This window comes from Acinetobacter sp. YH12040 (assembly GCF_013420005.1).
GTDB lineage: Bacteria > Pseudomonadota > Gammaproteobacteria > Pseudomonadales > Moraxellaceae > Acinetobacter > Acinetobacter amyesii.
The window spans coordinates 173,015-224,020 of the sequence record NZ_VOZB01000002.1; the positions used below are offsets into that span (position 1 = coordinate 173,015).

Sequence of the window (51,006 nt, forward strand, 5' to 3'; positions counted from 1 at the left end):
TTAAACCCTGAATACTTACGTTACTACTTCGCGTCGAAGCTTTCTGACAAAGTTGAAGATTCTGACTTAAATCTTGATGATTTCGTTCAGAAAGTAAACTCCGACCTTGTTGGTAAAGTGGTCAATATCGCAAGCCGTTGTGCCAAGTTCATAAACACCAAGTTTGATAACAACCTTTCTGCAACGTGTGCTGAACCTGAATTGGTACAAAGCTTTATTGATGCAGGCGCTTCAATCGCTGCTCAATATGAAGCACGTGAATTCTCTGCTGCAATCCGTGAAATCATGGCGCTTGCTGACAAAGCCAACCAATATATCGACGAGAAAAAGCCTTGGGCTTTAGCGAAAATTGAAGGCGAAGAACAACAAGTTCATGACGTATGTTCTGTCGGCATCAACTTGTTCCGTCAATTGGCTGTGTACCTTGCACCAGTACTTCCTACCTTGGCAGCCGAAGTTCAAAGCTTCTTAAAACTTGAATCTTTCGACTTTGCGTCTGGTAAAACGATTTTGGTGGATCATGAAATTGCTCAATTCCAACCATTAATGCAGCGTGTAGATCCAAAAGCTGTTGCTGCTATGGTTGATGCGTCTAAAGACTCTTTAGCTGCCCCTGCGGAAGCACCAAAAGCTGAGAAGAAAAAAGAGAAGAAAGCTGAAAAGAAACCTGAGCCTAAAGTCGGCGAAGCTGAAATCATCGGTATCGAAGACTTTATGAAAGTTGACTTGCGTGTGGCTAAAGTTTTAGAAGCAGCTCATGTTGAAGGTTCAGACAAACTGCTTCAATTGACTTTAAATGTCGGCGAAGCTGAGCCACGTAACGTGTTTAGCGGTATTCGTGAGTTCTACCAACCTGAAGACCTTAAAGGTAAACTGGTGGTGATGGTGGCTAACCTTGCACCACGTAAGATGCGTTTTGGTATTTCTAACGGTATGGTATTAGCTGCGGGTAATGGCGATGGTGTGTGGGTGATTTCACCTGAATCTGGTGCTAAACCGGGTGATAAAGTGTCTTGAGATTTAAATCTTAGATAAGAAAAAGCCTCTACGTTGTAGGGGCTTTTTTTCTGCCTTTAGGTTCCCTCTCCTTTTAGGAGAGGGTTAGGGAGAGGTGCTTTTAAAAACTTTATAAAAACATATTTACTTTTAATAGAGGTTTTTACTTCTAACTTGCTATTTTTCCTTGTAAATCATCTACAAGAGAAATTTTGCTTTCATCAGATAAATCCGCGTATTTAGATTTTAGATTATCTAATAAGTAGCTGTTAGATAAATTAAATTCTTCAAAAATAGTGTACCAATCTTTTACATAGCATTTTATTTTTCCATCATCTAATACTAAGCCTAATTCATTTTTATCCTTATTATTTTTTAAATGAGAATTTATTAAGTAATCATTTTTAGAAATTTTACGACCAACTAATATCAATTCGAAATATAATTTACTGTTACCTAATTCTGGATGATTTGATATGATTGATGCATATTCAAGCAACTGTTGAAGATGCTTGTGATTTAAAGAAACGCTTGGTCGTTTTATTTCTATCACAACACATTTATATATTTGTTGATTGGTAGAATTTACTGTCTTTCGCTTTCTTGCAAGAAATAAATCAACTTGTCTATTTAGCCCTTCTAAAACAACTTCATTATTTTCATCTTCTTTGTCTAAATCTTCAGTACCAAAATCATTTATGCCGGTTATTGTATTTCTTAAGTTGTGACTAATCGTGGTGAATGAATCCTCTTCTGCTCCTAAAATTTCGTATTGAGACCCAAACAACCAAGTATTAGCTTCAATAATTTTTTGTAGATCTGGAGTTTCTAACACTGTTTTATAATGGTTATTCATTAACTCTTTGAGCTTATTTATCGCTATTTCTCGTTTCTGTAAGGTTTCAATAGTGCTTATAATATTTTCTAAAGTAGTTGATTTTAATTGTTTAGCTAATAGATCAACTTGCGTGTCATTTAAATCTAAAACATTATCTAGCACATCAAAGATTGCATCATTTTCATTAGATACTAAGAGTTTATCTAACATTCTAATAATAATTTTTAAAGGTTTAATAGAAAGATTAGCAAAAACTTTTGGATCAGCTAAATATATACTTTTAACAGCATCTTTTGTATTTCTCTTTCGCCACAATGCATAGCTGTTCTCATAGCCAATATAAGATGGAAAATAACCTTTTTCATCGTACTTTTCTATTTGTTCATCAACATACTCTCTAAGATAATCTTCATATATTTCTTTAAGAAAATTACTCATCTCTGAATTAATATCACGTAATATTTTTTGCTGTAATTCAAAGCTTAAATCTATTTCTAATAAATCTTTATTGAAACTGTCATTCCATTCAGATAATGCAAAACAACTAGTATGGAAATCAATTTTATTATTAGCCTTACTTAAGACCTTTGATATCGTTTTTTGTTGTGAATTAAGTAAATAATTATACGATTTATCATTGCTAGGCTTTTCATGCCACCGTATAGCTTTGATCTTAAAATCAAAACCCTGAATTTGGACATCTCTTTCAAAATTTGAATTATCTAAGATTGGTATTTCAACACCATTTAATAAGAGTTTTTTTTGAGGGTTTACTATTAATAACCAGCTAAATTCTTTCCTTAAAGATTCAACAAAAGATTCATCAGTTGGAAAGTTTTTTGTTTTTTCAGAATATAACGAACTGAGAACGACAAATGTTCCCGATTTTAATTTTTTTAGATTGCTATTTTGATCATTATCTTCAAAGAATTGGCAGTCGTATTCTGAAATATTATCTGCTGAAATACTAATTTTTGCGTTAGTATCTTTGAATTTAGTGTACCATACGGCATTATTTGCAAGTGTATGAAATGCTAAACGTCCTCTACCATGAGAACCATGCACATTATCATCATTTTTTTTACTAGATTCATTAAACTTATCAAAACTATTACATAAGTTTGATATATCGATTCCATCTCCATCATCCAAAATTGTGATGTAATCTAGACCAATTGCTTCATTTCTTATCAAACTAATATTTACATTATTGGCTTTCGCATCAAAACCATTCCATATATATTCAAAAATTGACTTGAATGGCTCTTTACTATTGAAGTGTTTTTTAATTCCTTCATTAGTAATCTGTGTTTTCCCCTTAATGATTGTCATGCCGAAAGCCTATTTTTTATTTTATAGAATTAGCCTTTATACTCAATAGTACATTCAAGTGTCAATTTGTGCTAAAAATTAGATTTTTTTCTATGAATTGAATCACCTATAAAAAAGTTAAAGCCCATATTTATAGCACCAACCCTAAGCACTAGAGCTATCACAACCTAAGCTAAATTAATCACCTTTCCCCTTACGAAGCATTGCTTCTCCTCTCCTAAAAGGAGAGGGAATTCATTGTAAATTTAAATATAAACCCAATAAAAAAGCCTCTATCAAAGAGGCTTTTTTGCTTCGTTCAATCACTTCATCCCAAAAATCAGCTTTAATCCAAGCACTGTCATCACTGCCCCAGCTGCCCGATCAAAACCCGCTTTAAACTTCAAATACACTTTGCGGGGTTTTTCTGCTGACAAAGCCACAGCGACCAATGAGCACCAGCCTGCATCGATAAAGAAACACAAAACTGGCAATACAAAGTAGAAATAAGTCGGAATCTCTTTCGGTAAAAGTGCCGTAAAAATACTGGCTAACACAATTGCAATTTTCGGATTCGACAACTGGGTAATTAAACCAGTGGTAAATGCACGACGGAGTGACATTTGCGAGCTGCTGGCATCACCTGCTTCAATCGGTTCTTTGGCATGTTTTATAATTTTAAATGCCATCCAAAGCAGATATAAACCACCACAAATTTTTAAAGCCAAATATGCAGAAGGTACAGCCAATAAAAATGCCTGCAAACCCAATACCGCTAATAGCCCAAATATTGCAGCGCCCAAACCTGTACCAAGTGCGGTAAATAAACCGTGTTTACGTGAAATCGCAATGGAATTCTTCGCCACATAAATTGACGTTGGCCCCGGGCTCATTGCACCAAGTAATAGTGCTGCCGCAATCGAGCCTAATATCCAAAATGATTCCACAGTTACACCGTTTTTACTTAAATTCGTGGCAATTTTACAGACAGAATCTCTGAATTTCTCCCTATAATTTGCAGTGTTTATTTTAATTGACCAAATTTTTCACTATAAATAACTTGAATACCGCATTAATCCATCGCATGATCGCTAAAAGTACAAATTAATATCAAGACAATGAAATTAGCTGAAGCCCTACTTTTACGCAGTGACTTACAAACAAAATTGGCCTCGCTGCAACAAAGAATCAATAACAACGTGCTCATTCAAGAAGGTGATGTACCTAGCGAAGAACCAAATGCTTTAATTCAAGAAGCATTTGCAGTAAATACAGAACTTTATGGTTTAATTGAAAAGATTCACGCCACCAATGCACAAGCTAAAACCGGTTCAGGACGCTGCATGCTTTCAGTGCTCAATGAACGTGATTTATTGACCCAGCAGCATCGTATCTTGCAACAAGCGATTGACAGCTCACGCCGTGAAAATGGTCGTTATAGCTCGAGTGAAATCCGTTGGATTAAAACCATTGCAGTGGCAGATTTACAGAAACAGGCCGATAGCATTAGTCAGCAACTTAGACAAAATAACTTAGAAATTCAGGCATCCAATTGGCAAATAGACCTGATAGATTGACCTGATTTAAGCATTTGAACCACGGTTCATTCCAGTTCGGGCATACTGGGCGAGTACAGAGCCTTTTTTAAATGTTTGTAAGGCTTTAATCCAACAAACTACACTGCAGAAGTAAGACGTCTACTTCAAAATGTTCACACATCTGACGTAGCACACTGCATCTGTGACTCTTTACATGTCACGTCTCACTACCGTGTACTGACAGTATGTCCACCCTATTTTTTATGCACCTATGTGCTAATCGTCATCTGCAGCGGCTTCATTGAGCGCAACATCTTCACGCGGTAATTTATAGTCGTGGTCATTTACAGGGACACCACCAATGATCATGGTGCGATGTTCATTTTGAGGACGATGCAATTCGTCAGTCGTATCACAGCCAACCATCCAAAAACTGCACAGGCACAGCATAGGCAGCACAGCCCGACTTAATTTGCTCATTGGATGCCCTCCATTTTTATAATTATATTGCTTGTAAATTCAGCATAGCATTTTTGTGCAGATATTCACCTTATTTATCTGCCGATTTAGGGTCAGTTGTCAGGAATTATGTCTCGACGGTCTTTCCAATGCGGATGCAGATTGATGCCGATAGAAAAATATTTCCTTTTAAAAATAAATAATTGATTCATTTTATTTAACTACATAGAAGACAAGTTACAAAACTGCTATCGAATACGATTTTACTTCGGACACTTTTGTCCGTTTAATATCTAGATAAATTTAAAATGATGCTGTCAAAGAATAATGTCCACACGTCAACAACTCGCTGCACAAAACCGAGAAATCCTTTTAGAAGCTGCGATTGAGGTATTCCGTATTCACGGAATCAATGCGCCTCTACAACTCATAATGGATCAGGCTCAAGTTGGACGTGCAACGTTTTATCGTAATTTTAATGACCGTCGTGAGTTGGTACTCGCCTTAATGCAAGCTGCCTTGAACCGACTTGAACAGCGTGCGCTTACTTATGCACAGTTCGATGATGGATTTATTCGCCTCATTCAAGACCATATTTATAATATTCCCTATCTCACAGCCCTAATGGAATATTGGCGTGTGATCGATCGAGATGATCCTGCCATGGTTGAAATATACCAACGACGTGATGCCATTTTGCAACCGATGATTGATCAGGCCATTCAAAATGGTCGCTGCCGAGCAGACTTTAAACCGGCAGACTATGCCATGGTCACCTCCATTTTACGTGCAGCTTTGCAAGGCCATACCGAGGCAGATCAGGAAAAACTCGCCAAACGTGCTGTGGAGTTTTTACTACATGGTATTTGCGGGTAATACGTCATGTCCAAATCTCCGCGTTTATTGGAACCTGCTCCGGATTGGACACCCGAAGAAAAACCGACTTTGCCCGGCTCTCCTGCTGCGATTGCACATCCGACCTATAAGCGTTTTTTATACTTCTTTATCGGTTTATTTGTTGCGATCTCGGGGAGTTTAAGTAATGGATTTATCACGGCAAATCTCCCCCTTCTACAAGGTGAATATGGCTTAACGCCTTCAGAAGCGGCATGGATTCCTGCAGCATTTGTTATGGCCAATGTCAGCTCCAACCTAATCTTATTTAAAGCCCGCCAACAATATGGACTTAGGCTATTTTCAGAAATTGGCTTGGTATTATTTATCGCGGTGATGGTGCTGCATTTATTTGTCCATACCTATGAAATGGCAATTTTTGCACGGGTGATCAGCGGCTTACTTGCAGCTCCACTCAGTTCGCTTGGGATGTATTACATCATGCAAGCGTTTAAACGTGCTCATTTTGGTCGTGGGCTTTATCTAGCTTTAGGCTTTCAGCAGTTGGGGATACCGCTGGCATGGATCATGTCGCCCTATCTGGTCGATGTAAATGATTGGTCTATTTTCTATACCTTTGAATTAGGTTTAGCCTTATGTTGTTTGGCGATGGTGGTCTCTCTAAAACTGCCACGCAGTCTACGTATCGAAGTGTTTGAAAAGCAAGATTTATTCACCTTTGCATTATTGGCACCCGGCTTTGCGTTGCTATGTATCGTGTTGAATCAAGGCCCGATTCTTTGGTGGTTTGAAGCTGAATGGTTGGCTTATTTACTCATCGCCGCTTTGATTCTTTTAGTCGTCGGCCTGACCTATGAACATTTTCGGTTCAACCCCCTGATTGTCACACGCTGGCTCGGAACATCGTCTACCGTAAGTTTTATTATCGGTGCCTTTGCCATTCGCTTCCTCATGTCAGAACAAAGCTATGCGGCCGTGAATTTTTTGAAAACCATGGGCATGGGACCCGACCAATTCGTTTCTTTTTATACCGTTGTGCTGATCGGAATTGTCTTAGGCACAGTGTTTAGTGCCCTGACCTTTTCCAAAGAAAAAATCGTATTTCATCTACTTGGTGCAGCAGGTCTCGTGCTCTTCGCCTGTGCACTGGATTACCACCTGACCAGTGATGTACGACCGCATGATTTTTATTGGAGTCAGTTTTTGGTGGGCTTTGCCAGTGGCATGTTTATTGGCCCACTTTTGCTTACAGGCATTGTCAGTGCTTTGCAAAAAGGCCCATCTCACATGGTGACGTTTATCGTGCTGTTTTCTGCAACGCAAACCTTTGGGGGATTGGTCGGATCCTCGTTCTTTTCGACCTATCAGCAAATGCGTACCCAAACCTATCAGGCACAGATTTATAATGATTTATCGCAAACCTCTCCTATAGTCGAACAGCGCCTACAACAATTGGCGCAAAGTGCGCATCAATATTCTTTAGACCCTAATTTAGATCAACAACAAGCCATACGTAGCCTTAATCAAACCATCACTCGAGAAGCCCAAGTTAGAGCCTATAACGATGTGATTTTTTTAAATGGCATATTCGCCGTTTTATTGTTGCTTTGGGGTTTATTGCTGATGGGCAAAAATAAATATCAATTACGCCAACAGCAACGCACGGATAGTAGTTAAAATTTTCCCGACTTAAACAACATAAGCAACCGCCAAATGACCTAATTGATATTGAGAACACCATGACCGACGACCATAAACCCACTGAGCAAGCAGCACCGCAGCAACCACAAACAGTAACCGCCATGCCTGCGCCATCGAGCAAGCTTATTTCTACGCCGCAGCGTACCTTGATTTTTATGTTGATCATCCTCTTGTTGGGGATTGCACTGATCTTATGGGCGTGGCGGATTGGTCCATTTCATAACAGTATCGAGTCGACTGAAAATAGCTATGTCAAAGGCAAAACCACGGTGCTTTCATCACAAATTAATGGTTATGTGAAAGATGTTTTGGTGACGGATTTTGATCATGTGAAAAAAGGTCAAGTGCTTATGCATATCGATGCAACGACCTATGATCAAAAAGTCACACAGGCTGAATCTGGAGTGGAACAAGCACAGAACTCACTTGCCAATCAAAGCCAGGCCATTGAACAACGCAGAGCAGATATTACGGCAGCCGAAGCGAAAGTGGACCAATCACGTGCGGCTTATGAATTAGCTCTTGCACAAATGACGCGCTACCAACAACTCGGCAATACTGGCGCTGCATCGAAATCAGAACAAGATAAAGCCACTGCAGACACTAAAAATAGTTTGGCCCAACTTCATCAAGCAGAAGCCAATTTGCTGGTTGCCAAAGAATCATTCAAAACTGCACAAGTTGCAGCGACAGGGCTTAAAGCGCAAGTGAATAATGCCAAAGCACAATTTGATCAGGCAGTGACCACTAAAGACTACAGCACGATTGTGGCACCTATGGATGGTCAGCTTGGCGAAGTCAGCCCGCGTATTGGTCAATATGTTGCGGCAGGCTCTCAACTGATGTATTTAATTCCACAGCAGCGCTGGGTGACTGCTAACTTTAAAGAAACGCAAATTGCAGATATGCATATTGGTCAAAAAGCTTGGTTCAGCGTCGATGGCATGAAACATCAAAAATTTTACGGCAAAGTTGAGCAAATCTCCCCTGCGGCTGGTTCTGAATTTAGTGTATTGAAACCTGACAATGCCACAGGAAATTTCACTAAAGTCGTGCAACGCATTGCCGTGAAAATTGCAATTGATCCCAATCAACAAGGTTTGGAAAACTTAAGACCCGGTATGTCTGTCGTCACCTCCGTTGATGTTGCTAGTTAGCAGATATCGGCAGTGAAGTGCTATAAGCAGAGTTGAACTGACCAAGATGCAAAGGATTTTATCTTCTGCACCTCCCGTTTTACAATGCCTACCTATTTGAACTCTAACCACCAAGATAACGATTACCAACATGTTTGAATCTATCGCCCACGCCATTCCTGAGCAGACTATTCAATATCAAGGGGTTGATTTGTGTATTAAGCGTTTGGACTTGGTACACCCACAAATATCAGGCAATAAATTTTATAAACTCAAATATAATTTTATTGAGGCGCAGAAATTAGGGTTTAAACAGGTGCTTAGCTTTGGCGGTGCTTATTCAAATCACATTGCAGCCACAGCATATGCTGCACATTTATTTGGATTCGGTAGTCTAGGCATCATTCGTGGAGAAGAATTACAACATCAATCCCGAAATCCTACTTTAGCCACCGCCGAACAGTTTGGTATGCAGCTCAGTTTTGTCACACGCCAACAGTATCGGGAAATGAAACAAGTTGACGCTTTAGCGCAATTACAACAGCAATATCCCGAACATTATGTCATTCCTGAAGGTGGAACCAATGCATTGGCTATCCGTGGCTGTAGAGAAATCTTAAGCCATGAAAATCAACAAAATTTTGATCTCATCTGCTGTGCAGTCGGTACAGGTGGAACCATAACGGGCTTGATCGAAGCCAGTGCGGAACATCAACTTGTTCTTGGTTTTTCAGCGCTCAAAGGCAATTTTCTTTGCGACGATGTTGCTCAGTTGACACAGAAAACCAATTGGAGCATCAGTGATGAATTTTGCTGTGGTGGCTATGCCAAAACAACGCCGGAACTTTTACAGTTTATGCATGACTTTGAACAACGCTTTGCGATTCCATTAGAACAGGTTTATACGGCTAAAATGCTGCGAGGTATTTTCTGCATGATTGAGCGGGGTCAAATTACAAGCCATCAACGTGTTTTAGTGATTCATACTGGTGGCCTACAAGGTCGCCTGAAAGGTTCAACCGAAGCGCTAAAAAGCGTATAATCCTGCGTCCTTTCTTCCACGCGGAAACTTACCATGTCGCAAAATCAATATGATGTCCTTGTTTTAGGTGCTGGTGCATCAGGCTTAATGACGGCATATAAAGCGGCGCAGCGTGGACGCAAAGTTTTGGTGGTTGAAAAAGCTAATAAAGTTGGCAAAAAAATCCTAATGTCTGGCGGCGGTAAATGCAATTTCACCAATTTGTATGTCGAACCAGAAAATTATATTTCACATAATCCGCACTTTGTTATTTCGGCATTAACTCGCTATACCAACTGGGACTTCATTGGTATGGTCTGCGAATATGGCATTGAGTACGAAGAGCGCAAACATGGGCAGTTATTTACCCAAAATGGTGCAAAAGAAATTCTCGCCATGCTATTGGCAGAATGTGACAAAACTGGTTTGGTCGATATTAAAACCAACTGTGAAGTAAAAGCAGTCAATGCCTTGCCTGAACAAGGCTTTCAAGTGGCAACCAATCTAGGCTATTTTGAAGCAGAATCGGTGGTTATTGCCAGTGGTGGTCTGTCCATTCCAACGTTAGGTGGTTCAGGAATTGGCTATGAGATTGCTAAACAATTCGGACATTCCGTCTACCCCACTCGCGCAGGCTTAGTACCCTTCACTTTCTCAGATAGTTTTAAAGAAGTCACCACTCGCTTGAGCGGCAATGCTGTTGAAGCCACGTTATCGAATGAGTTAAATAGTTTTACCGAGGCTTTACTCTTTACTCACCGCGGTTTAAGTGGCCCAAGCTCATTGCAGCTTTCAAACTACTGGGATGTCGGTCAACGTTTTAATATCAATTTCCTGCCAGCTTTAGATGTTTTAGATTTCCTCAAATCTAAAAAATCCAGTCAACCAAAAGTGTTACTGCGCACACTGTTCAATGAACACTTACCGAAAAGCGTGGTTGTGGAATTACAAAATCTGATTTGGCCTGAACAAGCTGAATTAGCCATTGGCAATATCAGTGATGAAAAACTAGAAAACATTGCAAGCCGTTTAGAAAGCTTTGAAGTGAAACCATCAGGCACTGAAGGTTACCGTACTGCTGAAGTTACACTCGGTGGTGTGGATACCACTGAAGTCTCATCAAAAACCATGGAAAGTAAAAAACAGAAAGGCTTGTACTTTATTGGTGAAGTACTCGATGTAACGGGGCATTTAGGTGGATACAACTTCCAATGGGCATGGGCTTCTGCACATGCGGCTTCTGAATACGTCTGATCTCGACTTAGAATTAAATAAACATAACGTGCAGATGAACTCTGTATAAAAAAAGGGCTGATTCATTCAGCCCTTTTTCTTGCCCAATCGGACTTATTCAAGATAGTCGGTTTTAAATAATGATACTGACGACGTCGAAGTTCGTTGAATTGTCAGATCCATTTTTTCAACGGCAACTGAAATATGTTGTGGTTGCACGCTTGCGGTTTGTTTGAGTGTCGATACTAAAGTATTGAGCATTGAAATTACCCCCATTTTGCCATTCCTTTGCACGGATCATAAGTGTCATTCATGACAGCAATATGAATCCTAAGTTTTTATATTTTAAGTAATATTCCATATATCACTACTACTTAAAATACCAATTTTCGGGTAAATTTCAATCATTATTTTTAGACTGATTGGTATTATTATTATCACTGTTTAGCGGTGATTGTTCTGTCTGCTCAAAATCAGTGCGTTTTGATTTTGCAAAAATAAAGCGTCGTGCGCTTGCCAAAAAACCCACCGTGATCCCTGCAATAATCACTGGGGCTAAAAATTTATTCGGTGCTTTTGCCATACAATATTCCTTATAGAGCATTAAAATCGACCACCTAAGCGTGGCCGATTTTGTAAAGACAGAACAGGTTAATTAGGGTCATTCGGTTTTGGCGGAGCTACAGGTGCCGAAGGTGCATCGACCTCTTTTTCAGCCTCACCAGTTGAACCAAATGGATTATTTTGTGGTTGATCACTTGGGTTTACATCCAACTGATCTGGCGTCGCAGTTTCTTTTTCACTGACGCCGGGTGCAGCCTGTTGAATATTTGGATAGCCATCATCGGTTTTCACTTCAGAAGTCATCACAGATGTTGATGGCGTTGGACTCGCTGCAGACGATGTTGGCGTATTAAAGGTGGTTTTTGCCTTCGCCTGTTCCTGTACTGGATTCGGTTCGTTTGCTTCACGTTTTGCTTTATCAATTAAATCTGATAACAAACGTTCCGCCGGATTGCGACCACCTAAACCAAAGGCCAAAGCGAAAGCAACTGCAACCGCACCGAGGGTTAAACCAAAGGCCAAATTCACGATCGAGTCGGCAATACCCATGGCACGCAAGCCCATGGCTACAACCAAGCCCATAATCAGCACACGAACCAAATTACCTAACCAACGTGAACTGTTATATTCCCCTCGTTGCACCACATTTGCCACAATATTGGCAAGCCAGAAACCCACCACCAAGATTACAGCACCAAGTAAAATACTTGCACCGAACTGGATAAACATAGCAATAAGGGCACTGATTTGCTCAAAGCCTAAACGGTTAGCAGCTTCAGATACCGCAAACAACATGGTGAAAAATACAATGAGGCAACCGACCACATCCGACACTTTGGTTTTGCCCAAAAAGCGTTGAATGTCTAATTTTTCTGGCACAGTATCGACACCTGTACCCGAGATCACATCCACCACTAGACGTGCCACAAAGCGTGACACCACATAGGCCAAGATTAAGATTAAACCTGCGGCAATAATATTCGGTATTGCATACATAACCTCATGTAACATGGCCGTTGCAGGCTGAGAAATCGCCTCGATACCAAGTGCTTCGAAAGCCACAATTAAAGCCGTGATAATAACTATAGCAAAGACAAAATTACCCAAAACTTGAGCAAGTTTTGCGTTTTTAAACAAGCCCACTTTTTCGACTTGCTGCTGCAAACTCAAACTGTTCACCAAGCCTTCCACGATGCCTCGTACAATCTTCGCCAAGATATAACCAACAAAGACGATGACACCGGCAATAAAGATATTGGGAAGATAAGAAACAACTTCAGTGACCATATTTTGGATTGGGAACAAGAGACCGTTTAAACCCAAGATCGACAAAACAATCGGTAGGAAGAGTAGTAATATCAGCCAATAAACAATTTCACTAATATTTTGACTGATTGGGCTGACGCCAACCTCAGAACTGAGTTTTTCATCGAGTTGGGTTTTATCCAGCAGTTTCTTTGAACCGACTTTGACCAAACTTGCCACGATCCAACCAATAAAACCTACAGCTACCGCAGCCAAAAGCTGTGGAATAAATAACAAGAACTGCTGAATCATATTACTGAATGGGCCGCTGACACTGGTCAAATTCAGCACATTGAGTGCACCAATGACGGCAATGATCAAAATAATCCAGAACACAACTCTGGAGACTATATTTTCAACATTGGAACGGTGCCCAGTTGCATTTGAAAGTTTTTGATTTGTACCTAATTTTTGCAGAACTTTTTTGATGCCAGCAGCAACCAATAAAGCAATGACCCAACCTATCAGGAGAATTGCTACTGCACTTAAAATGGGGTGAAACTGTTCCCAATAATACATGGCATCAAAACGGCCACGCGGACCACCCAGATAATCATTCATACGTTCGCCCTCATTGTTATACATGATCTGTTGTTATGTGCATTTTTACGTATGCCGCGTATCACACAGCATTAGTGCTTTGAACTTAAGCTTTCTTTTCCACCTTAGTTTTTGCATATTTTTTAATCAACCAAAGTATGCATAACTCCAACAAAAGCTCACAATTGAATGTAAAAAAGCCTTGGAACAACCAAGGCTTTATTTATGTCAGTCTGATGAGAAACTTAAGGTTCAGATATTGCACTCATGTAACTCTGACTCATGTATTTATCATCAATTATTATCAACGATCTGTCGCAGTTGCAGTATTTGAATCATTAGCAACAGCTTCATCCCCCGCTGTACCGCTAGTCGTATCATTGGCTGTTGCAGTTTGTGCATTCGGTGCAGGATGATCAGGCGGTGCATCCGAAGCAGAAGGTTTCATATCTGCAAACATATAAAATAATAATGCGATTAAAAAGATACCCACTAAAATCAGTATGTACACAGGGATACGTTTTTTTTGTGTTGTTTCTTCCGTACTGGTGGTATGGGGTGGTTTATTAAAATCGTGTGTCATATTCCCCTCGCTATTTTGTTGTTCATAGTTGAATTTTTATACTAGCAATACAATATCCTGTATTGTGTGAAGAACAATTACAATCAGTGAAAACGTGTAACTTGAATGATAAGTTTAATAAATATACTTTCCTTTGGAGCTAGGTCAGTTATTTTTGAAGATAAATCAATATATAAGGGTGAAAATATTGGGCAAAGATTTAAGTGCTATATTTAAATTTAAAGCATTTTTATAGGATTATATCTTAAAGAATAAATGCTTTTTTGAGCCAGATGGAATTATCTGCTTTTGATGAATGAAATGAGCTATAATCATGCACCTTATTTTTCACCTGTTATCAAATCTATGGCGTACCATCAACAAGGTGTAACGCTTGATCTTGACACTGACGTCACTCATCAATGTTCCCTTCATTACACTCGCGATCAACATCTTATTGGCATTATTGAATTTAGTAAGCCAAGTTATGTGTTGAAATGGGGTGATTTGGAATATTTTCGCCGACGTACTGAAGAGTTTTCAGTGATGCCTTTCCCTGAATGCATCAATGCGATGGTGATTGATATTCGAAATATTGCGGCTTTTTTAGATAATGAAGTGCCTATTATTCCTTGGCGCTTGCTCGAAGAAGAATGTCCGATTCGCTTAGTTGTTCCCCAAGATCGACTGGAGCATTATGCTGGCTTTTTTGAACCGACTTGGTTGACTTCCGACGTAGACACAGCGATTCAAGAAATTCGTGAATTTATGGATATGTTTGTGCATTAACACGGAGATTAAACTAAAGTTTAATCCCGAAAACCTCCATCTGGAGGTTTTTTTATGCCCTTTTATTTTAATTATTTATTTCACAATAAAATTAAATTATTTTATATTTAATGGCTTATAGCAAACCTTCTTATAAAAAATGTTCATAACTTATCCCATTTCTTAGTAACAATTCGGCAATAAATTTTGCTTGAGCCTTGCTCGATATATCACCTAAGATGTAGAAAATGATCTCTTTTTTATTGTTGAAACATTCTTAATAACAAAGCAATAAAATCTAACGAGAAACAAGATCATAAAAAGTGGATATTAAATCAGGGTAAAAGGAGTTTTAACGATGACGTCAAAAAAACATTTAGCAACTTTGTTCTGTGCAAGTGCGCTCACTTTAGGGCTTAGCGCATGTAGTGACAATAAAGCACCTACAACGGATAAAGCTGCAGGAAGTGAAGCTGCTGTTTCTGACTCAGGGACTTTAGATAAGATCAAAAAATCCGGCACGATTGTATTAGGCTATCGCGATTCATCGATTCCATTTTCATATATCGCAGATAATCCAAACCAACCTGTAGGTTATGCACACGATCTTCAATTAAAAGTAGTTGAGGCGGTTAAAAAGCAATTAAATCTTCCAGATTTAAAAGTCCGTTATAACTTAGTGACCAGCCAAAACCGTATTCCATTGGTTTCTAATGGCACCGTCGACTTAGAGTGTGGTTCTACCACCAACAATAAAGAACGCCAACAACAAGTTGATTTCTCAACAGGTTTCTTTGAAGTGGGTTCACGCTTACTTACTGCAAAAGACTCTGGGGTTAAAGACTTTGCTGACCTAAAAGGCAAAAAATTAGTCACCACAGCAGGGACTACATCTGAGCGTTACATTCGTCAACATGAAAAAGAGTTAGGTATTGGTGAAGTCATTTCTGCCAAAGACCATGCTGAGTCTTTCCTCATGCTACAAAATGGTCGTGCAGCAGCATTTATGATGGATGATATTTTGCTGGCGGGTGAAAAATCGAAAGCCAAAGATCCTAATAAATGGGAAATCGTAGGTACAGCGCCGATTCATGAAATCTATGGTTGTATGCTGCGTAAAGGCGATACTGGCTTTAAACAAGTGGTTGATGATGCAATCAAAGCAACTTATAGCTCTGGTGAAATCAATGACATGTATAAAAAATGGTTCCAAACGCCAATTCCACCAAAAAATATCAATCTAAATTTCCCGATGTCTGATCAATTAAAATCATTGATTAACAATCCACATGACCGTGACGAATAACTTTCCCTAAACATTCTAAAGATGCTTAAGCCAAACGGATTTTGGCTTAAGCTCATTATAGGGAGTTCCTATGAATTATAGCTGGAATTGGGGTGTGCTGTTCCAATCTACAGGTGTAGGTGATTCAACCTACCTGAATTGGATTTTAATTGGGATCGGCTGGCTGTTTGTCATCGCTTTGGTGGCATGGAGCATTGCGATGGTGCTTGGCAGCATCTTGGGTATTATGCGTACCCTACCGAGTCCTGTAGCACGAGGTATAGGTACTACCTACGTGACTATTTTCCGAAATGTACCCTTATTGATTCAACTGTTTATATGGTTCTATGTTGTACCTAATTTCCTCCCTGCTGCGATTAAAAGCTGGTGGATGAATGACCTTGGTGCAAATACAACCGCCTTAATTTCTGCAAGTGTCGGCTTGGGTCTTTTTACAGCTGCGCGGGTCTGTGAGCAAGTCAGGACAGGTATTGAAGCGCTTCCTTTGGGGCAAACCAATGCAGGTTATGCCATGGGATTTAGCACGGCTCAACTATACCGCTATGTGATCTTACCGCAGTCGTTCCGCACGATTTTGCCACCACTCAGCTCTGAGTTGACCAACTGTGTCAAAAACACCTCAGTCGCATCTTTGGTCGGTGTTGCAGAAATCATTTCACAGATGAAAACCATCAGTGAATACACGCAAAACACCATCGAAATTTATACCTACGTCACCATTATTTTCATCGTGATCAACATCTGTTTAATTGGTTTCATGAATTTTCTGGAAAAACGCCTACGCGTTCCTGGCTTAATTGCAGGAGATAAATAATGGAATGGCTCAGTTCTTTTATTCAAGACCTCCAAGCGTCTGGCCCTGCGCTATGGCATGGTTTCAGCATCACACTCAAAGTGGTGATCACGGCAACCATTGGTGGTGTCTTTATTGGGACATTGTTGGCCTTGATGCGCCTGTCCTCGATTAAAGCTTTTAATATTTTTGCTAAAGGCTATGTGAACCTCTTTCGTTCTATTCCTTTGCTCTTGGTGCTGATGTGGTTCTACTTTGCAGTACCCTTTATCTACACAGGGATCACAGGTAACTATCTAACGATTGATACTGCCCTCGTTTCGAGTATCGTGGCCTTCATGCTATTTGAAGCGGCTTACTTTTCAGAGATTGTCCGTGCCGGGATTCAATCAATTCCTAAAGGCCAAACTTCTGCAGCTTATGCTCTCGGTATGAGTTATAGCCAAGCAATGCGCTTAATTATTTTGCCGCAATCTTTTCGCAAAATGACGCCACTTCTCTTACAACAAACCATCATTCTGTTCCAAGATTCAACCATGGTTTATGCCATCGGACTGTTAGACTTTTTCCGCACCAACTATGTTCGAGGCGACCTTATGTCATTGTTAACTCAATACATTCTGTTTGCTGGTTTGGTGTATTTCACTATTAGTATGATCGCTACCTATGCAGTTAAAAAATTACAACGGAGGTTAAGTGTATGACCGATCAAAAAACGATGATTGACCTCCAAAATGTCAGTAAATGGTATAAAGATTTTCAAGTGCTTACCGATTGCACGACTCAAATTAAACAAGGTGAAGTGGTTGTAGTGTGTGGACCTTCAGGTTCAGGTAAATCAACGCTCATTAAAACCGTTAATGGACTTGAGCCTTTTCAGGCCGGTACGATTTTGGTCGACAGTATTTCCATTAATGACCCAAAAACCGATTTAAATAAATTGCGTAGTCGTGTCGGCATGGTGTTCCAGCACTTTGAACTGTTTCCACATTTATCCATTACCGAAAACCTGACCATTGCGCAGATTAAAGTCTTGGGCCGATCAGAAGCCGAAGCCAAGAAGAAAGGTTTGGCTTATTTAGACCGTGTGGGTTTAAGTGCACATGCCGCTAAATTCCCTGCACAGTTATCAGGTGGACAACAACAACGTGTTGCGATTGCACGTGCGCTCAGTATGGACCCGATTGCCATGCTGTTTGATGAACCGACTTCGGCACTTGATCCAGAGATGATTAACGAAGTGCTTGATGTGATGGTGGGTCTTGCCAAAGAAGGTATGACCATGATGTGTGTAACCCATGAGATGGGCTTTGCGCGTCAGGTTGCGGACCGTGTGATCTTTATGGATCAAGGAAAAATTGTGGAAGACTGCAGTAAAGATGATTTCTTTAATGCCCCTCGTGGTGAACGAGCGCAGCAGTTCTTAAATAAAATTCTGCATTAACAAAAAAACGTTTATTTAACTGATGTTACGAAGTAATATCAGAAGCGTAATTTGATTCAAATAAAAGTACGATACGAGGTAACATCATCCGCAAGTGTTTGAAGGACTTCTTCTAATCAAAAATATTTTTGCGATACTTTTGATAATTAGACACTAGTAAACGAGTTTTGCGGTGAGGAGCACTGCTCCGCAAGATGGTTTCCTTGCGAAGCTTCGCTTCTCATTTTGCCTAATGAGAAGCGTGCTTCGTAAGAGTACCTCCAGCCGAAGGCTAATCCCTTTATTCATTCTCTTGATGTAAGACTCCGTCGAATTGGCTTAACAATCATTTTAAAAATGCAAAATTACTTTTGCATGCATAACATCAATTATTTAATTTCCGAAAATAAAAAAGCTCATCCTTCGATGAGATTTTTTTCATGGCAGATTACCAATAATTTTCTACAGCAATATTGCCTTCACCACGACGGTTCATGGTCAAACCACGCGCTTTTAAGGCCGCCTTGGTGTCATCAACCATTTGTGGATTACCACACAGCATGACATGCGTCGTATCAACATTAAACGCTAAGCCTGCCGCCTGTTCTAACTCGCCATTTTCAATTAAAACTGGTAAACGGTCATGCAATGGTGCATTTGGATCACGTGTCACAATAGGAATAAATTTGAAGCCCGTATGCCCTTCGCCAAAGGTATCCGCTATTTCTTGAATCCGCTCGACATAAGCCAGTTCTGATACGGTGCGCACACTGTAGACTAGATTAATTTTTTCGTATTTAGACCACGTTTCAAAGTCTTGTAGCATTGATAAAAATGGTGCAAGACCCGTTCCTGTCCCCAACAGCCATAAGTCCTTTGGCAATGGCAACTGATAACGCGCCAAGGTGAGGAAGCCATAAGGGACTTTTTCTAAATACAGCTCATCGCCCACTTGTAGATGCTGCAAATTTGAAGTAAACGCACCATCTGGAACGACGATAGAGAAAAATTCTAAAGTTTCATCAAAAGGTGACGACACCACAGAATAGGCACGAACCACCAATTCATCGCCCACTTTCAAACCAATTCGTGCGAACTGACCAGCGGTGAATTTAAAATGTGCAGGGCGTGTCATGGTAAAACTGAACAAAGTATTGGTCCAACGGTGTACAGATAAAACCTTTTCTAAGCTAAATTTTTCAATTGACATGATTTGAACGTGGCGTGACAGACTGTGCTCATGTTAGCATGACAGCATAATTTATTAATATTTTTTAAATGTTAAGGCCTGATTCATGCGCATGACTTTACGCCAGTTGGCTGTTTTTGTAGCAGTCGCTCAAGAAGGTACCGTTACCAAAGCCAGTGATGCTGTCAAACTTACTCAAAGTGCAGCAAGTATGGCATTGGCAGACCTCGAAGATGGTCTCGGTGCTCCACTGTTTGACCGACTTGGTAAACGCTTGCAATTGAATGACTTGGGTCGTTTTTTATTGCCACAAGCTTTGGAGATTTTAGGGCGCTGCGAAGCTTTTGAACAAGCAGCCAAAGGCGAACTACAAAGTATTGATCTGCGTTTAGGTGCGACCCTAACCATCAGTGACTACTTGATGCCAGACCTCATGGCAGATTTCCTACAAATTCAGCCTCAAGCACATTTACAACTTCAAGTCGGCAATACCCGCCAAATGATTGAAGCGGTAAACCAATTTCAGTTGGATTTGGCCTTAATTGAAGGTTCATGCCACCTACCACAACTGCAATGTATTCACTGGCGTGACGATGAACTTGCAGTATGCTGTTCACCAGAGCACCCCTTAGCGAAGTTGGATCGTGCACTCACTGCAGCTGACTTTGATAACGTGGAATGGATCTTACGTGAAGAAGGTTCAGGCACACGCGAAGTATTTGATAACGCAATTTTAAAAGACCTGCCAGATGCCAATATTCGTTTAACCTTGGGTCATAACGAAGCCATTCTAAAAATCGTGGCAGGTGGTCTTGGTATGTCATGTATTTCTAAACTTGCGATTGAGCCTTTACGTGAAAAAGGTCAATTAGTGGTTTTAGATACGCCGTTCTGGCAACTTGCCCGTCCATTATTTATGTTGGTACATCGTCAGAAATACCAAGGACCGGGTCTCAAAGCCTTTATGCAATTTTGTGAAAAATCTGTCTAAATAAAAAAAGCGCCTAATGGCGCTTTTTTTGTGAATGCTTCCATTACCATCTAGAATCATTCTCACAAGCAATACCGTCATTATCACCATCCATCTTCGTGTTTGGACAATTCTTAATAAACCACTGAGCTTCATCTCTTGAGCGCATTTGACTGCAATGCTGTCGTCTATCACAACTAAACTGAGCTTTTTCTACTGCCCTTGGCGAATCACTTGAAGCAGGTGCCTGCGCAGTGTCTTGAACAACAGACTGAGCGTGCGTTGAAGCTGTTCCGTATAGATTTTTTTCACCTTGCACAGACAGCACCCGATCGGGTAAATCCCCCTGAGCTTTACGTTGTTCTTTTACGATGTTTTCATTTTCTTGCATGAGCTGTTGTAAATGTAGCTGCTTCTGTTCTTGGTACTGCTGATATTTCCCATAAACAGCCACAGCTAATACTACAATTACAATGAGTCCAATCATGCTGAAGATTTTACTGCCCCAAACTGTGCCTTTGGCTATATCGTGAGGAGTAGCTTGATCGTTCACTCGATATGTCATTGATTCAAATGACGGATTTATCTGTTCATGAGTGGACTGCTCTTTTTTCAAATCTAAACGGATGATATTTACCGCTTTAAATTTACCTTGATCTGCTTCAATCCTGTATTTGAGATTTTCTCCAACACGTGGTTCGATGTGTCGGCTAGGAAAATCACGAATATGAAAAAATAAATCCTTTGCTTAATCTTGTTGTATAAATCCAAAGCCGCGCTCAACGTTATAGCTTTTGATTTTCCCCTCTTTCAACATAAAAATTGTCTCTCACATTTTCTTTTAATGCTCTTATGATAATAAAAAAGAGGTCCTATAGACCTCTTTTTTATTTCAAAGATTTCCATGAAATCTTAAAATCACATTATTTACGCAAATTCGAAAGCAAAGCTGAAGTAATTGACTGGTTATTTGCCACTACTTTAGATTTTTTAGCTTTTGCAGATTTGTCTTCTTCACGCTCAATGTTTATGGCTTTATAACGATCACCATTTTTCACCACATTAAATTTCACACGATCATTACGTTTTGGCTCGACACCATCTGCGGGAAAGTCAGAGATATGGAAAAATACATCACCTTCTTCACATGAAATAAAGCCAAAGCCCTTTTCAGGATTGTACTGCTTCACTTTACCTTTATATTGTTCGGACTTCATAAAGTACCCTATTCCATTTATTCCAATGTCTTTAGTATATAAAAAAGAGGCTATAAAAGCCCCTTTTCTGTTCATGATGCAAAAATTAGTCTTTTTGAACTGAACCGAAAATTTTATCGCCTGCATCGCCAAGACCAGGAACGATATAACCGTTTTCATTTAAACCTTGGTCTACAGATGCTGTATAAATGATCACATCTGGGTGAGCTTCATTTACACGTTTAATGCCTTCTGGAGCTGCAACAAGCACCATGACACGAATATCTTTACAACCACTGGCTTTTAGAACGTCAATAGCAGCAACGAGCGATGAACCTGTTGCAAGCATTGGGTCAATAATCATCGCTAAACGGTTTTGTACGTCTGGTACTAATTTTTTGTAGTAAGTACGCGCTTCTAAAGTTTCTTCATCACGCTCTAAACCCAATACAGATACTTTCGCACTTGGAATCAGGTTTAAGAAACCATCCAACATACCAATACCTGCACGTAAAATCGGTACGACTGTTATTTTTTTACCGGCAATACGATCTACAGTTACTTTACCATTCCAACCATCAATTTCATGATCGACCATTGGTAAATCTTTCGTTGCTTCATAAGTCAGAAGCATAGTCACTTCTTGAGCAAGCTCACGGAAGTTTTTAGTACTAATATCTGCACGACGAAGTAAGCCGAGTTTATGTCGAATAAGAGGATGACGGATTTCATGGATAGCCACGGGAGAACACCTAAAAGGTTAAGATAAAATTTCAACCATTATAAAGCTATTTAACAAATGATAAAAATAAAAAAGCCCCCTTTACAGGAGGCTTTTTTGTAATAAGCAAATTAATTGCTTAATTCATTAGTTAAATCCACTTTGAATTAAGCTAAAAATGAACTGTTGTAATTCAGGTGAGATTGCAAAGTATGCCACTTGAGAAACTGCAATGATTGGATCTGGATATACACCGATCAACAACACAAGAGCAGCTGCACCAAGCACCATAATACCACCCACTTTTTGCCCCCAATGATCGACAGCGTCGATACGTGGGTTTTCCGGTGGAGTCATGTACATCACAACCATCACACGTAGGTAGTAGTACAAACCGATACCTGAACCAAGGATCACCATTGCAGCTAAGAACCATGAACCACCAGCAACTGCTGTTTTGATCACAAGGAACTTACCAATAAAGCCCGCTGTTAATGGGATACCTGCAAGAGATAACATCATGACAGTCAGTGTTGCAGTCAACACTGGACGACGCCAGAACAAACCACGGTACTCAGCAAGACTACCTGCTTCGTCTTTGTTGTTGTAAGGGCTAGACATCAGTGTCACAACACCGAACGCACCAATCGTTGTTAATACATAAGTAATCACATAAACGTTGACGCTGCTGAATGTTGCAAAGCCTTGTACTTGAACAAAGTCAGTATTACGTGCACTGACAATCGCAACAAGTAAGTAACCAAAGTGAGCGATTGAAGAGTATGCAAGGATACGTTTCAAGTTCACTTGACGTACTGCTAGTAAGTTACCCGCAAGGATAGACAATACTGCAATGATGGTCACGATCGTGATGAAGCTGTCAGAAAGGATTAAGCCAGAAGCTAAGAAGTAACGAACGAATAGACCGATCATTGCCACTTTAGCCACAGTCGCTAAGAATGTCGCGATTGGCGCTGGCGCACCTGCATACACGTCTGGTGTCCATTTGTGGAATGGCGCAAGAGACAATTTAAATGCAACAGCAAAGACAATTAGTGCAAGACCAAGGACTACGCCCGGTTGGCTGAAAGTTGTGAACATTTTGCCTGGTTCAGCAACGAATGCCATTGTACCTGTGTACGCATATACATAAGCCATACCCATCAACAACATCGCAGAAGCGGTTGCTGAAAGCACCAAATATTTCACACCCGCTTCAAGCGACTGTGAACGTTGGTGTGTATAAGCCAATAGGCCGTATACAGGAATCGACATTAACTCAAGGCTGATAAAGAATGACGCATAGTGAGAACTTGCAACCATTAACAATGCACCTGTTACAGAGCACAGCATCAAGATATAAAGTTCTTCACGGTTATCTTTATAGGTTTCGATATACGCATGTGACAATGTGCAGCAAGCAAGTGCTGCAATCAAAATCACGAATTGGTACAACATCGTAAATGGATCTACGATGAACAAATTCATTACGTTTGCAGGTGCATACTGCCCTGCAACGAAAACAAAAATAATATAAAAGGCTGCAAGGTTCAGACCAATAACGGAAGTCGTTGCAACTAAATTGTGGTTACGCTTGATTGCAATTAGCAACATCACGACGATCGCAGTTAAAGCCACGATCATCACAGGAGCTAATGGCATAAGCTCAGAAAATGACATTGTGAAGTCCATGGCTTATTGCATCTCCACATTTTCAGGTTGTACAACAATCTGCTGCACAACATCAACGACTTCTTGAACTGGAATATAGCTATTTGCAATCCACGCCATGCTTGAATTTGAAATATCAAGGAAAGTTTGTGGGAATAGACCAAGCCATACTAGACCAAGGGCACAGATTAAAAGAATCACAACTTCACGCGCATTTAAGTCTTTTAACGGATTTGCGTAATGCTGTTTTTGTTCTTCGTTTGGTGTACCAAACAATGCTTTGTGGATCAGGATTAAACCGTAAAGACCGGCAAATACTAAGCTTACTGCAGCAAGGATTGTGTACACAGGGAACTTGTCATAAGAACCCATCAAGATCAGGAATTCACCGATGAAGTTACCTAGACCCGGAATACCTACAAGTGCCGCAACAAAGAACATTAAGAAGAATGAAAGGTATTGGAACTGACCACGGATACCGCCCATCAAACGCATGTCACGTGTATGCAGACGTTCGTAAACCTGACCACACATAATGAACAATGCAGCAGAAGATAGACCGTGAGCCAGCATCATAATCATCAAGCCTTGGAATGTCAGGATGTTACCTGCATACAAAGCAAGAAGTACGAAGCCCATGTGCGAAATAGATGTGTACGCAAGCAGACGTTTCATGTCTGTTTGTTGGAATGCACACCATGCACCGTAGAAAATACCGATTAGACCAAGAATGATCGCGATGTCAGCAAACTGAGCTGATGCTACTGGGAAGAATGGAATTACGAAACGTAAAAGACCATAAGCCGCAGTTTTAATCAAGATACCGGCAAGGTCGACAGAACCCGCTGTAGGTGCTTGCGCATGTGCATCTGGTAACCAGCCGTGTAATGGGAAAACTGGAAGTTTTACCGCAAAACCAATGAACATACAGATCATGAATGCATACGCAAGTGCTGGAGCTTTCGCCTCAACAGTGTGTGCAACACTCATCAAGAAGTCATAGTTAAAGCTGATTTGACCGTGAAGTTGGAAGCCAACAACCACTAGACCCAAGATACCGATCAACATGATCAGACCCGCAACCTGCGTATAGATAAAGAATTTAGTTGCAGCGTAAACGCGTGACTTACCTTCTGCCCCTTTATGACCCCAAAGTGCGATCAAGAAGTAGATTGGTACCAGCATCATCTCCCAGAAGAAGAAGAATAGGAACATGTCAATCGCTAAGAATACACCGATCACACCACCTAAAGACCACAGTAGGTTTAAGTGGAAGAAACCAACGTTCTTTTGAATCTCACCCCATGAACAGCCGACCGCAAGTACACCCAGTAATGCAGTTAAACCTACCATAAGCAGTGAAAGACCATCCACCGCAAGGTGAATGTTAATCCCTAAAGTGGTAATCCACGGTAGGTTAAATTGAGCAGCCCACTGTGGAGCTTGTGTACCCAACTCGTAGTTATAAGTACCGCTTTGCCATAAAACGACGGTTAACACCAACGTTAATAGCATACCAATTAAGGCAATATAGCGTGGTAAGTGCTTGTCGAGTTTATCGACAAGCCAGCATACAAAACCTGCAATGAACGGAATAAGGATCAGAGCGGGTAGAATTAAATTGTTTGGAGTTTCCATTTTATTTCCCCACGACCTGAATCACGACCAGGATCAATAGTAATGCAAACGTACCGAATGCCATACTAGATGCGTATTCACGCAATGAACCTGTTTGACGTGAACTTGTAAAGCTATTACCGCCTTTAACAAGTGCAGGCAATACAAGCCATAAGCCGTCAATTGGATCACGACCAAAGATTTTAGCCAGTAGCAAATAAGGCTTAACGAAAACAATGTTGTACAAAGCATCGAAACCAAGTGCATTACGACAGATATTTGCAAGACCCGCGCCCAGTGAAGTTTTCGCGAACGATTTCACTGCACCATAAGCAAATGCAAATAAAACAACACCGACTACAAGACCTGCAAGTGCAATACCAACAGCTGTGTATTCAGCGCTATGCATACCATGTTCTAGCGCTTCTGGAATATTAAACGCTGGGATTTGTGCAGCATTTAAAATATTCGTTACTGGTGCTTTTAATACATAAGCTAAACCAGTTGAAAGCACTGCAAGAATCGCCAATGGACCCCAGTAAGTAACACCTTTGATTTCGTGGTAAGGCGTGTTTTCTTTACCAAAGAATACAACCCAAATAAGACGGAATGTATAAATTGAAGTTAAGAACGCACCTGCTACACCAGTCCAGTACAAGCAGTCATAAACTGCAATCGCTTGACCTTTCACCCATACCGCACCAAGAATCGCATCTTTCGAGAAGAAGCCGATCGTGATGAATGGAATCGCAGCCAATGCACCGCCACCAATCGCGAAACAAGCAAACAAGAATTTGTTTTTGTGGAATAGACCACCCATCTTGAAGATGTTTTGTTCGTGATGGTAAGCCAAAATCACTGCACCAGAAGACAAGAATAATAATGCCTTGAAGAATGCGTGAGTCAGCATGTGGAATAAACCAGCTTGGTAAGCTTCAGCACCTACAGCCATAAACATATAACCCAACTGACTCATAGTTGAGTAAGCAAGAATACGTTTGATGTCTGTTTGTACCAATGCAGCAAAGCCTGCAACCAACAATGTCACCGCACCTGTGATTGAGATGAACATCATCACTTCTGGCGCTTGTTCAAACACGCTGAACATACGGCTACATAGGTAAACACCTGCTGTTACCATTGTTGCTGCGTGAATCAATGCAGATACTGGTGTAGGACCAGCCATCGCATCTGCCAACCATGTTTGTAATGGGATCTGAGCAGATTTACCTGCAGCACCCAAGAACAACATCAATGCAGTCCAAATCGCAATCGAAGAACTCTGAGCCAAAACTGTTGGCGCAGCAGCTACAACTTCTGCAATGTTTAAAGTGCCGAATTGTTGGTAGATCAAGAACAATGCGATCAGTAAGAATACGTCACCCACACGTGTCACAGTGAATGCTTTAATTGCAGCAAAACCGTTTGCAGGTGTTTGGTAGTAGTAACCAATCAATAGGTATGAACATAGACCTACACCTTCCCAACCGAGGAATAACAACGCTAAGTTGTCACCCAACACTAAAAGCAGCATGCTTGCTACGAATAGGTTGAAGTATGAGAAGAAACGTGCAAAGTCTTCTTCGCCACGCATGTACCAAGTTGCAAAAATGTGAATTAAGAAACCCACACCTGTAATCATGCCCATCATCAATAATGATAAGCCATCTAAATGAAGCGTGAAGCCCGGTGCTAAGTTACCTGCACTGAACCAAGTCCAAAGATGCTGAGTTGTTGCAACTGAACCATTATTAACAAAGTCGATACCGGCAATTAATGCAAATAAAGCTGAAAGACCAACTGAACCTGCACCAATAATTGCAGCAACTGATTCAGGAAGGTTTTTACGACCTGCCGCCAACAGGATAAAACCAATTAGCGGGAAAAGTACTGTTAAATATAAATAACTCATCCGCGCATCTCACTAGCAGCATCCACATCCAGATGATGGAAGCGATGATAGAACTGAAGGACGATCGCAAGACCGATACAAGCCTCTGCTGCAGCAAGCGTTAAGATCAAGATAAACATCACTTGACCATCTGGCTGTGCCCATGCGCTTCCTGCCAAAACGAACGCTAATGCAGCAGCGTTCATCATGATTTCAAGGCTCATTAAAATAAATAGTAGGTTGCGTCGAACCATCACACCGTAAAAACCCAGTGCAAAAAGAATGGTTGCAACGATCAAACCATGTTCTAAAGGGATGTTGCCCATTATTCTTTGTCCTCTTCTGCACCTGGCTCACGTTTGCCAAGATGGAATGCAGCGACAAGTGCGCCAAGCAATAACATCGCAGCAACTTCAACCAGCAATAAGTACTGAGTAAAGAGTGAAGTACCCACTTCTTTCGGACCGACAACTTGAGCACCCATGACAGTGCCAGCAGTTGTGTAGTCTGACTTCAACATCCAAACTAGGATTAGACCCATTAGGAAGCTCATCAACGCAGGATATGCCCACGCTGAAGAAGTCAGCCATTTGCTTTCTTGTTCAACTGTATTTTGACCAAGATTCAGCATCATCACGACGAATACGAACAGCACCATGATTGCGCCAGCGTAAACGATAATTTCGAGGGCACCGGCAAACGGCGCACCCACGATCATGAAGATACCTGCAACTGCAAGTAAAGAGATAATCAAGCTTAATAAAGCGTGTACTGGGTTCGTGTTAGTTACAACACGAACGGTAGAGACGATGGCCACAAGCGCCATCAAATAAAATGGCCACATCATGGTAATAGACTCCGTACATCAACTGGTGTGCTTTCGCGTTGAGCCTGACCTTTATCTTTACCAGCAACAGCCATACCTGTTACGCGGTAGAAGTTATAGTCTGGGTATTTACCAGGACCTGAGATTAGAAGGTTTTCTTTCTCATATACTAAGTCCTGACGAACATACTCACCTAACTCAAAGTCAGGTGTCATTTGAATCGCAGTCGTAGGACATGCTTCTTCACACATACCGCAGAAAATACAACGTGAGAAGTTGATACGGAAAAATTCCGGATACCAACGACCATCTTCTTTTTCAGCTTTTTGTAGTGAAATACAGCCGACTGGACATGCAACCGCACAAAGGTTACATGCAACGCAGCGCTCTTCGCCATCAGGGTCACGCGTTAACACGATACGACCACGGAAACGTGGTGGTACGATGTCTTCCGCTTTAACCTCTGGATATAAAATGGTGTCACGTTTACGTGTCGCGTGTGAGAATACCATCCACAACGAACGTACAATTGACCCAAATCCAGCTAGAAATTTAAACATTTTATTCTCCCTGCTGTCTTAGGCCTGATTCATTAGAATCACAGCACCAGTTACCAGAAGGTTAACCAACGCCAATGGCAAGCAAATTTTCCAACCAAAGTTCATGACTTGGTCATAACGTGGACGCATTAAAGAGCCACGAGCCAAGACAAACATCATTACAAAGAATGCTGTTTTAATAATGAACCAGAACGCAGCTGGAATGAATGGAATATCTAGGTTGAAAGGCGCTAACCAACCACCGAAGAATAAAGTCACGATTAATGCAGAGATCAGTACGACGTTGACGTATTCCGCAACGAAGAACATACCCCATTTCATACCGCCGTATTCGACATGGTAACCTTCCGCCAATTCTTGTTCTGCTTCTGGTTGGTCAAATGGATGACGGTGAGTTACCGCAACACCCGCAACCACGAAGATCAAGAAACCTAAGAACTGAGGAATAACAAACCAAACATCACGTTGCGCTTCAACAATTTCACGCATGTTGAATGAGCCTGCAATCGCAACCACACCCATCAGTGAAATACCCAAGAACACTTCATAAGAAATGGTTTGAGCAGCAGAACGTAAACCACCAAGTAATGCGTATTTGTTATTTGATGACCAACCACCGAACAATACTGCGTATACCGCAATACCAGCCATTGCCATAAAGAACAATAGACCGATGCTCATGTCTGAAACACCTAGATAAGGTGAAACAGGAATAACCATGAACGATAGCACCGCAGTTGCCATCGCAACTGCTGGAGCCATACGGAAAGTCAATTTGTCAGCAAATTTTGGTGTCCAGTCTTCTTTGAACATGATTTTCAGCATGTCGGCAACAATCTGGAACATACCGCCCGGACCTACACGGTTCGGACCGTAACGGTCTTGCCACAAGCCGAGTAAACGACGTTCAATAAAAGACATCAACGCAGCGATCAATACCACAACCAGTAAGATCACAATTGCTTGAAGAACTGAATAGGCGATTGGCCAGTTTTCAGCCCACAGCGGCGTTTGACGGATTAATTCTTGTTCCATGAATTACACTCCTACCGCGACTGAAACAGGTTCTGCAAGCGATACTGTAGGTGCTAGACCCACTGGGTAACCGATATAACCTGTAGGTAAGTATTCAATCACTTGAACTGGAAGGACGATTTCAGCATCCCCTGCTTTCACAGCGATACGTTGACCATCTTGAACATTTAAGCGTGCTGCATCTTGTTCACCCACAGCAAACATTGCTTCAGGAATACGTGATTCCATCGCAGGTGTTTTCACTGTAAATTCACCAGAAGCGAAGATGTGATGCATCGGCACAAGACGGAAGCTTTCACCATTAACCGCAACAGGTGCAGGTGCAACGAATGTACGTGCTGGACGTTTCGCTAAACGATCGAATAAACGAACGCCTGCATCACCACCTTTTAAGTGACCACCCACGTTGTCTTGGAATTTGTTCCAAGCTTGTGGAGAGTTCCAACCTGCAGACCAAGCAAATGGTACAAGTGAAGCTGGAGTTTGGTTACCTACATAACCTTCCATAGAGAACGTCAACGCAGAGTCTTTATCGACTGGTTGTTTTGGTTCATGAATAGAAAGTGGTGCGCGCATCGCAGTACGACCTGAGTAACGACGTGGTTCACGTGCCACTTTCAGACCATGTACACGGAAGCCAGCATCTGGTGCTACATCTTGAATTGCTTCAAGTGCAGGAACGTTTTTCGCTACTGACTCAATCACGTCATCAAGAACTGTCCAAGAAATCGCTTTGCCTTTCACGCCAGTTTCAATGGCATGTAACCAGCGCCAAGATTCTTTGATCGCAAGTTCTGGTTTGTAGTAGCTTGGGTCATACACTTGGTAGAAACGTTGTGCACGGCCTTCCTGAGAGACCACAGTACCGTCACCTTCAGCAAATGAAGCAGCAGAAAGTACGATGTTGGCTTTTTTCACAGTTTCAGTTTCAGAATGATCAAGTACGATCACTTCTTTACCAGAAAGTGCAGCATTCACCTGCGCGGCTGGTAAACGACGATAAAGGTCATTTTCCACCACGATCACGGTATCGTAATTTTGTGCGAATGCTTGTTCTAAACTTTGACCACCAAAGATCGCTAAGCCCATTGAGTTCACTTCAGGAACAGTCAATGTTAAGCCCGCATTACCAAGGTTCTGTGCAACTTGTGCAGCAGCTTCCATGATTGATGCGTCTTGCAAGCTTGTACCAGAGATGATTAATGGTTTTTTCGCAGCTTTTAAAGTGTCAGCAATGGTTTGTGCAAATGCTTTTGCATCGTCATCCAAACCTAAGATCACTTCACCTTTGACAGCAGCTGCGACCGCAAAACCTAAACGTGCAATGTCGTTAGGTGATGCAACAACTTCACCTGTTGCAACATCAGCTAAACGTGTTTGAGTTGCAGCAAGGATGTAAATCGGAGATTTCGCATCTTGAGCAATACGTTGTACAGGCTCAGCCAACCACTCTTGCGTACGGCGCTCTGCAGCCATTTCTTTGGCTTTATTTTTCGCAGCTTGGCGAACAGATAGAGCCATACGTGGTGCAGTTTGAGTTAAGTCTTCACCCAAAATCAACACAGCATCGTAGCTTTCGATTTCACGCATACCTGGGTTATAAACACCTTCGGTTTGCATGATAGAAGCTGCAAGCTCAACAAGTTTTTGCTCTTTTTGAGACATACCTGTTGAGAAGTTGTCTTGACCTACAAGTTCGCGAAGCGCGAAGTTTGATTCAAGTGACGCACGTGGTGAACCGATACCCAATACTTTTTTGCCTTGGATATTTTCAATTACGGTATCCAATGCTTGGTCTACAGAAACTGTAGTCACATTTGCACCAGAGCGGAATTGTGGTTGACGTGGACGATCTTCACGGTTCACATAACCTGTACCGAAACGACCTTTATCGCAAAGGAAGTATTGGTTCACGTCACCGTTAAAGCGGTTTTCTACACGACGTAGTTCGCCATAACGTTCACCCGGAGAGATGTTACAACCTGAAGAACAGCCTTGGCATACGCTTGGCGCATACTGCATGTCCCATTTACGGTTATAGCGTTCAGAGTGAGTTTTATCTGTGAATACACCTGTTGGGCACACTTCAGTCAAGTTACCAGAGAATTCAGATTCTAAAGTACCTGATTCTGGACGACCAAAGTAAACACGCGAAGCGTTTGCATACACACCAAAGTCCGTACCACCTGCATAATCTTTGTAGTAACGCACACAACGGTAGCACGCGATACAACGGTTCATTTCATGAGAAATGAAAGAGCCTAGCTCTTGGTTGTAATGCGTACGTTTTGTGAAGCGGTAACGACGACGGTCATGCTGAGTCATTACAGTCATATCTTGTAAATGACAGTGACCACCTTCTTCACAGACTGGACAGTCGTGTGGGTGGTTGGTCATCAAGAATTCAACAACAGAAGCACGGAAATTTTTTGCTTCGTCATCTTCAATCGAGATGTAGGTATTGTCAGATGCAGGCGTCATACATGACATAACTAAACGACCGCGAGTATCTTCAGGATTCGCGTATTGAGTCACAGCACATTGACGGCAAGAACCGACAGAACCTAAGGATGGATGCCAACAAAAGTATGGGATGTCGATGCCAAGGCTAAGACATGCTTGTAGCAAGTTCTCTGAGCCGTTGACTTCATACGATTTTCCATCGACATGAATTGTAGCCATAGTCGAATTCCTTAAGCTTGTTCTACGTTGCTAGTTTTCGCAGCGGCATTCACCACTTTTGCTTCAAACTCGCCACGGAAATGTTTGAGTGCGCCCATTAACGGTTCCATCGCACCTGGTGCGTGGGCACAGAAAGTTTTACCAATCCAAAGCTTACGAGTAAGTTCTTGTAAGTGATCGATATCTTCTTTCTTACCTGTGCCATCTTCCAAGGCTTTAAGCGCTTTAACCGCCCAAGGTAAGCCATCACGGCATGGTGTACACCAACCGCAAGATTCACGCGCAAAGAATTCTTCTAAGTTACGTGTCGCAGAAACCATACACTGAGTTTCATCGACTACCATGAGCAAACACGTACCTAAACGTGAACCTGCTTTCATGATGCTTTCAGCATCCATAGGAAGGTCAATATGTTCAGCAGCAAGGAAGTCTGTAGAAGCACCACCCGGTAACCATGCTTTGAGTTTTAAACCATCACGCATACCACCCGCATGATCTTCAATCACTTCACGCGCAGTTGTACCAAATGGAAGTTCCCAAAGACCTGGGAATTTTACTTTGCCTGAAGCGCCATAAATTTTAGTACCTGGATCTTTCGACTTACCTTCAGATAAACCGATATACCATTCAGGACCACGAAGCATAATTGCGGGTAAGTTGTTGTAAGTCTCTACGTTGTTAACAATCGTAGGACGACCCCAAGCACCTGCAACTTGTGGGAATGGCGGTTTAGTACGAGGGTTCGCACGGCGACCTTCAAGCGAGTTAATCAATGCAGTTTCTTCACCACAGATATAACGACCCGCACCAGTATGCACGTGTAACTCGAAGTTCCAACCTGTACCTAAGATGTTTTCACCCAAGTAACCTTTGGCACGAATTTGGTCCAATGCTTCATTTAAGTATTGAGCCGCTTCGATGTATTCACCACGGATGAAGATATAACCCTGTGTTGCTTCTAATGTATAAGCAGCAATCAACATACCTTCGATCAACTGATGAGGAAGTTTTTCCATCAACAGACGGTCTTTGAAGGTACCAGGTTCCATTTCATCGGCATTACAGATGAGGTAACGAGGGCCTGAGTTATCATTTGGCGCCATAAGCGACCATTTGATCCCTGCAGGGAAGCCCGCACCACCACGACCTTTTACAGTCGCAGCTTTAATCACTTCAAGCACTTCTTTCGGTTGCATGCCAACAGCTTTCTTAAAGCCTGCATAACCTTCAAGTGCTTCGTAATCATCTGCACTGCGAACGTGTTCCTGTTTGCTCAAACGCCAAGTTAATGGGTGAGTTTCTGGGTTACCGTCGCCATAAATTGGTTTTGGTTCAGTATTCATACATACTTCTCCAATAACTGTTTAATTGAAGTCACTTCAACTAGACCGTGAGTGTCTTCGTCAATCATTAACGTCGGACCTTTGTCACAGTTACCTAGGCAGCAAATTGGCAATAAAGTAAAGCGACCATCTGCAGTCGTTTGACCAAATGAAATGCCTAATTCACGCTGGAATGCTTCAGCAAGTGTTTCCGCACCCATCAAGAAACAAGCAATCGAGTCACATAATAAAATTACGTGGCGACCAACTGGTTGACGGTAAATACGGTTATAGAAAGTTGCCACACCTTCTAGGTCTGCAAGGCTCATGCTAAGCAATTGCGCAATAGCATTCATCTGTGCATCATCTACCCAGCCATTACGGCGTTGTACACACTTCAACGCATCAAGACATGCTGCGCGTGGGTACGGATAGTGACCAATGTGATGTTCGATATCGTGGATTTCTTCCGCAGTTAAAATCCCTTCAACATTCACACGTGGTTTTTTGTCAGTCAAAATCATCATAATGCGATTACCCCTTAGCGATCCACGTCAGCCATTACGACGTCAATTGTCGCTAAATAAATGATTAAGTCAGACATTAAGCTGCCGTTAATCACAGAAGGCATTTGCTGTAAGTGCGTGAAGGTTGGTGTACGGATACGTGTACGGTAACTCATCGTTGACTTGTCTGAAGTCAAGTAGTAGTTCGACGCACCTTTTACCACTTCCGCCATTACAGAGCTTTCGCCTGCTGGCATTACAGGACCCCATGACACGCTCAAGAAGTGCGTAATCAATGTTTCGATGTCTTGTAAAGTTTTATCTTTTGGTGGTGGAACAGCCAGTGGATGGTCTGCTTTGTATGCACCAGAAGGCATGTTGTCTAAACATTGCTTGATGATTTTCAGCGATTCTTCAATTTCACGGAAGTGAACAAGAACACGTGCATAAGCATCGCCTTCGTACTCTAAAGGCACATCAAAGTCGTAGTTTTCGTAGCCGCTATAAGGACGGTATTTACGAACGTCGAAATCAATACCTGTAGCACGTAGACCAGTACCCGTTACACCCCAAGCCAATGCAGATTTAGCATCATACTGAGCAACATTACGGGTACGACCGATAAACACTGAGTTTTTAAGTGCTGCAGTGTAGTACTCGTTCATACGCTTCGGCATCCAATCTAGGATTTCGCGAATGAGGTGCTGCCAGTTGTTTGGCAAGTCGTGCGCTGTACCACCGATACGGAACCATGCTGGATGCATACGGTAACCCGTGATCGCTTCGATCGCGTCATAGATTTTTTGACGGTCAGCGAACATATAGAATACTGGGGTCATACCGCCGGCATCCTGAATCGCAGTACCAATGAACAATAAGTGGTTATTGATACGGAACAATTCAGACATCATGACACGGATACATTGTGCACGATCAGGAACGGTAATCCCTGCCATTTGCTCTACGCCAAGAACGTAAGGCATGTTTTGCGCACAACCACCTAAGTAGTCAACACGGTCTGTATACGGAATGAATGAGTGCCATGTTTGACGCTCAGCCATTTTTTCCACACCACGGTGGTGATAGCCGATGTCAGGAACACAGTCTTTCACTTCTTCACCGTCCAACTGCAAGATCACACGGAAGGCACCGTGCGCAGATGGATGGTTAGGACCCAAGTTTAGGAACATGAAGTCTTCATCATCGTTCCCACGCTTCATACCCCAATCTTCAGGTACGAAACGAAGATGTTCTTGTTCGTAATCCTGTTTCGCTTGGTTTTGGCGATAAGGCGTGTATTCAGTCGCACGTGCAGAATATTCTTTACGTAACGGGTGACCTTCCCAATATGTTGGCAACAAGATACGACGGAGCATTGGATGCCCTTCGAAGTTGATACCAAACATGTCGTAAGCTTCACGTTCGTACCAGTTGGCATTTGGCCAAATGTTGGTTGCCGTTGGAATGTTTACATCATTCTCAGCTAATGCAACCTTGATACGAATATCACTGTTACGCTCAAGCGATAACAGATGATAGAACACAGTGAAGTCAGATGCAGGCAGACCATCGCGGTGTGTACGTAAACGCTCATCAACCGCAGACAAGTCAAACAGCATCACGTATGGACGTGACACCGTACGCAAGAACATTAAAACTTCTTGTACACGTGCGCGCTCAACCCAGACTGTTGGAAAGTCTTCAAAAGTCGTTTGCACGTAGAAGTTCTCACCAAATTTGGTTTTGAGCTCTTCTACAATTGCAAATGCAGGGCGGGAATCAACTGGAGTTGATTCTGGCATAGCAATGTCAGTTTCAGCCATTGGCTTGGCTTCCTATTTAATACAAATTCAGTCAATCAAAACGACAATTACACCCAGTCCGGGTGTATCAATATTTCATCGCAGTGATTATTTAATTTCATCCATTGAGCGTAAGTTTTTCACTGCAATACGCTGTGCGTTCTTACGGTCACGTTCTGGCATCATCTTTGGCTTATACACTGGCTTAAGATCATCACCAATCACGGCCGATAAAGGACGGCGCTCAAGTTGAATCTGGTCTTGCAATAACATCAATGCCTGAATTAAAGCTTCAGGACGTGGTGGGCAACCCGGGATATACACATCGACAGGGATGATTTTATCCACACCTTGTACAACTGAATAAATGTCGTACATACCACCAGAGTTTGCACATGCGCCCATTGAGATTACCCATTTAGGCTCAAGCATTTGCTCGTACAAACGTTGAATTACAGGCGCCATTTTCATGAAGCATGTACCTGCAACAATCATCAAGTCAGCTTGACGTGGTGAAGCACGAATAACCTCGGCACCGAAACGTGACAAGTCATGCACGCCTGTTAAAGTCGTTGCATACTCTACGTAGCAGCAAGATGTACCAAAGTTGAACGGCCAAACTGAGTTTTTACGACCCCAGTTTACTGCTGTATGTGCAACATCCTCTAAACGAGTCATGAACACATTTTTATTCACTTCTTCTTCAAGCGGATCGGTAACGATTTGACGCTCTTGAAGTGGATATTGATCAGCATCCGGATTCGCACGGGTTAATGTATATTTCATCCCGTCTTACTCCTTGTCAGATGATGCAGTCGGTGACTTAGATTTCACACGACCAGATGATTGCGCTGGAATTTGACCTGTAGGGTCCATAACCAACTCTTCAATAGAGTTAAAGCGTGTGATTTCTGCGATATCCATATTTGGCGAACCAATTTTAGGTTTAATTCCCGCCGCTTTACGCTTGTCAGAAGGTGACCAATTTAAACCACCAGAAGACAATTCATAAACCAAACCAGCAAGTAAAACTAAAATAAAGACTGCTGCAGCTGCAAAACCAACCCACCCAGTTTCACGAACAGAAGATGCCCATGCATAAAGGTAAAGTGCTTCGATATCGAACACCACGAAGAAGATCGCAACTAAATAGAATTTCGCAGACAAGCGAATACGTGCACCACCAGCACCTACTACACCTGACTCAAACTGCTCTTGCTTAGCACGACCCCATGATTTACCCCCAAGGAGTAAAGGGACGGTCAGCATAAAGACGCAAAGGAATGTAACGCCGATCACGAAGGCAATAATTGCCCAATCGTATGGAGTAATGGCACTCATGCGGGGATAACTCCTGGCAGGCCTATTTATTAACAAAGAATGTATGTATTGGCCTTCAAATACACCAAACACAAAATTAATCCCGCCAATTGTACCTGATTGAGGAGGCTTCTTGCTAGCTTATCGATATTCGTCTTTAGGATGATTTTTTAATCATTTCAGCATTTAAATTGGGTTTACTCCCTTAAATTTAGGATTAATCGTTTAATTAGATTAGATCTTATTTTTTTATTAATTATTACATTTATGTGATTTTAACAGAAAACTATGACTGTTCAGTTTCATGAACAAATCCTTCAACTTTTAGCTCATGTATTAAATTTTCATGGCCGTATCATTTATTAAATAAATTCCATCTTGTTTCAAATTGGTTGCCTGTTTGATTCCATCTATTAGCTTTGATCTTACCCCTAAAATGAAAAACAAGTTGAATTAGCACAAAGAAAAAAGTCTTTTTTTAGCTTCTTGTGACTTTTTTGCAATTCTTTGACACGACCCACAAAGAGTGTGATATTTGTATTTAAAACACAAAAAGCAATCACAACGGAGAGACAATAATGACTTTAGAATTTACGCATAAACCTGATTATTTTCTATCTGCGCAATTGGTGATTCACCATATTAAAAGCTACTTAGATAAGCATCCTGATGCTCAAAATGCCATTTTTGATTTACGTGATATCTATGAGTTGTTACGACAAGATTTAGCTTCTGCAACAACCAACCTTAACGGGATTATGAATATTGCAGATGAATATAAACTTGAAACTTTAAACGGTGATCAAAAACTTATTAGCAATTATTCTATCGATGCTAAAAACAACTCCTTACTCATCGATTTTAATGCAGATGCTCTTGCCGCATTAAAAAATGGCAAACCTATTATTGAACCCGATGCAACAATTACGGAATAAGTAGAAAACTGATATCAAAAAGCCATTCAAATTGAATGGCTTTTTATACTTATCATTCACTAAAATCAGCTTAGCTACATATCTAAGCTTACTTAATTTTCATTGGTACTCGGCTCTTTAATATCTAACTTCGGTTTATTTTTCTTAAAACGAGTTGCAGGCCATGTCATGGTGAAACGCGCTCCACCTAATATTGGACTTTCATCAATATCAATAGTCCCGCCAAACCAATATGCAATACGACTAACAATCGATAAGCCTAAACCATAGCCCCCTGAAGCACGGGTACGACTATCATCTAAACGCGCAAAGGCATCAAAAATACGCTTACGATCTTCTTCTGGAATGCCGGGGCCATCATCTTCAACACAGATATAAGCCATACCTTCATCATTCACACCACCACTAATCAGCACTTTATCATCACAATATCGCACTGCATTCCCCACCAAGTTTTGTACAACACGGTGTAAATAGCGACGCTCGGTTTCCACAACCACTCCAATTGGTGGTGCTTGCAATTCCAAGGTTTTCCCAGTCTTTAAGGCTTCAGTTTCAATCAAGACCTGATCTAAAACTTCAAACAAGCTAACATCTTCAAATTCTAAAGATGGCATGCCCTGCTCAAGTTTGGCATAAGTCATGATTTCATCAATTAAAGTATTTAGAGCCTCAATATCTTTATCAATCTGTTCGACTTGCTGCTGACGGTAGTCATAATCATCTTCATCCGCCATCATTTCTACACCAAAGCGAATACGTGCCACGGGTGTCCGCAGTTCATGCGATACCGCGCGCATTAACTCACGCTGAGCTTCAATTAAACGCTCAATATGATCTGACATGGAGTTATAGCTCGATGCTAAAGTACCAAACTCATCCGTGCTTTCGACAGGCAGACGTACAGATAAGTCCCCGCCCTTCATTTTATTTAACGCATAATTTACAGCACGCAGTTTACGTTGCATCGGCACCAATAGACCATAAACACCCAAGCTCAAGACAAACAAGCTCAGTAGCGTAATACCCGCTGCCAACTGGAAAGGCATCCAATTAAATAATGGTACCGGCCCCATGACCAAGACTTCTGAAGTTGAGCTTGGAATTGGTGATACGATCGAAATAGTTGTGCCGCGCTCAGTCGCACTATCACGATACAAAATAATGCTGTGATCTAAGCGTAATCGGCCGATTTGCTCAGAATCTAAAGGCAAACTCTGAACATTTTGAATTGAAATTGGATAAGAAAAATGATGTTGGATTTTTTCAAGATATTGTTTTTCTTGACCAGGGTAATACACCAAATAATCCAGTATAAATACAGGCAATGCTTTCATTTGGCGTTCTGAAATATTATCAGCTTTTATATATAGTAGATGTGCAGGATCATCTTTTAAGCCAATAATAATATAAGCTGCTGTGGTTTGTGCGTCCCAACGCACTACAGCTTTACGCTCTTCTATACGTTTTGTTTCTGCTCGGGTTAAATCAACCTGATTAGCTTTTACATAATAAATAGGCAACTCAAGTAGATCAGATGCATCTGACACCCAATCTGACTTTTGTTGTTCATTTGGCTGACGTGCAATACCTTCACTTATAATGAAAGCCAAACCGTCAGTAAGCGATTCACGATATTCTTGCGCGCGCTGGTAGTTAATGATTTGCACCAGCAAATAGCCAAATGTAGCGACTAAAAAGACTAAAATCAGTAGCCCCGCATAAACGCGCAAAAATATACTGTGTTTAAACACGTAAAAGTGTCCTACTTTGCCAAACTAAGGGACGGTATTTTACATTAAATGCCGTTGGTTTCTTTTACGAATAAATAACCTTTACTACGTACGGTCTTAATGCGTTTCGGGTTTTCTGGATCATCACCAATTTTTGGACGAATTCGCGAGATACGCACGTCAATTGAACGGTCTTGACCATCGTATTCAATACCACGCAGACGCTCAAAAATATCTTCACGAGAAAGAATGCGACCCGCATTAGATGCCAACAACCATAAAAGGTCATATTCTGCACTGGTAAAGTCAACCAACTCATTATTAAGTGTGACAGAACGACCACCATTATCAATTACAAGATCATCAAATTCGATGCGCTGTGCAACCTCATCTTCTGGTGCTTTGTCTGTACGACGTAATAATGCACGAATACGCGCAAGTAAAACGCGAGGTTGAACAGGTTTTGCAACATAGTCATCTGCACCCATTTCTAGACCCAACACTTGGTCCATGTCTTCGGTACGTGCAGTCAACATTAAAATTGGTTGATGGTAGTGTGGGCGAACTTCACGACAAATGGTTAAACCATCTGCACCCGGAAGCATCACGTCGAGTAATACCATATCTGGTTGTTCAGCGATAATACGGCGAATCGCACGATTACCGTCTGGTTCTACCCCAACTTCAAGTCCGTTACGGATTAAGTATTCTTGAGTTAAACGAGCAAGACGCTCATCGTCTTCAACAATTAAAATTTTAGGTAACTTTTCTTCTTGGCTCATTGATTGCCCCTTATTTGATTGGGCGTATCCTATTTGAAATCCGATAGATACGCTTAAACATAGTTTGCAATATACACACGTTTACATTGTAAACAAGATGGCATTCACCAAACTGATACATCAATATCGTATTTTGTAATAAATTTTAACCTGCTACATTTTTGCAGCCGTATTTACCAATCATTTCCATGACCTATTGCTCACAATACCAACAATTATAAATTTGGATACATTTTCATCGAATAAAAACTGACTGATTAATTCACAACTTTTTAGGCTTTCTGAAGTTATCCACAATGTTATCTATAAGCACTCTTTTTCGACTTTGCTATGCTATGCCCTTGTCGGATAAGGCATATATAACAAAGATAAAAAATAGGGATTTTTTGAGATGGATTTCTGCCAGAAAAGTTCAAAGCATTTAGTAAAATGTCAATATTGATATACCCTGAATTTTCCCGTATCTTGTGTTCAATAAATTTTTAAACCACTAGGTCTTGTGTTTAAACCTCAAACACTGTGGCATAAAAATTGCCCAGTTCAAACGGTCCTAACATAAAAATAGATGACAAATGGAGCTATGCTAGCATGAGCGTAACGAATTCAACCCCTGGTCAAATTCAGGTGATTAAACGCACCGGTGACGTTGCACCTTTTGATGCAGAAAAAATCTCTGTGGCGATTGGTAAAGCGTTCTTGGCCGTTGAAGGCCAGCAAAGCGCTGACTCCAGCCGTATTCATGACCGTATCTCTCAATTAACTGAGATGGTATTGAATACCTTTAACCGTCGTTTACCTTCTGGCGGTACCATTCATATTGAAGAAATTCAGGATCAGGTTGAACTTGCGCTTATGCGTACAGGTGAGCAAAAAGTTGCTCGCTCTTACGTGATTTACCGCGAACAACGTGCCGAAGCTCGTAAACAAACTGGTGCTCACCACCACCCTACTTTACAAGTGACAGGTTCAAACGGTCAGCTTAAACCGCTTGATCTTGGCGCACTTGAGGCAAATATTGTTAAAGCAGCTGAAGGTTTAGAAGGCATCGATGTTCGAGCGATTATCGATGAGACTGTAAAAAACCTTTATAACGGCGTAAAAGAGTCAGACATCTCAACGACCATGATGATGGCAACTCGTACACGTATCGAACAAGAACCAAACTATACATACGTGACTGCGCGTTTATTGCGTAACGACCTTGTTGCTACAGGGTTAGAGTTCTTAGGTTTACCTGTAGATACCGCTGAAGGCGATGCACTAGAAACTTTCTTGAAAAAAGGGATTGAATTAGACCTTCTTTCACCTGAATTGTTAAACTTTGATTTAGCAAAACTTGCTGCAGCGATTCAGCCAGAGCGTTCAAACCAATTTACATATTTAGGTTTACAAACGTTATTCGATCGTTACTTCATCCACTCAGATGGTGTACGTTTCGAATTACCACAATTATTCTTCATGCGTGTTTCAATGGGTCTTTCATTGAACGAAGAAAATCGTGAAGAACGTGCAATCGAATTCTATAACTTATTGTCTAGCTTCGATTACATGGCGTCTACGCCTACTCTATTTAACTCTGGTACTTTACGTCCACAGTTATCTAGCTGTTACTTAACAACGATTTCAGATGACCTTTACAACATTTATGGCGCAATGCGTGATAACGCAATGTTGTCTAAATGGGCGGGTGGTTTAGGTAATGACTGGACACCAGTTCGTGCGCTTAACTCGTACATCAAAGGTACAAATGGTAAGTCACAAGGTGTTGTACCGTTCCTTAAAGTTGCCAACGATACTGCTGTTGCAGTCAACCAAGGTGGTAAACGTAAAGGTGCAGTATGTGCATATCTTGAAACTTGGCACTTGGACATCGAAGAATTCCTAGAACTTCGTAAGAACACGGGTGATGACCGTCGTCGTACACACGACATGAACACAGCGAACTGGGTTCCAGATTTGTTTATGCAACGTGTATTCGAAGATGCTGAATGGACTCTGTTCACACCATCTGAAACACCTGATTTGCATGACCTAACAGGTGCAGAATTTGCTGAACGCTATGCTTACTACGAAGGCATTGCAAAAGAAACCAACATGCTACATAAGAAAGTCCGTGCGAAAGACTTATGGCGCAAAATGTTGTCTATGTTGTTTGAAACTGGTCACCCTTGGATCACATTCAAAGACGTATGTAACTTACGTTCACCACAACAACACGTTGGTGTAGTTCACTCTTCTAACTTGTGTACAGAAATTACGCTGAACACGAACGAAGATGAAATCGCAGTATGTAACTTAGGTTCAATTAACCTTGTACAACACGTGCAAGGCGGTGTGTTAGATCGTGAAAAGCTTGCTCGTACAGTTAAAACTGCTGTTCGTATGCTCGACAACGTGATTGACATCAACTACTACGCTGTTCCTCAAGCTCGTAACTCGAACTTAAAACACCGTCCAGTGGGTATGGGTATCATGGGCTTCCAAGATGCTTTATACGAAATGAAATTGGCTTATGGTTCTGATGCTGCGGTTGAGTTCGCTGATGAATCTATGGAAGTGATTTCTTACTACGCGATTCAAACATCTAGCGACTTGGCAGTTGAACGTGGTACTTACGAGACATTTAAAGGTTCACTTTGGGATCAAGGTATCTTGCCAATTGACTCTTTAGATATCGTACAAAAAGCTCGTCCTGACCGTATGTTCGAAGTTGACCGTACAACACGTTTGGACTGGGATACTTTACGTACTAAAGTTCAAAAAGACGGTATGCGCAACTCAAACGTGATGGCAATTGCACCGACTGCAACCATTTCGAACATTTGTGGCGTATCACAGTCAATCGAACCAACTTTCCAAAACTTGTATGTGAAATCTAACCTTTCTGGTGAATTCACAGTGATCAACCCGTACCTAGTACGTGCGTTAAAAGATCGCGGTCTTTGGGATTCTGTAATGGTCAACGACCTGAAACACTTCGAAGGTTCGGTTCAAAAAATTGCACGTATTCCTGAAGAGCTTAAAGCAATCTTCGCGACTGCGTTCGAAGTTGAGCCACGTTGGATTGTTGATGCTGCATCACGTCGTCAAAAATGGATCGACCAAGCTCAGTCTCTTAACCTTTACATCTCTGGTGCAAACGGTAAGAAACTTGATATGACGTACAAAATGGCATGGTTACGTGGTCTAAAAACCACTTACTACCTACGTGCATTGGGTGCGACTTCTGCTGAGAAATCAACCATTAACACTGGCGCATTGAACGCAGTTAAGCCTGCTACTGTTGCAGCACCTGTAACAGCTGTTGCGAAAGAAGAGCCTAAAGCTGAAGTTGCTGCTGAAGAAGAAGGTTTTAGTCAAGCAGCTCCAGTGCCAATGGCATGTTCAATTGACAACCCTGATTGTGAGGCTTGTCAATAATGCAAAAAGTTTCTATGGGTGAGCTAATAATATTCATGATTTTACTACTACTAATTGTAGTAGCAATCAAAGGATAAAAATATGCTAGAACATTTGCCTCTGCATTAGAGGCTTTTGTTCAACCCATAGATTTTTGCCAAAATCACAGATCTTAAAGGAAAACTCCATGCCACATATGACGCATAACTATCAGTTAGGGCTTATTGCTTTGGTGGTTTCCTTTATTTTGACTTTTTATGTCCCGATCGCCTATTTCTGGTTTAAGGCATATAAATCGCGTAATCAAAATAAGTAGTTTTATAGACAGAATTACTTCTTTTGATAATGTAGAAATACACAATCAAACCTAGATCAAAGATTATGAAAGATAGAAAGTAATTGGAGATTTAGAAAGGATTTGGGGAAAATGTTGGGGATATTGGCGTATCCCCTCCATAAATCTCAGATAACCGAGAATACGGTTGACTGAAAGCTTTCGTCTAAGAAAGTAACGAAATCTTCGTTCACTTTGGGCTTTGAGTCAACTGTTAATTATCACTTTTAAACTAAACCTATGTTTTTAGGAGTTTTAAAAATGAGTATCAAACTACAGTTAATCATTAACAAAGTTACAGGAGATTTTTATGAGCCAATGGTGCTTAAGCTACGATCTTAAAAACAAACCAAGTTCAAATTATTCAAGAATTTACCAAACTCTTGGACAATATGAACACACTCGATTACAACAGTCGATTTGGTTGCTAAATACAACTAAATCTTCTGATGAAATCATAAATGATTTTAGGCATTGCGTTGATCAAGATGACCGTTTTGCGGTTTTCCCAATTGACCAAAATTTATTAAACATTTTAAAGGAGTAAATACCCCGACCATTTATTGTTCACAATAAATGGTTTTGAAATAGAGAGAGGTTTATAATCTCTTCTCTATTTCAGTGGGGTTCATTGCTTTTTAAATAAAGTGAGGAGAATCCCATGTCTATCCTAAGTTGGGACGATTTCGAAGATGATGAACCGAAACAAGCTGCACAAGCTCACCAGCCTGCGCCCGTCGAACCGCAAAAAACGACTGATTCGCAAGTGGTATCTAATGCACAGCACTCATCGCCGAATTTGGCAGCTGCACAACCCGCTCGAACCAGTACAAATCGACCAACAGATCCAACCGATCCGTTGGCAAGAGCATCTAACGCTCTAGAAAATCTAGACGTTGCACCTGGCTTAGAAGAGCTAGAAATGGGTGCTCAGCGTGTTCAAGTTGACGATAAAGCGATGATCAACTGCCGCGCTGACTTAAACCAACTTGTACCATTCAAATACGAATGGGCTTGGCAAAAATATCTAGACGGTTGTGCAAACCACTGGATGCCGCAAGAAGTGAACATGAACCATGACATCGCACTTTGGAAGTCTGAAAATGGCTTAACCGAAGATGAGCGTACCATTGTTATGCGTTCTTTAGGTTTCTTCTCGACTGCGGATTCATTGGTTGCGAACAACTTGGTTCTTGCAATCTACCGTCACATTACTAACCCTGAATGCCGTCAGTACATCTTACGTCAATCATTTGAAGAAGCGATTCACACGCACGCTTACCAATACTGTATCGAATCTTTAGGTATGGACGAAGGCGAAGTCTTCAACATGTACCGTGAAATTCCTTCAGTGGCTCGTAAAGCAGCTTGGGGTCTGAAATATACACAATCTTTAAGTGATCCTACGTTCAAAACAGGTACACCTGAAAACGACCAAATCTTGCTTCGCAACTTGATCGCGTTCTACTGCGTACTTGAAGGTATCTTCTTCTACTGTGGTTTCAGCCAAATCTTGTCTATGGGTCGTCGTAACAAGATGAATGGTGTTGCTGAGCAATTCCAATACATCTTACGTGATGAATCTATGCACTTGAACTTTGGTATCGACATGATCAACCAAATCAAGATCGAAAACCCTCACCTATGGACTGCTGAGTTCCAAGAAGAAATCATTCAAATGATTCTTGAAGGTACTATGCTTGAAATCGAATATGCTCGTGACACTATGCCACGCGGTGTATTGGGTATGAATGCAGGCATGATGGAAGAATACTTGAAGTTCATCTGTAACCGTCGTTTGAGCCAATTGGGCTTGCCTGAACAATTTGCTGGTGTGAATAACCCATTCCAGTGGATGTCAGAAATGATGGACTTACGTAAAGAGAAGAACTTCTTTGAAACTCGCGTAACGGATTACCAAACTGGTGGTGCGTTAAGCTGGTAATTGATAAATCGTCACGCGACACATAAGTTGTCATTTGCGACACATAAGTTGTCATTGAGAAAACCGCCATTCATGGCGGTTTCTTTTATATGATCATAAATTAAAGCAAAACTTTTATACTAATTTTCGATTAATACTCATAAATGAAAGATAGAGGGGTAATAAAAAGTGCAAGAAGCGCAAACTTTCGAATTCAAAATTTTAAATGATGATGCGGCTATTGAAGATTTATTTGAGTACAAGACACATCAACATTCAGCAGCGACTTTATACCAAGTCATTAACTCTTCTAGTGGAAATATAACTATTGGTTTAGAAGGCTCTTGGGGAGCAGGAAAATCAACTGTAATAAATATGTTTCGTCAAAATTTAATTGATCATAATGAAGCTACTTTATTCTTTTTATTTGATGCTTGGGCTCATGAAGACGATCCTCTTCGAAGAATTTTTTTAGAAAGCCTTATTCAAACAATTGACCCTGAATCAAAGAATAGTGATCTACAAGAATTACAAAAACAATTAAATGGCAGGAAAAAGACAGTAGAGGTTAGTGCTAAAAAATCTGCATCTAGATTAGGGAAATTATTATCTGTTTGTGCATTTGCAGTACCAGCGGGGATTGCTTTTTTTAACAAGCTAAATTTCGATAAATTAAGTTTTGACTCAGCAAACCCAATTTACTGGACCTTCTTAATCTTTTTTCCTTTATCTTTAATTTTCTTATTTAGTCCAGTATGGGTACTTATGTATTGGTCTAAAAAAGGAGATCTTGACCCTCTTACAAATAAAAGAAATTGGGATTTCTTTAGAACCGAATCCACCGAAAACTACACCCAAGATATCTCTGAGCAAGGCGAAAGAACATCGATAGAGTTTCAAAATTACTTTCAACAAATTTTAGAAATTTCTTTTAAGTCAAATAACTACACCAAAGCCCTTATTGTTATAGACAACTTGGATCGTGTCGATGCAGACCAAGCAAAAAGTATCTGGTCAACTCTTCAAACTTTTTTCCAAAACCGCTCACTATCAAATATAGGGGATAGCCAGCAAAACAAAATTTGGTTTATTGTGCCTTATGATAGAGATGGTTTCTCAGCGATCTGGGATAAAGATAAAGCAGAGACAGCAGCATCCTTTTTGGACAAATGCTTTCAAGTACGTGTAGAGGTACCTCAACCAATTACCTCTAATTGGCTTGGGTATTGCCGTCAAAGCATTAATCAATCATTAATAGGTTGGTCACAAGATAGCAAAGATGCACTATTAAATGAATATAGTAGGATCGTTGCAGTTAAAGAAAGTACACCTACACCACGAAAAATGAGAGCTTGGGTTAATCAAGTTGGTGTTAATGGGTTTAGATGGAAAGAGAAATTTTCAACTAAAGCTATTGCGTTATATTCTTTTTTACATCTGCAATACAGTGGTACTGAACTAAAAAAATTTCTAGTTGAAAATAATAGTGTTACGTTATCTTTTAGCAAAGATACAGTTTTAATGTATGAGTTGGCTGGTTTATTATTTGGAGTTGAAAAAGAAAAGGGTGCAGAGCTTTTATTAAAAGAAATTATCATCAGTACTTTAGATGAGTTATCCCCTAACAGCCTTCGAAATCTTGCTGATGAACACAAAACAGTTTTTTGGCTTACATGGTCTACAAATTGGGAAATTTTTCTTGAAAGAAATAATACATTTGAATCAGGTAAATTAAATCATTTTACAAATTACATATGTGCTGAGTTTACTATTCATGATCAACAAATTTTTCAATACATGGAAGCTATCTTGGAACAATGGAAAAGAATCAAATCTAGCGATTGGGAGTTAAATGAAGCTTGGAAATACGGTGAAACATTAAATACTCTAATTTCTCTCTTAGGAAAAAAAGATACCGATATAAAATGGCTAACAACTAGTATTAGACAACTATGTATTCAAGTCATAGCAAAACCTGAAGCCATTAAAAACTCAGACCCTTTAACAGAATTAAGAACACTGATTGATACGGTTGGTAATTTAGGTGGTACCTTCCCTATATTAAGTTATCAATCTTTAAACAAAGAGCAATGGACAAAATGGTTAGCTCTTACTATAAGTCACAATATTAAATTCTTTGAAATTACTCCTAACTTAAATGAATTTGCTTCTTGGAGCGTCAACGCCTTAACTAATTTGACTCAAATAAAATCTGAAGATGTAAGACTACTTATCGAAACAATTCCATATGTAAGAACAAAAACAAATTGGAATGGTGTGGCAGAGAAAATAGTAGCGCTCTTTAGTACAACTTATAACCAAAGAATAAAGGATATTGATGAACTTTATGAATTAACATTTGCACTTCTTTCCAATTTTTCTTTTAAAGAGCTAACGGAATCATTAAAAACTAATCCACAACTAAAACAAACGATAGGCACAGAGAAAGCAGTAGATAATTCTTCTTTATATTTTCTAGTTGCACTGCTTTTTACTGAAGAAATTCAGACTCAGAGTCAATTTGTAAGGCAAGATATAAAAGATTATTGGAAGACATCTTCTCCAGAAAAAATTTCACATACTATTCAATTTTTAGCTAAATACAACAAACTTGATCTTGTTTCAAGAATTGCTCGCAATAAAGAAAATCTTCTAGCTCTTGAGATAATTAAATCAAGTGAGCATGAACAACTGTTTGGCACAGAATCTGAGACTGCCCTCTTTGTTGATGAATATAACTCGCATCTTCAAAATGATCAGCAGATATCAGATGTCATTAATAAAATATGCTCAATGGGTGGATTTGATACTGAAATACAAAGCATCTACAAGGATAACCCATTGGATTATAGTAAATGTTCATGTTTATTTTTAGAACATGGAGATGAGCATACACAAAACAAAGTTATTGAGCTTACCAAAAATATTGGCAAAGAGGTTTGGGAGAAAGATTTAAATGAAGATAAAAAGCTTCTCCAGCTCTTTAACTATCCAATCCAGCTTGATTACAAATTTAGTGAAGCTTTCTTCCTATGGCTATCAGAAACTATTGAAAATGGTGATACGAATCAGAAAGAGGTTTGGAAACACACTGATAAAATTTCAGAATACCTTTTAGATAAAGAAAATAATATTAGTAAAATATGTAATGAATATTTCCAACAACCTAAAGACTATATTGATGATGATGGATTCCAATATCTACAAACATATTGGCAAGATTTATCTTTAATTCCTCCTGAATATATATCTGAAAAAATTAAGTTATGGTTGGATAACAATCAATGGAGTCGGATTTATTGGTTACTGACTAAAAATCCTAGTAAACCTCAGAATAAATCCGAAAGTCTCATTTCAAGGGTGATCGCAAAAATAGAAGAACTCAAATCTGAAGAAGATTCTGCAGAAACAAAAGCACTAAATAAACTTTATGAGATCTATAAATAATCTTTAAATATATAAAGGGCTTAGAGGATAAATCTAAGTCCTTAATTTTCAAACATAAAAGAAGTAATAAGAACTGTAATATCAGTATCCAAAACCTTTAACCAATCCATTAATTCAATCACATCAAGTCTTCGCTCTAAGATTTCAACTTTGGAAACATACGATTGAGGCTTATTCAAACGACGTGCAAGTTCCACCTGAGTTACATTTTTAGACTCACGCAGTTCTATAAGTTTCTTAATTAGGTCTTGATACCTAGGATCGTGTATTGAGCGCATGGCTCAATATCAGTTACAATTAAAAATATCCCAAAATAGGATATTTTTAATTTAACACTATCTGTTTACTGAATTTTTTCTTTTGGATAATATTTGAACGATAGTCTAGGAATGCACTGTGAAGCAAAAATTTTCTATAGCCAAAATCAACAGCATTGTTAAAAAGAATTTAGCAGGTGTAACTGTCGAACAAATTTGCGAAGAGTACAAAATCAGTGTCGCAACTTTCTACCGCTGGAAGGCAAGTTACATAGATATTAATGAGCAAATTCTGATTCGCTTAGACAAATTGGAACAAGAAAATTTGGCTCTCAAACAAATGTATGCTGAAGAAAGACTGTCTAAGCGCCTAGAAATGTAATATGTATTCATCAAATCTCGCATGTATATTGAGACTGTAAATTAAATTGTGTAATTGCCTGAATTTGCTATGTTCATATTCACAACGGAGTCAGGCAACATGATGAACGAACAAAAACTAAAAGACCTTGCAGCAGAATTTGCTAAAGGAATCAAA

45 protein-coding genes and 1 pseudogene (1 of these 46 running past the window's edge) are annotated in these 51,006 nt (G+C 40.6%); 19 read left to right on the plus strand and 27 right to left on the minus strand.

Features of this window, described 5'->3' with window-relative positions; translation table 11 throughout:
• Window positions 1-1,017 carry the final stretch of a methionine--tRNA ligase gene (gene metG / locus FTT99_RS03065; protein ID WP_180130029.1) on the plus strand. 1,041 nt of this gene lie to the left of the window's left edge, so the window shows 1,017 of its 2,058 coding nt (coding positions 1,042-2,058); its start codon lies off the left edge, out of view; its stop codon occupies window positions 1,015-1,017.
• A 148-nt stretch (window positions 1,018-1,165) separates the two neighbouring features.
• Here metG and FTT99_RS03070 read toward each other — a convergent pair whose 3' ends face one another.
• Window positions 1,166-3,166, minus strand: a complete 2,001-nt coding sequence (locus FTT99_RS03070) for an ATP-binding protein (RefSeq protein WP_180161216.1) — start codon at window positions 3,164-3,166, stop codon at window positions 1,166-1,168.
• A 302-nt stretch (window positions 3,167-3,468) separates the two neighbouring features.
• Window positions 3,469-4,092 (minus strand): LysE family translocator, encoded by a 624-nt coding sequence (locus FTT99_RS03075; RefSeq protein WP_078191198.1) that lies wholly within the window; start codon window positions 4,090-4,092, stop codon window positions 3,469-3,471.
• Window positions 4,093-4,263: 171 nt separating this feature from the next.
• Here FTT99_RS03075 and FTT99_RS03080 point away from each other — a divergent pair, with 171 nt between their 5' ends.
• On the plus strand, window positions 4,264-4,722 hold the full coding sequence (locus FTT99_RS03080; RefSeq protein ID WP_180078197.1) for a DIP1984 family protein: 459 nt from the start codon (window positions 4,264-4,266) through the stop codon (window positions 4,720-4,722).
• A gap of 237 nt (window positions 4,723-4,959) precedes the next feature.
• Here the strand turns inward: FTT99_RS03080 and FTT99_RS03085 are convergent, their stop codons facing one another.
• On the minus strand, window positions 4,960-5,163 hold the full coding sequence (locus tag FTT99_RS03085) for an NF038215 family lipoprotein (RefSeq protein ID WP_078191077.1): 204 nt from the start codon (window positions 5,161-5,163) through the stop codon (window positions 4,960-4,962).
• Between the two features lie 306 nt (window positions 5,164-5,469).
• Here FTT99_RS03085 and FTT99_RS03090 point away from each other — a divergent pair, with 306 nt between their 5' ends.
• The 5 genes from FTT99_RS03090 (at window position 5,470) to FTT99_RS03110 (ending at window position 11,109) form a co-directional block, all read left to right on the plus strand.
• Window positions 5,470-6,018, plus strand: coding sequence for a TetR/AcrR family transcriptional regulator (locus FTT99_RS03090; protein ID WP_180130025.1), 549 nt, complete (start codon window positions 5,470-5,472; stop codon window positions 6,016-6,018).
• Window positions 6,019-6,024: 6 nt separating this feature from the next.
• Window positions 6,025-7,674 (plus strand): MFS transporter, encoded by a 1,650-nt coding sequence (locus FTT99_RS03095; protein WP_180130022.1) that lies wholly within the window; start codon window positions 6,025-6,027, stop codon window positions 7,672-7,674.
• Between the two features lie 62 nt (window positions 7,675-7,736).
• Complete coding sequence (locus tag FTT99_RS03100) at window positions 7,737-8,855, plus strand: HlyD family secretion protein (RefSeq protein WP_180161218.1); 1,119 nt, start codon at window positions 7,737-7,739, stop codon at window positions 8,853-8,855.
• Window positions 8,856-8,985: 130 nt separating this feature from the next.
• The gene (locus FTT99_RS03105) at window positions 8,986-9,876 is read left to right on the plus strand and encodes a 1-aminocyclopropane-1-carboxylate deaminase/D-cysteine desulfhydrase (RefSeq protein WP_180130017.1); all 891 of its coding nucleotides are present in this window, start codon (window positions 8,986-8,988) and stop codon (window positions 9,874-9,876) included.
• 33 nt (window positions 9,877-9,909) lie between these two features.
• Window positions 9,910-11,109, plus strand: a complete 1,200-nt coding sequence (locus FTT99_RS03110; RefSeq protein WP_180126196.1) for an NAD(P)/FAD-dependent oxidoreductase — start codon at window positions 9,910-9,912, stop codon at window positions 11,107-11,109.
• 93 nt (window positions 11,110-11,202) lie between these two features.
• On the opposite strand, the gene FTT99_RS03115 is transcribed toward FTT99_RS03110, so the two are convergent.
• The 4 genes from FTT99_RS03115 to FTT99_RS03130 all read right to left on the minus strand — a co-directional run bounded on the left by FTT99_RS03115 (window position 11,203) and on the right by FTT99_RS03130 (window position 14,080).
• Window positions 11,203-11,364 carry a hypothetical protein gene (locus FTT99_RS03115; RefSeq protein WP_162689753.1) on the minus strand — a complete coding sequence of 54 codons (162 nt, stop codon included), beginning with the start codon at window positions 11,362-11,364 and terminating at the stop codon, window positions 11,203-11,205.
• A 124-nt stretch (window positions 11,365-11,488) separates the two neighbouring features.
• Entirely contained in the window at window positions 11,489-11,671 is a 183-nt protein-coding gene (locus FTT99_RS03120; protein WP_180130015.1) for a hypothetical protein, read from the minus strand.
• A gap of 68 nt (window positions 11,672-11,739) precedes the next feature.
• A complete protein-coding gene (locus tag FTT99_RS03125) occupies window positions 11,740-13,518 on the minus strand; it encodes a mechanosensitive ion channel (protein ID WP_180130012.1) in 1,779 nt (592 codons plus the stop codon).
• A 283-nt stretch (window positions 13,519-13,801) separates the two neighbouring features.
• A complete protein-coding gene (locus FTT99_RS03130; protein WP_111884899.1) occupies window positions 13,802-14,080 on the minus strand; it encodes a hypothetical protein in 279 nt (92 codons plus the stop codon).
• 345 nt (window positions 14,081-14,425) lie between these two features.
• On the opposite strand from FTT99_RS03130, the gene FTT99_RS03135 reads away from it, so the two are divergent.
• From FTT99_RS03135 to FTT99_RS03155, 5 genes are all read left to right on the plus strand, one after another.
• Window positions 14,426-14,848: a hypothetical protein gene (locus FTT99_RS03135; RefSeq protein WP_078191199.1), complete on the plus strand. Its 423-nt coding sequence runs from the start codon at window positions 14,426-14,428 to the stop codon at window positions 14,846-14,848.
• 337 nt (window positions 14,849-15,185) lie between these two features.
• Window positions 15,186-16,133, plus strand: a complete 948-nt coding sequence (locus FTT99_RS03140) for a transporter substrate-binding domain-containing protein (RefSeq protein WP_180130009.1) — start codon at window positions 15,186-15,188, stop codon at window positions 16,131-16,133.
• 70 nt (window positions 16,134-16,203) lie between these two features.
• A complete protein-coding gene (locus FTT99_RS03145; RefSeq protein WP_180089206.1) occupies window positions 16,204-16,947 on the plus strand; it encodes an amino acid ABC transporter permease in 744 nt (247 codons plus the stop codon).
• Window positions 16,947-17,630: an ABC transporter permease subunit gene (locus tag FTT99_RS03150; protein WP_078191088.1), complete on the plus strand. Its 684-nt coding sequence runs from the start codon at window positions 16,947-16,949 to the stop codon at window positions 17,628-17,630. The genes FTT99_RS03145 and FTT99_RS03150 overlap by 1 nt, the downstream gene beginning before the upstream one ends.
• The gene (locus FTT99_RS03155) at window positions 17,627-18,370 is read left to right on the plus strand and encodes an amino acid ABC transporter ATP-binding protein (protein WP_373684561.1); all 744 of its coding nucleotides are present in this window, start codon (window positions 17,627-17,629) and stop codon (window positions 18,368-18,370) included. Before FTT99_RS03150 ends, FTT99_RS03155 begins: the two co-directional genes overlap by 4 nt.
• Before the next feature lie 427 nt (window positions 18,371-18,797).
• Here FTT99_RS03155 and FTT99_RS03160 read toward each other — a convergent pair whose 3' ends face one another.
• Window positions 18,798-19,559, minus strand: a complete 762-nt coding sequence (locus FTT99_RS03160; protein WP_180130005.1) for a ferredoxin--NADP reductase — start codon at window positions 19,557-19,559, stop codon at window positions 18,798-18,800.
• 85 nt (window positions 19,560-19,644) lie between these two features.
• Here FTT99_RS03160 and gigC point away from each other — a divergent pair, with 85 nt between their 5' ends.
• Entirely contained in the window at window positions 19,645-20,529 is an 885-nt protein-coding gene (gene gigC, locus FTT99_RS03165; protein ID WP_078191091.1) for a LysR family transcriptional regulator GigC, read from the plus strand.
• A 43-nt stretch (window positions 20,530-20,572) separates the two neighbouring features.
• Here gigC and FTT99_RS03170 read toward each other — a convergent pair.
• From FTT99_RS03170 to ndhC, 16 genes and pseudogenes are all read right to left on the minus strand, one after another.
• Window positions 20,573-21,325 (minus strand): annotated as a pseudogene (locus tag FTT99_RS03170) (excalibur calcium-binding domain-containing protein).
• A 106-nt stretch (window positions 21,326-21,431) separates the two neighbouring features.
• Complete coding sequence (locus tag FTT99_RS03175) at window positions 21,432-21,725, minus strand: cold shock domain-containing protein (protein ID WP_180129999.1); 294 nt, start codon at window positions 21,723-21,725, stop codon at window positions 21,432-21,434.
• Window positions 21,726-21,810: 85 nt separating this feature from the next.
• Window positions 21,811-22,446 (minus strand): uracil phosphoribosyltransferase, encoded by a 636-nt coding sequence (gene upp / locus FTT99_RS03180; protein ID WP_078192289.1) that lies wholly within the window; start codon window positions 22,444-22,446, stop codon window positions 21,811-21,813.
• Between the two features lie 126 nt (window positions 22,447-22,572).
• Complete coding sequence (nuoN, locus tag FTT99_RS03185) at window positions 22,573-24,117, minus strand: NADH-quinone oxidoreductase subunit NuoN (protein WP_078192290.1); 1,545 nt, start codon at window positions 24,115-24,117, stop codon at window positions 22,573-22,575.
• A gap of 3 nt (window positions 24,118-24,120) precedes the next feature.
• Window positions 24,121-25,734 carry an NADH-quinone oxidoreductase subunit M gene (gene nuoM / locus FTT99_RS03190; RefSeq protein WP_180129997.1) on the minus strand — a complete coding sequence of 538 codons (1,614 nt, stop codon included), beginning with the start codon at window positions 25,732-25,734 and terminating at the stop codon, window positions 24,121-24,123.
• Between the two features lies 1 nt (window position 25,735).
• Entirely contained in the window at window positions 25,736-27,625 is a 1,890-nt protein-coding gene (gene nuoL / locus FTT99_RS03195) for an NADH-quinone oxidoreductase subunit L (protein ID WP_180059312.1), read from the minus strand.
• Window positions 27,622-27,930 carry an NADH-quinone oxidoreductase subunit NuoK gene (nuoK, locus tag FTT99_RS03200; RefSeq protein ID WP_067665227.1) on the minus strand — a complete coding sequence of 103 codons (309 nt, stop codon included), beginning with the start codon at window positions 27,928-27,930 and terminating at the stop codon, window positions 27,622-27,624. Before nuoK ends, nuoL begins: the two co-directional genes overlap by 4 nt.
• Window positions 27,930-28,448, minus strand: coding sequence for an NADH-quinone oxidoreductase subunit J (nuoJ, locus tag FTT99_RS03205; RefSeq protein WP_171262661.1), 519 nt, complete (start codon window positions 28,446-28,448; stop codon window positions 27,930-27,932). The genes nuoK and nuoJ overlap by 1 nt, the downstream gene beginning before the upstream one ends.
• A complete protein-coding gene (nuoI, locus tag FTT99_RS03210) occupies window positions 28,448-28,990 on the minus strand; it encodes an NADH-quinone oxidoreductase subunit NuoI (RefSeq protein WP_078191099.1) in 543 nt (180 codons plus the stop codon). Before nuoI ends, nuoJ begins: the two co-directional genes overlap by 1 nt.
• Window positions 28,991-29,008: 18 nt before the next feature.
• Window positions 29,009-30,025, minus strand: coding sequence for an NADH-quinone oxidoreductase subunit NuoH (gene nuoH / locus FTT99_RS03215; RefSeq protein ID WP_078191100.1), 1,017 nt, complete (start codon window positions 30,023-30,025; stop codon window positions 29,009-29,011).
• A gap of 3 nt (window positions 30,026-30,028) precedes the next feature.
• Window positions 30,029-32,707 (minus strand): NADH-quinone oxidoreductase subunit NuoG, encoded by a 2,679-nt coding sequence (gene nuoG / locus FTT99_RS03220; RefSeq protein WP_180129994.1) that lies wholly within the window; start codon window positions 32,705-32,707, stop codon window positions 30,029-30,031.
• Window positions 32,708-32,718: 11 nt separating this feature from the next.
• Window positions 32,719-34,050 (minus strand): NADH-quinone oxidoreductase subunit NuoF, encoded by a 1,332-nt coding sequence (gene nuoF, locus FTT99_RS03225; protein ID WP_180129992.1) that lies wholly within the window; start codon window positions 34,048-34,050, stop codon window positions 32,719-32,721.
• Window positions 34,047-34,556: an NADH-quinone oxidoreductase subunit NuoE gene (gene nuoE / locus FTT99_RS03230; protein WP_078191103.1), complete on the minus strand. Its 510-nt coding sequence runs from the start codon at window positions 34,554-34,556 to the stop codon at window positions 34,047-34,049. The genes nuoF and nuoE overlap by 4 nt, the downstream gene beginning before the upstream one ends.
• Before the next feature lie 14 nt (window positions 34,557-34,570).
• Entirely contained in the window at window positions 34,571-36,358 is a 1,788-nt protein-coding gene (nuoC, locus tag FTT99_RS03235) for an NADH-quinone oxidoreductase subunit C/D (protein ID WP_078191104.1), read from the minus strand.
• Window positions 36,359-36,445: 87 nt separating this feature from the next.
• Window positions 36,446-37,123: an NADH-quinone oxidoreductase subunit B family protein gene (locus tag FTT99_RS03240; RefSeq protein ID WP_078191105.1), complete on the minus strand. Its 678-nt coding sequence runs from the start codon at window positions 37,121-37,123 to the stop codon at window positions 36,446-36,448.
• Between the two features lie 6 nt (window positions 37,124-37,129).
• On the minus strand, window positions 37,130-37,678 hold the full coding sequence (gene ndhC / locus FTT99_RS03245) for an NADH-quinone oxidoreductase subunit A (protein WP_078192295.1): 549 nt from the start codon (window positions 37,676-37,678) through the stop codon (window positions 37,130-37,132).
• 557 nt (window positions 37,679-38,235) lie between these two features.
• Here ndhC and FTT99_RS03250 point away from each other — a divergent pair.
• Window positions 38,236-38,592, plus strand: coding sequence for a hypothetical protein (locus FTT99_RS03250; RefSeq protein WP_078192296.1), 357 nt, complete (start codon window positions 38,236-38,238; stop codon window positions 38,590-38,592).
• Between the two features lie 92 nt (window positions 38,593-38,684).
• Here the strand turns inward: FTT99_RS03250 and bfmS are convergent, their stop codons facing one another.
• Together bfmS and bfmR are read right to left on the minus strand one after the other, a co-directional pair.
• Complete coding sequence (gene bfmS / locus FTT99_RS03255) at window positions 38,685-40,346, minus strand: sensor histidine kinase BfmS (protein WP_078192297.1); 1,662 nt, start codon at window positions 40,344-40,346, stop codon at window positions 38,685-38,687.
• Between the two features lie 44 nt (window positions 40,347-40,390).
• A complete protein-coding gene (bfmR, locus tag FTT99_RS03260) occupies window positions 40,391-41,107 on the minus strand; it encodes a response regulator transcription factor BfmR (RefSeq protein ID WP_067764711.1) in 717 nt (238 codons plus the stop codon).
• Between the two features lie 588 nt (window positions 41,108-41,695).
• On the opposite strand from bfmR, the gene FTT99_RS03265 reads away from it, so the two are divergent.
• The 4 genes from FTT99_RS03265 (at window position 41,696) to FTT99_RS03280 (ending at window position 50,211) form a co-directional block, all read left to right on the plus strand.
• A complete protein-coding gene (locus tag FTT99_RS03265; RefSeq protein WP_180129990.1) occupies window positions 41,696-44,527 on the plus strand; it encodes a ribonucleoside-diphosphate reductase subunit alpha in 2,832 nt (943 codons plus the stop codon).
• Window positions 44,528-45,150: 623 nt separating this feature from the next.
• Complete coding sequence (locus FTT99_RS03270; RefSeq protein WP_180055543.1) at window positions 45,151-45,387, plus strand: CRISPR-associated protein Cas2; 237 nt, start codon at window positions 45,151-45,153, stop codon at window positions 45,385-45,387.
• A gap of 114 nt (window positions 45,388-45,501) precedes the next feature.
• Window positions 45,502-46,785, plus strand: a complete 1,284-nt coding sequence (locus FTT99_RS03275) for a ribonucleotide-diphosphate reductase subunit beta (protein ID WP_078191110.1) — start codon at window positions 45,502-45,504, stop codon at window positions 46,783-46,785.
• Window positions 46,786-46,953: 168 nt separating this feature from the next.
• Window positions 46,954-50,211 carry a P-loop NTPase fold protein gene (locus tag FTT99_RS03280; RefSeq protein ID WP_180161220.1) on the plus strand — a complete coding sequence of 1,086 codons (3,258 nt, stop codon included), beginning with the start codon at window positions 46,954-46,956 and terminating at the stop codon, window positions 50,209-50,211.
• A gap of 41 nt (window positions 50,212-50,252) precedes the next feature.
• Here FTT99_RS03280 and FTT99_RS03285 read toward each other — a convergent pair whose 3' ends face one another.
• Window positions 50,253-50,489: a helix-turn-helix domain-containing protein gene (locus FTT99_RS03285; protein ID WP_180132155.1), complete on the minus strand. Its 237-nt coding sequence runs from the start codon at window positions 50,487-50,489 to the stop codon at window positions 50,253-50,255.
• A gap of 118 nt (window positions 50,490-50,607) precedes the next feature.
• Between FTT99_RS03285 and FTT99_RS03290 the strand changes: the two genes are divergently transcribed.
• Complete coding sequence (locus FTT99_RS03290) at window positions 50,608-50,850, plus strand: transposase (protein ID WP_180132154.1); 243 nt, start codon at window positions 50,608-50,610, stop codon at window positions 50,848-50,850.
• The last annotated feature ends 156 nt before the right edge of the window (window positions 50,851-51,006 follow it).

Excerpts from the sequence above, each read along its gene's own strand:
- FTT99_RS03070 (WP_180161216.1), bottom strand. The coding sequence starts at position 3,166 with ATGACAATCATTAAGGGGAAAACACAGATTACTAATGAAGGAATTAAA.
- FTT99_RS03080 (WP_180078197.1), top strand. The coding sequence starts at position 4,264 with ATGAAATTAGCTGAAGCCCTACTTTTACGCAGTGACTTACAAACAAAA.
- FTT99_RS03085 (WP_078191077.1), bottom strand. The coding sequence starts at position 5,163 with ATGAGCAAATTAAGTCGGGCTGTGCTGCCTATGCTGTGCCTGTGCAGT.
- FTT99_RS03090 (WP_180130025.1), top strand. The coding sequence starts at position 5,470 with ATGTCCACACGTCAACAACTCGCTGCACAAAACCGAGAAATCCTTTTA.
- FTT99_RS03095 (WP_180130022.1), top strand. The coding sequence starts at position 6,025 with ATGTCCAAATCTCCGCGTTTATTGGAACCTGCTCCGGATTGGACACCC.
- FTT99_RS03100 (WP_180161218.1), top strand. The coding sequence starts at position 7,737 with ATGACCGACGACCATAAACCCACTGAGCAAGCAGCACCGCAGCAACCA.
- FTT99_RS03105 (WP_180130017.1), top strand. The coding sequence starts at position 8,986 with ATGTTTGAATCTATCGCCCACGCCATTCCTGAGCAGACTATTCAATAT.
- FTT99_RS03110 (WP_180126196.1), top strand. The coding sequence starts at position 9,910 with ATGTCGCAAAATCAATATGATGTCCTTGTTTTAGGTGCTGGTGCATCA.
- FTT99_RS03115 (WP_162689753.1), bottom strand. The coding sequence starts at position 11,364 with ATGGGGGTAATTTCAATGCTCAATACTTTAGTATCGACACTCAAACAA.
- FTT99_RS03120 (WP_180130015.1), bottom strand. The coding sequence starts at position 11,671 with ATGGCAAAAGCACCGAATAAATTTTTAGCCCCAGTGATTATTGCAGGG.
- FTT99_RS03125 (WP_180130012.1), bottom strand. The coding sequence starts at position 13,518 with ATGAATGATTATCTGGGTGGTCCGCGTGGCCGTTTTGATGCCATGTAT.
- FTT99_RS03130 (WP_111884899.1), bottom strand. The coding sequence starts at position 14,080 with ATGACACACGATTTTAATAAACCACCCCATACCACCAGTACGGAAGAA.
- FTT99_RS03135 (WP_078191199.1), top strand. The coding sequence starts at position 14,426 with ATGGCGTACCATCAACAAGGTGTAACGCTTGATCTTGACACTGACGTC.
- FTT99_RS03140 (WP_180130009.1), top strand. The coding sequence starts at position 15,186 with ATGACGTCAAAAAAACATTTAGCAACTTTGTTCTGTGCAAGTGCGCTC.
- FTT99_RS03145 (WP_180089206.1), top strand. The coding sequence starts at position 16,204 with ATGAATTATAGCTGGAATTGGGGTGTGCTGTTCCAATCTACAGGTGTA.
- FTT99_RS03150 (WP_078191088.1), top strand. The coding sequence starts at position 16,947 with ATGGAATGGCTCAGTTCTTTTATTCAAGACCTCCAAGCGTCTGGCCCT.
- FTT99_RS03155 (WP_373684561.1), top strand. The coding sequence starts at position 17,627 with ATGACCGATCAAAAAACGATGATTGACCTCCAAAATGTCAGTAAATGG.
- FTT99_RS03160 (WP_180130005.1), bottom strand. The coding sequence starts at position 19,559 with ATGTCAATTGAAAAATTTAGCTTAGAAAAGGTTTTATCTGTACACCGT.
- gigC (WP_078191091.1), top strand. The coding sequence starts at position 19,645 with ATGCGCATGACTTTACGCCAGTTGGCTGTTTTTGTAGCAGTCGCTCAA.
- FTT99_RS03175 (WP_180129999.1), bottom strand. The coding sequence starts at position 21,725 with ATGAAGTCCGAACAATATAAAGGTAAAGTGAAGCAGTACAATCCTGAA.
- nuoN (WP_078192290.1), bottom strand. The coding sequence starts at position 24,117 with ATGGACTTCACAATGTCATTTTCTGAGCTTATGCCATTAGCTCCTGTG.
- nuoM (WP_180129997.1), bottom strand. The coding sequence starts at position 25,734 with ATGGAAACTCCAAACAATTTAATTCTACCCGCTCTGATCCTTATTCCG.
- nuoL (WP_180059312.1), bottom strand. The coding sequence starts at position 27,625 with ATGAGTTATTTATATTTAACAGTACTTTTCCCGCTAATTGGTTTTATC.
- nuoK (WP_067665227.1), bottom strand. The coding sequence starts at position 27,930 with ATGGGCAACATCCCTTTAGAACATGGTTTGATCGTTGCAACCATTCTT.
- nuoJ (WP_171262661.1), bottom strand. The coding sequence starts at position 28,448 with ATGTGGCCATTTTATTTGATGGCGCTTGTGGCCATCGTCTCTACCGTT.
- nuoI (WP_078191099.1), bottom strand. The coding sequence starts at position 28,990 with ATGTTTAAATTTCTAGCTGGATTTGGGTCAATTGTACGTTCGTTGTGG.
- nuoH (WP_078191100.1), bottom strand. The coding sequence starts at position 30,025 with ATGGAACAAGAATTAATCCGTCAAACGCCGCTGTGGGCTGAAAACTGG.
- nuoG (WP_180129994.1), bottom strand. The coding sequence starts at position 32,707 with ATGGCTACAATTCATGTCGATGGAAAATCGTATGAAGTCAACGGCTCA.
- nuoF (WP_180129992.1), bottom strand. The coding sequence starts at position 34,050 with ATGAATACTGAACCAAAACCAATTTATGGCGACGGTAACCCAGAAACT.
- nuoE (WP_078191103.1), bottom strand. The coding sequence starts at position 34,556 with ATGATGATTTTGACTGACAAAAAACCACGTGTGAATGTTGAAGGGATT.
- nuoC (WP_078191104.1), bottom strand. The coding sequence starts at position 36,358 with ATGGCTGAAACTGACATTGCTATGCCAGAATCAACTCCAGTTGATTCC.
- FTT99_RS03240 (WP_078191105.1), bottom strand. The coding sequence starts at position 37,123 with ATGAAATATACATTAACCCGTGCGAATCCGGATGCTGATCAATATCCA.
- ndhC (WP_078192295.1), bottom strand. The coding sequence starts at position 37,678 with ATGAGTGCCATTACTCCATACGATTGGGCAATTATTGCCTTCGTGATC.
- FTT99_RS03250 (WP_078192296.1), top strand. The coding sequence starts at position 38,236 with ATGACTTTAGAATTTACGCATAAACCTGATTATTTTCTATCTGCGCAA.
- bfmR (WP_067764711.1), bottom strand. The coding sequence starts at position 41,107 with ATGAGCCAAGAAGAAAAGTTACCTAAAATTTTAATTGTTGAAGACGAT.
- FTT99_RS03265 (WP_180129990.1), top strand. The coding sequence starts at position 41,696 with ATGAGCGTAACGAATTCAACCCCTGGTCAAATTCAGGTGATTAAACGC.
- FTT99_RS03270 (WP_180055543.1), top strand. The coding sequence starts at position 45,151 with ATGAGCCAATGGTGCTTAAGCTACGATCTTAAAAACAAACCAAGTTCA.
- FTT99_RS03275 (WP_078191110.1), top strand. The coding sequence starts at position 45,502 with ATGTCTATCCTAAGTTGGGACGATTTCGAAGATGATGAACCGAAACAA.
- FTT99_RS03285 (WP_180132155.1), bottom strand. The coding sequence starts at position 50,489 with ATGCGCTCAATACACGATCCTAGGTATCAAGACCTAATTAAGAAACTT.